The organism is Paenibacillus lactis (assembly GCF_017873605.1).
GTDB lineage: Bacteria > Bacillota > Bacilli > Paenibacillales > Paenibacillaceae > Paenibacillus_AQ > Paenibacillus_AQ lactis.
Genome location: NZ_JAGGKI010000029.1, coordinates 1 through 53353, shown reverse-complemented (window position 1 = coordinate 53353; position 53353 = coordinate 1). Strand labels below are relative to the sequence as shown.

The following is a 53353-nucleotide window of genomic DNA, read 5'->3' as shown; positions in this document are numbered from 1 at the left end:
TGCCTGTTACCACTCATATTTTTGACACCCTTTCGTCTGCTTTGTTTCATTATCGTTTTATCACTAAGGGGTGTCCACTTTTTATTCTAGCTGCATTTCGGGACTTGCTCCTCCTTCTCCCGCTCGTTTGCTCTCCACAAGTACTTTTTAGGGACTTCCTCGCTCCTTCCGGACACACCCTCGCCCTGCAGCGAGCATTCATAGCGACTTTACCGACCGATTCTCCCTAACTGCGGCCAAACGATCCTCTCAGAAGGCCTCTCATTGGAAAAAGCCAATAAAAAAACGCGGCTCCCGGCTTTTCAACCAGGACCGCGTTAAATCTATATTCCTTCTTTGAGCCAGATCTGTGAGCCGCGTTCGTTCTGTCCTAATTTCTTAAAGATCAGTTTCTGCGGCCCTCGCTCCTTATGCCTTCAAACCCACTTGAGCTGGCCATGCTTCTTTCTAATCCTTCAGCACAGCGGCATTATACGCACACCAAGCTTTAGCCAGCCACGCGTATTGCACAACTACTCCTTCACGACCATTTTCAGCGGAGCGGCGATGTTTTTCTCCACCTCTTTGCCTTGCAGCACATCCTTCGCCGCTTGAACCGCAAGCTGACCGATCAGCTCCGGCTGCTGCGCCACCGTTGCCGTCATGTTGCCGGCCTCGATCGATTTCAACGCATCCTCGTTACCGTCAAAGCCGATGACCATAATATCCTTGCCGGAGCTTTGGATCGCTTCGATTGCGCCGAGCGCCATCTCGTCGTTATGGGCGAAAATCGCTTTTGCATCCGGATTGCCCTGCAGCAGGTTTTCGGTTACGGTCAGACCTTTCGTCCGGTCGAAATCAGCTGCCTGCTTCGCAACTACGTTCAGCTGCTCATCCGCGATGACGTGGAAGCCTTTGCCGCGCTCACGCGTTGCCGATGCTCCCGGAACGCCTTCCAGCTCAATGACTTTGGCGTCCTTGCCCAGCTGCTCCACGATAAATTCCGCAGCCATCTGTCCGCCCTTCACGTTATCGGATGCGACCAGCGCCGCTACCTCGCCTTTATCCGCAGAGCGGTCCAGCGTTACGACCGGTATGTCAAGGCTGTTCGCCGTCTGCACCACCGTGGAGATGGCGGAAGAATCCGTCGGATTGATCAGCAGCGCGTCGACCCCTTGCTGAATCAGATCGTCCACGTCGTTGCTCTGCTTGGCGGAGTCGTTCTGCGCATCCACGACAACGACCTCGATTCCCTGCTTGGCCGCTTCTTCCACGACTCCGTCCTTCAACGATACGAAGAACGGATTGTTCAACGTGGAGATCGACAGGCCGATCTTCATATCTTCAATGTTTCCACTCCGCTTCGGCTTCGCCCATTCCGGCGGCTCCAGGGAACAGCCGGTGATGAAGACCAGCATGAGCGACATGAGCAATAGCGTTATTTTTTTCATAGTTCCTCTCTCCCTTAAGCCGATTTCTTCCGGTCGAGCAGAACGGCAATCGCAATGACGACGCCCTTCACGACCATCTGATAGAAGGAATTGACACCGAGCAAGTTGAGTCCGTTATTCAGGATACCGATGATCAGCACACCGATCAGGGTGCCGACGATCCGTCCCCGTCCGCCGGTCAAGCTCGTACCGCCAAGCACGACTGCGGCGATGGCATCAAGCTCGTACGATGTTCCTGCCGTCGGCTGGGCGGAGTTCAGACGGGATGTCAGAATCGCACCCGCCAGGGCGGACAGCATGCCTGCCAGGGAATATATCATAATTTTCACTCGTGAAACCTTAATACCGGATACAAGCGAAGCTTTTTCGTTGCCGCCAATCGCATAGGTTTTGCGTCCGAACGATGTCTTATGCAAAATTACCCACAGTACAGCAAACGTGATGATCATGGTAATAGCCGGCACCGGAATGCCCAGCAAATAACCGCGGCCGAACAGCTGGAACGCCAGGCTGTCGCCTAGACCCGTGATCGGATTCCCGTTGGTATAGACGAGCGTCAGCCCCCGGAAAATCGTCATGGTGGCCAAGGTTGCAATGAACGGAGCCATTTTTCCTTTCGTGATCATGAGGCCGTTAATCATCCCCATGACACCGCCGAGTGCCACCCCGATAATAATCGACAGAATCGGGTCGAAGCCCGCCACCATCATATTGGCGACAAATGCGCTGGACAGTGCCAGAATGGAGCCGACCGACAAGTCGATGCCTCCCGTCAGAATGACGAACGTCATCCCGAATGCAATCAGGGCGTTAATGGATACCTGGCGCAGCAGGTTCAGTATATTGAGCGGTTCCAAAAAACTCGGATTCAGAACCGAAACGATGACGATGAGAATGATCAGTCCGAGCAGCGGCCCGAGCTTTTGCGTGAAGCCTGAGACATTAAAGCCTTTTCCCGCCTTCGCATCATGAATGGTTGTCATATTATTGTCCTCCTGTAGCTAGAGTCATGATCTGTTCCTGCGTTGCGTTCTCTCCGCTCACTTCTCCGGAAATCCGGCCCTCGTGAACGACAAGGATTCGGTCGCTCATGCCGAGCACCTCCGGCAGCTCTGAAGAAACCATCAGAATGGCTACGCCGCGTTCGGTCAACTCATTCATCAGCTGGTATATTTCCCGCTTGGCTCCGACGTCCACTCCCCGTGTCGGCTCGTCCAGGATGAGCACGCTCGGACCAATGCCGATCCACTTGGCGATGACGACCTTCTGCTGATTGCCCCCCGACAGGTTCCGGGCCGGCGTCTCGGTCGTATGGGTCTTGATCTGTAGGCGCTTGGTCAGCGTGTCCACAAAATCCAGCTCTTTCTTCGCCGATATGAACCCCTTGGACGAGAAGCTGAACAGATTCGTCAGCGCCATATTTTCGCGGACGGAGAAGTCCAGCACTAGGCCTTCATCCTTTCGGTCCTCGGTAATAAAACCGATCCCGTGCTTAACCGCGTCATCCGGTTTTCGGATATTGACTTTCTTGCCGCGCACCCAGATCTCGCCGCTATCAAGCGGATCCAGTCCGAAGATGGCCCGCATCATTTCGGTGCGTCCTGCGCCCATCAGTCCCGACATTCCGACGATTTCGCCGGCTCTTACCGAGAAGCTTACGTTCTCGAATTTACCTTTGCTGCTGATGTTTTTCACTTCCAGCACCACATCGGCTGGAACGGGATGCCGGGCCGGATAGCGCTCGGTCAGCTCCCGTCCGACCATCTTGCGAACAACCTCATCGAAGTTCGTATCCGGAATCGGCTTCGTATCAACGGATTTGCCGTCACGCATGACCGTAATCCGGTCGCATATCGTAAAGATCTCTTCCATCCGGTGCGAGATATAGACGATGGAGACGCCTTCGTTCTTGAGCGAACGGATAACCTCGAACAGCTTCTCGATTTCCCGTTCCGTCAGCGCCGCCGTCGGTTCGTCCATGATAATGACTTTCGCCTTGGTCATCAGCGCTTTGGCGATCTCGATCATTTGCTGCTGGCCGACGGAGCATTCACCGGCCTCCTGGGTCAGCGGAATCGTCACGGATAATTTGCCGAACTGCTCCTTCGCAAGCGCCTTCATTTGCTTCATGTTCAAAAACCCAAGACCCGACGTCGGCTCCTTGCCGATAAACAGGTTGTCCAGCACCGTCATCTCAGGCCAGATGTTCAGCTCTTGATGAATGAAAGCGATGCCCTTCTCTTCCGCTTCCTTCGGGCTGCTGAAGTACGTCTCCTGGCCATCGATGACGATCGTGCCTTCGTCCCGGCTGTGCAGCCCGGTCAGGATGTTCATTAGTGTCGATTTACCCGCACCATTCTCTCCCATCAGGGCATGGACCTCTCCTTCCCGGAGATCAAAGTCCACGCCTGCCAGCACCCGGTTTGTCCCGAAAGACTTATGAATATTCTTCATCTCAATGTTCATGGTGCAACCTCCTTATTAGCCGAAATGAACCCCCGCCTGTAAAATGCAATTCGCATACGGCTTCGCTTCACCCGTGCGGATGACCGCCTTCGCGTCTCCCATCAGCTGCTTGAACCGCTCATGCGGGCAAGCTTCAATCTCGCAATCCCGGAATGTATCATGTATATATTGCAGTGTTTCCTTATTTTCAGCCTTCATCTCTTCGGCGATCACTACCTTCTCGATGACCATGTCCTCCGCGATGGCATCCACGACCTCCTTGAAGCCCGGGGTGCCTAGACGCAAGGCCAGATCGATCTTCGGAACTCCCGGCGGCACCGGAAGTCCGACATCGCCGATAACGATACGGTCCGTATGTCCCAGATCGGCCAGCACCTTCGCAATATGGCTGTTCAGCATGCCGTTCTTCTTCATCGCAAGCTGCCCCCTTCCACTTCGCGGCGGGTCGGCATGCCGCCCTGTGCCCCGAACTTCGTTACCGACAAGGCAGCCGCCCGATTGGCAAAATCCAGGCTGTCCGAAAGGCTCATGCCTTCGGCAAGGGCCACCGCGAACGCCCCGTTAAACGTGTCGCCCGCGCCCGTCGTGTCGACCGCTTCGACCTTGTAGCCGGGAACAACAACCTCCTGCGAACCGTCGTAATAGCGTACGCCCTTCTTCCCTTCGGTCACAATCAGCTTGTTCGGATAACGCCGCAGCACCTCGCCAAGAGGCTCTTCGCCAAACAGAACCAACGCTTCATGCTCGTTCGGCGTAATATAAGCAGCTTTCTCGATGACCGACTGCGGCACCGGCCGGGCTGGCGCTGGATTAAGGATAAGCGGTACGCCGTATTTCGCACACAAATCGCTTACATGCACGACCGTTTCCTCCGGAATTTCCTGCTGGATCAGCACGATATCCGATCCTTGAATAACCTCGGCGGCCCGGTCAACGTAGTCCGGCGTTACCAAATCATTCGCTGCCTTCACAAAAACGATGCTGTTATCCCCTTCGGCCAAAATAATGTGAGCCGTTCCGCTCTCCATATCTGTAACCGGTTCCACATAGTCGGCAACAATACCATTCGCTTTCAAATTGTTCAAAATGACCTGGCCGAACGAATCGTCGCCTACGCGGCCGATCATGGTCACCTCGGCGCCAAGCCTTGCTGCAGCAACCGCTTGATTCGCTCCCTTTCCGCCGGGGACCGTCTTGAAACTGTCCCCGAGCACGGTTTCGCCTGCTCTCGGACGCTTGGCGGACGTTACCACCAGGTCCATGGATGCGCTTCCGATTACCGTTATTTTAGCCATTATGATTCCACCTTTCTCGTTGTCTGGCGCTCCATAAATGTGACGGAAAACTCGACGCTGCTTCGCTCCATCCGTTCTCCCTCAATCAGTCCGATCAGCAGCTTGGCCGCCTCCCGGCCCATTTCATAAGCAGGCTGATGAATGGTCGACAGCGAAGGGTACAGCAGGCTGCTGAGCAAAATATCGTCAAAGCCGATGATCTGCACGTCCTCCGGCACTCTCTTTCCCAGCCGATGCGCTTCCTTTAATACGGCGGATGCCAGGATATCATTACTTGCAATGACGCCGTCCGTATCGGGATACTGCCGGAACACTTCCTGGGCAAAGCCTTCTGCGCGGGATAACGAAAAGGATGTCGTCTTCAGCACCTGAAACGATGCGCCTTGCTCCGCCAATGCTTCGGCTGCCCCCTCAAAGCGTTCCTGCGCCGGCCGCACGTTCGCCGGACCTTGCATCAAGGTGATTGCCTTGCTGCCGCGGCGCACGATTTCCCTTGCCGCAATCCGTCCGCCCTCACGTCCATCGGCATATACCGACGGCCGGTCATTGGATGTCCGGTCCAAAAATACGACCGGTATGTTCAAATCCTGATACATGTCGGCGTCAGGATCATTGGTTGAGGAAATGACCCCCACCACGTTGTTCTGGATAAAGGTCTGGATGTACTCCATTTCCTTCTTCTTGCTTTCATCGCTGTTCCCGAAAATCAACCGGTAGTCGTTCTCCTGCATCTCATCCTCGACACCGCGGGCGAGCTGCGGGAAATACGGGTTCATAATATCCGGAAGCAGCAATCCGATTAGTTTCGATTTTCGTTTATATAAAGACCTTGCCACCTCATTGGGCGTATAATTCAACTCGCGGATCGCCTGCTCCACCTTGGAGCGGGTATCCTCATGTACGTAACCGTTTCCATTTAAAACCCGTGAAACGGTAGCGACCGAAACACCAGCGTGCTTGGCCACATCTCGAATGGTCGTCATCTGCGTCATCACCTCATCCATGTAAACCGATGTGTAACCGGTTACAGGTATAGATTATCACAAACGCTTTCATGGCGCAAGCATTTTAACTCCGGGATTTTTTTACAGCGATTTCAGTCTATTGGAAATGTACTATTTCCCGCATTGCTTCACTCACCATTGTTTATTTGCAATCATCTCACGTCCTGCTTCCTCTCCATGGATTACCGGCAGTCGCCTTCCGTCTTGTTCCCTCATCATCGCCTATCGGCAATCGCCTTCTGTCTTGCTCCCCACCGTCGCCTATCTGCGATGTCGCCAACTTCGATCGTCCTTTAGGCTGTCGCCATATTTGTCCTTTCGCCTGACTAACCGCCCAAGCCATACAGCTAGGCCAAAGCATATGATGCATGACAGGCAGCATTCCATCCCGCTCTTGCATCCCCGTCCCATTTCCGTGACTGCTCGTCTGCTCGCATGTACCACCTTACTCATTTTTTCGGATTCGCTTCGAGCGAACAGGAGGATGACCGAATCAAACGACGCAGGGGCGCTTAAATTTCTGCTGCGGGATGCGGGCTTGGTGCAGCATCCGTATGCTACCCGACGTTGGGCCGCAGCATGCCGCTGCCAAGGCTGGTCATCGCGGGGTGCAAACAGCGATCAAGGCGTCTTGACCCTCAGAACCAGCCAAAACCAAAAACCGTATCACTCATGACGGGAGGTGAGCATTGAATGACAAATCATCGATTCTCCCAAGTATCCGTCTTTTCCGTTCCGTTCGACCGGGGTGCCGCACGCAGGGGCGCCGCCCAGGGACCGGAGGCCCTGTTCCGGGCAGGCTTGGCGCGCAAGCTCCAGGCGCTTGGCGTCCAATATATCGCCGAACGGCTTGCTCCGCCGCCGCATGCTAAAGGCACGGCACGAGACGCCCGGCTAAAAAATCTACACGAGGTCCTCGCCGTAAACGAAGCGCTGGCCGCTAGAATCCACGCTGCCGCGGAAGCCGGCCACTTCCCCCTTGTGCTCGGCGGCGACCACAGCATCGCAATCGGCACCCTTGCCGGATTAACCCGGCACTATCATCAGCTGGGGGTCATCTGGATGGATGCGCATTCCGATCTGAACACGCCGGACACAACGCCCTCGGGCAATATTCACGGCATGTCGCTGGCTGTCGGCCTTGGGAAAGGCGACGCCCGGCTGACCGGAATCAGCGGCTACGGCTCTTTTATATCGCCTGAGCATGTTGTGCTTATCGGAGCACGGTCTCTTGACCAGGGCGAGCGGGAGCTGATCCGCCGCGAGGGCATCACCTGCTACACGATGCAGGATATCGACCGTCTGGGCATGTTTCGTGTCATGGAGGAATCGATTCGCATCGCATCTTCCGGAACGGATGGCGTCCATCTCTCCTTTGACATTGACAGCGTCGACCCATCAATCGCTCCGGGAACCGGGACGCCGGTGCCGGGCGGCCTCAGCTACCGGGAGGCACATCTTGCGCTGGAAACGCTGCATGAAGCCGGAATCCTCGTCTCCGCCGAGTTCGTGGAGAGTAATCCCCTGCTGGACTCCGGCCAGCGTACGTCCCGGCTCCTGGTTGGACTCATATCCTCCCTGCTGGGGGAACGAATTCTATAAGCTTTACGACGTATTACACGGGAGAAGTAAGTGTATGCAGGCTGGCACTGACCGTCTGCATGCTCTTTATGGCCCGAAGGAGGACGAAAAAGCATGCACCGCAGTATATCCCATATCGAGCGGTCCGAAAGGTTCGGCGCCCGGAACTACCACCCGCTTCCCGTCGTCGTGACGAAAGCGGAAGGCGTTCACGTCACCGATGCCGATGGCAATACCTATATCGATATGCTTAGCGCATACTCCGCCCTTAATGCCGGTCACCGCCATCCCCGGATCATTCAGGCGCTTAAGGACCAAGCGGATCAAGTGACTCTGACCTCGCGCGCATTTTATAATGATCAGCTCGGCTTCTTCTATGAACGTTTGTCTAGCTATACCGGCAAAGACTTGATTCTTCCGATGAATACCGGAGCGGAAGCGGTGGAAACGGCCCTTAAGGCAGCCCGCCGTTACGCGTACCGGAACAAGGGCATCCCCGAGGATCAGGCCGAGGTCATCGTCTGTGAAGGCAATTTCCACGGCCGGACGATCACCATCACCTCCTTCTCCTCGTCGGAGGAATACCGGAAGGAGTTCGGCCCGTTTACGCCGGGCTTTAAGCCGGTACCCTACGGCGACCTGAATGCCTTGGAGCAGGCCATCACGCCGAATACCGCCGCATTTCTGGTGGAACCGATCCAGGGCGAATCCGGCATCATCATCCCGCCGGACGGCTACTTAAGGGAAGCACGGGAGCTATGCAGCCGCCATCGCGTCCTTCTGCTCGCCGATGAGATCCAGACCGGCTTCGGCCGGACGGGCAAGCGGTTTGCCTGCGACTGGGAGCAGGTGGAGCCGGATCTTTACATCCTGGGCAAAGCGTTAGGCGGCGGCGTGTTTCCCGTCTCAGCCGTTGCAGCGGATCAAGACGTGCTTGGCGTCTTTGAGCCCGGCTCCCATGGCTCAACCTTCGGCGGAAATCCGCTGGGCTGCGCCGTGGCGATCGCTGCGCTGGATGTCCTTGAACAGGAAGAGCTCGCGGAAAGGTCACGGGAGCTTGGCGAATATTTTGCCGGCAGGCTGCGCACAATCCAGCATCCCGATTTAAAGGAAGTACGGGGAAGAGGCCTGTTCATCGGCATGGAGCTTAACGTTCCTGCACGGCCGTACTGTGAACGGCTCATGAAGCTTGGCATTCTGTGCAAGGAAACCCATGAGCATACCATCCGCTTCGCTCCGCCGCTCATCATACGAAAGTCCGAGCTGGATCAGGCATTTGAATGTGTCAGACAGGCCTTTCAGGATACGACTCCATAATTTGAAGGCGCACCGCCAAGCTTTGCCGATAGCGCGTCACGCCTTTGCCTTTTGCCTTTGCAAAATGCAGCCCGTTCGCAAGTAACCTCGCCGACCTAACGGGCTGGCGGACGGGCCTGCCGCGGTTGATTGCATCCCCGCCGTCATCTATGATGAAATCAGATCGATAAGGGTCAGATGAAGGAGGCGGAAATTCATGCGTTATGCAATATGCGGAGGCACCGGCTTTATCGGGCAAGCGTTATCCAGACGCTGGTTAAGCCAAGGACATGAGGTTATCATCGTTACGAGATCGCTCCCTGACGCGGGACGCCAGCTACCGATTCAGCACAATCAAGGGCAATTGTCTTATCTCACCTGGGATAATATGAAGGACAGCCCGGAGCGGTTCGAGCATCTGGATGCGCTGATTAATCTGGCCGGAGCATCGCTCAGCCAGCGCTGGACGGAACGCGGGAAGAAACGGATTATGGATTCCCGGCAGCAGACCGTCTTGACCGTGGCTGAACTTTTGCACCGCCTGAAGCATAAGCCGTCCGTCGTTGTCCAAGCCTCGGCCATGGCCATTTACGGCACATCTGAAACGTTGACATTCGATGAAACCAGCGCTGCTGCCGTTCAGGATTTCCCGTCCCGTGTCGTACAGCAATGGGAAGCAGCAGCGGACCGCATGCCTGCCGAGCGCTTGATCAAGCTTCGCATCAGCGTCGTTCTCGGCAATGAAGGCGGCGCTTTTCCGAAGATGCTGCTTCCCTATAAGCTCGGGGCAGGCGGCAAAATCGGAAACGGCAAGCAGTGGTTCTCCTGGATTCATATTGACGACATGGTTGGCTTGATTGATTACTGCATCCGCCATGACGATATATCAGGCCCGGTTAATGCCGCCTCGCCGCATGCCGTCACGAATGACCAGTTCGGGCGAACGGTCGCCAGCGTGTACCGCCGGCCGCATTGGTTTCCCCTCCCTGCTGTTCTGCTTAAGGGGGCCCTCGGCGAAATGTCGCTCATTTTGCTCAAGGGCCAGCGCATCGTACCGGCAAAAGCGCTGAACCACGGCTTCCGATTCCGGTATCCCGAGCTTAAAGCGGCCCTAACGCAGTTAAAGGCGCAGAAATAGCTTCCTCCCTGCTCATCGTCTAACTTACCAAGCGCGTACCTATGAGGCCAGCCAATATGCAGCAACCTATATGGAATTTGTCATCATTATGTTACATATTGAAAAGCGATGAGGCTTGCGAAGGATGGTATGATAACAAAAGCGCCGCAACCATCTTTAACCGAAAGGATGAACAATTTGTGGGAACTTGATCGGACCAGTGCCAAACCTCTCTATAAACAGATCGCCGATGAACTGGAGCAAAAAATCGCTTACGGCGAGTTCCCGGCCGGCAGCGTGCTTCCGTCGGAACGAAAGCTGGCGGATCAGCTCGGTGTCAACCGCAGCACCGTGGTCTTGGCCTATTCGGAGCTTCGCTCGCTGGGAATTCTGGAGAGCCGTCCAGGCAGCGGCACGCGAGTCAGCGTCACGAAGTGGGGCGTCACGCCAAAGCATACGCCGAATTGGCACCGTTATGCCGAAGGCGGCAGCTTTCTTCCAAGCCCGCCCTTTTTGCGCAGAATCCGCGAGGCGCTTGAGCTCGATCCTTCGATGATCGATTTTGCAGGCGGCGAGCTTGCCGCCGAATTGTCGCCGCTCGAGGAGCTTCATGCCATCATGAGCGAGAAATGGCCCGTGATGTATCTTGGATACGACAACCCGCAGGGCTATGAGCCGCTGCGGGATACGCTCGTTTCATTTTTGCGGGAATACCGGGGCATCCATACGGCGGCATCGTCCATTTTAATTACATCAGGGTCCCAGCAATCGCTGTATCTCATTACGCAATGCTTGCTGTCGCCGGGGGATGCGGTTGCTATCGAAGATCCTTCGTACTGCTACTCCCTGCCTATGTTCCAATCGGCCGGGCTGCGCTTGTTCCGGCTTCCCGTCGACGAACAGGGCATCCATCCGGATGACATTTACGAGCTGTATCATAAACACCGCATCAAAATGATTTTTCTCAATCCAAACTTCCAGAATCCGACGGGGGCCCTGCTCTCTCCGGAAAGAAGGGAGCGTCTGCTGCATATTGCAGGCGAGCTCGGACTGCCGATCGTTGAGGATGATCCGTTTAGCATGACAGCTTATGACGGAAAGCCAGCGCCCTCTTTGAAATCTGCCGACCGCGCCGGCTCCGTTCTCTACATCGGCTCCTTCTCGAAAATGGCGGCGTCCGGACTGCGCGTCGGCTGGATGGTGGCCCCCCATTCGATCGTCAAACGGCTCTCCGACGCGAGGCAGCAGATGGATTTCGGATTAAGCGTCGTCCCCCAACAGGTAGCGGCCCAATTTTTGAACTCCCGCTATTTCCTCCCCCACATCGACCGGCTGAGGTCCAGATTGCGCCATAAACGCAATTTAACGATCGCCGCACTGGAGCGTGAGCTCCCCGGTATGATTCGCTGGAGACACCCGGAGGGCGGACTGCATCTGTGGTGCACCATCGCGCCTGAGGTGAATGACGGCAAGCTCCTTGAAGCCTGCATTCAGCGCGGCATGGTTTTCGTTCCGGGCAGTGTCTACGGATCTGCCTCCGGCCACGTGCGCTTCACATACGGCCGGGCGAATACGGAGGATATCCCGGAGGGCATCTCCCGGTTCGCCGCTGCCTTAAGGTCCATCTTAAACTGAGACCCCGCCTACTACGCTGACCACGCATTACTGTAACCGCGCAATGATGTAACCAACGCAACGATGTAACCAACGCAATGATGTAACCACGCAATGATGTAACCACGCAAAAGGCTCCCGGTGCTTGACCGGGAGCCTTGCGCGCCTATCGTCATTTAAAGATCAGCCATATCGCGATGAACGCAATGATGGAAGCCAGATAGATAATAAGCAGCTTCGTTAGATTTTTTCGGGTTTTGCGCATATAGTTCGGATTTTCTTTCTGGTTTTCCTTGGACAATCCCACCAGCAGCGTGGATACGCCCCCGATGATTGCCAGGGCGATCACGATGATGTACATAACCAATCCCCATACAACCCCATTCGATTATTCATTGTGACCTAACACCCCATGGAGCGGCTCCATGAGTTGATCCGGCGATTTACTTTCAAGTTTCATTATAATGAACAAACGGGACCCGCACACCATCCAATTGCCAGGCAGTTGCTCCCATCCAATTGTGCCCGGCCTACCGTGCTCACCGTCCCCATGCATCCAGCGCTCTGCTTCCTTGGGATTTTTCGTTTCGGCCCGGCAGCAGATAAATACCAGCCCCGGAAGAATACATGCTCAACCCCAAGAAATTAAAGAGCCGAGGTCGTCTTTCCATGCCTGGGAGAAGCTGCAAGGGGCTATTTCCGAAAAGACTCAGAGAGCGCCGTAAATATGACGCCGAGCGCATGGGCACCAGCGTCGGGATACCCGATGCTCCGCTCGCCGACCGTGCCGGCCCGTCCCATCCGCGCTGCGAAAGTTTCCGTCCGCTTCGCGCCTTCCACCGCAGCCCGGGCCGCATTCACGCCGGCTTCGATCAAATCCTCGCCGGAGCCTGCGCTCGCCTTCCAGGACTCCGCATAAGGGATCAGGGCATCCATCAGCGTCTTGTCGCCGACGACGGCTCCTCTGCCGAAGGATCGTTCCCCCGTCTCCTGGATGCCCTGAACGACCGCAGCCAGCATATCGGCGATTTCCGATACGGTCAGCTCCGTACGGCTGCCGGCGTATTTGCCCGCTGCGCGGAAGGCGGAGCCCCATATCGGACCGGATGCTCCTCCGCAGTGCTCCATAATGACCAGCGAGCATGCCCCCAAGAAGCTTCCCATATCTTTCGCCTGGGATAGCAGATCGTCCCATTCGGTTTTGAGCTGCTTGAAGCCTTTGGCCACGCTCATGCCGAAGTCGCCGTCACCTGCATGGGCATCCAGCTCGCAGAACGGAACTTCATTCTCAATAATGATTTCGCTCATTTTATCGATTGCATAGATCAGATTGTGAAGCGACAGACGGTCTTCTTGAATCACCGCATATGCCTCGTCGGTTATCGTCCGGAACGATACCGGCTTCGTGCTGTCCTTCTCCGCCGCTTCTCCGATGTAACGGACCGGATAATGATCATGCAGCTCCCGGACGACGAGGGCCGGCGTGCTGCATTCCGCGCTCAGCCAGCGCTTCCGTTCATCATTTAAGTTCATGATGGATAGCGAAGCGCCTGCCATATCAATGCTGGTCATATAGTTCCCGACAAAAACCCGGTATACCGCCACATTCAGGCGATGCAATTCCCGCATAACCGCATGGTTCAGCAAGTAAAGCTCCTGGACCGGGGTTCCCCCGAATCCGTTGACCAGCACGGCAACCTCTTTCACGGAAGCGCCCCCGGCCTGCAGGCTTTCCAGCAGCTCCGCTACCATCCGCTTCGCCAGCTCATCGGCGGACAGCATCTTTTCCCGCCGGATCCCCGGCTCGCCATGGATGCCGACTCCATATTCCATCTCCTCACCGCCAATGGAGAAGGTCGGAGTGCCTTTGGCAGGCACCGTGCATGAGGTGAGCGCGAAGCCGATGCTTTTGACGTTGGCAATCGCGCTTTGCGCCGCGGCCTTGACCTCTTCCAGAGACAGCCCGGCCTCAGCGGCTGCACCGGCGATTTTATGTACCAGCACCGTTCCTGCCACGCCTCGCCGCCCTACGGTATACAGGCTGTCCTCCACGGCGATGTCGTCATCAACCTTGACGTAATCGACCTGAAGACCGTCCTCGCCGGCCAGATGAGCGGCATTCTTGAAATTCATCATGTCTCCGCTGTAATTTTTAATGATCATAAGCGTTCCCTTGCGGCTTGCCGTTGACTTGAGCGCCTGATATACCTGAATCTGGGATGGCGAAGCAAACACGTCGCCGCAGACGGCCGCGTCCAGCATTCCCTTCCCTACAAAGCCGGCATGCGCCGGTTCATGGCCGCTGCCCCCGCCGCTGATCAGGGTGACTTTATCCTGATTAAGCTCCCTTTTCTTAATGAACGTATATTTCGGGTCAAACTCCAGCTCCGGATGAGCCATGACAAAACCGCTGCACATTTCCTTGACGAGGTTCTCCGGTTTGTTCATGATCTTTTTCATTGTATCGCATCCTTTTCTATCGAAATTCAGCTGCTCCAAGCGACATGACCATACTGTCATTATACATAAAGTATACCTGAAGTGCGTGCAGGCCCAGGGAACCCTTCACGACTTTGCGTCATTTTCGGATGACGGATTCGAAAACATGCGGGCATTCAACCTCACACCCGGATATGCGACAGCACGGCTTTCGGCTGGCGGCCTGCAATGAGCTTCCGGCCATCCGTATAGCCCTCTTCGCGCCCTTCCAGCTCCCGAACCAGGACGGATCGCCAATGATTGATGCGCTCCTGATACGGTTCATCCCGGATTGCGTTGTGCAGCTCCTCCGAATCATGCTCCAAATCAAAGAACTGCTCCTCGCCGGTTTGGGAATACCAGATGAACTTCTCCTTCCCGTCCGTGACCCAGTGGCTCGACTGAAGCCCTTGAGCATGCTCGCCATGCAGGTGGCTGCGCCAGGCCACGGCTCCTTCCTTCCCTCCCTGTTCTGCCGATGCGAGCCCCCAGATGCTCTGTCCTTCCACCGTATCCGGGACAGGCGCACCGGCTGCTTCAAGCAGCGATGGCATGATATCCCGCAGCTCCACCAGTTGATCCGCCACCAGGCCGCGTTTTAATCCCAACCGGTTCCCCGGATCGTTTACGATAAACGGCACATGGGCGCTTCCTTCGTACGGCAGAGATTTTCGGAACAAATGGTGGTCCCCGAGCAGCTCGCCATGGTCGGAGGTGAACACAATCACCGTATTGTTCAGCTCCCCATATTCGTGCAGCGCTTGAAGGAAACGACCGATCTGATGATCCAAATGCGTGATCAGGGCGTAATATGCCGCCATTGCTTTACGCAGGCGCCGTTTGGGCACGATTCCCCGCCCCGTGACCGGGGAAAGCCCCGCCTGAGAGACATCCTCCTTCTCTGCCCAATCTCCAACCGGCGGCTCCGGTATTTCGGCTTCCTCATACAGGTCCAGATAGGCTTGCGGGGGATCGAATGGCGGATGCGGGCGCACGAAGGACATCCACAGGAAGAACGGCTTCCCGGGGTCCCGGCGCCGGAGGAAATCAATGGATTGCGTGACCGTCCAATTGGTCGGATGCAGCATTTCGGGCAGATGCCAAGGCCGGGCGACCGTCGATGCGTTGCAGTCAAGGCCGAGATCGATCAGATCCGCACCGGGTACCCGCTCGCGAAGCCACGGAACATAATCGTCGACTTGATCGTAGTGCTCCCGCATCGGAATGCTGTGATTGTTGCGGTTATGGTGCAGATACCCGTCGTGGAGGACTACGTTATGAAATCCCATCAAGCTGCGCGCAGGATACACATGCATTTTACCGACGCACTGCGTATGATAACCCGCTCTCGCCAGTTCTCCAGGCAAGGTTCTCTCATAATTCCAAGGGACACGGTCCTGATATCCGACGCGGCCGTGAGTTCGCTGCGATTGCCCGGTAAAGATGGCTGCACGTGCAGGCACGCAGGTCGGCGTAGCGGAATAGGCGCGGCTGAACCGTACGCCGTTTCGGGCGAGCTCGTCCAGATTGGGCGTCTCGACGATGGGGTGGCCTGCAATGCTAAGACAATCAAAACGCATCTGATCTACCGTAATCAACAAAATATTAGGTCTTTCTTGGCTTTGGCTCGAATGCATTCCATTACCTCCCTCGCGTATGTACTTCTAAAACGCTTTCAATTTCATTCACCTTCATTAAACCTTCGTTTGGATGAAAAGTAAACCTATATTCCTGATCTTGCCGTGACCTAGGGTGCTTCCTGATCTTTTCGTGACGCAGCAGCTGTTTGGTTTGGTTCCATCCTCGTCCGGCGTCTAGCTTCCAACGGCCTCCGGAAAAATCGGCTTTAAGGTGACGGACTCGGGAGGTGTCAACGAGCTGGTAAACGAACAAAACGGACACGCCGCAGCGAGCCCGTTCCTAGAGCGTGGGCGTGCAAATGACTGCAATTGACTGCAATGACAACCCATTTGCCACGCCCTTACTATCGATGACTTCCATTCAGGAATACATATTACCTCACCACGTGCCGGTACTTCCGCCATGCTTCTGAGCATGCCAAATCATGATTGGACCGGCGATAATTCGCTTTCCGTCACCCATTTATGATTCTTCACTTCCTCGCCGCCTGTCGTTGGCGTGAAGTCAACCATATACACCGTCGTTTGCTCGGCCGAATCGATCTTCGCGGTTGCGCCCTTCATCCCTTCCATGTGGTCTGCATTGACAACGACTTCCGTGCCTGGCTGCAAAGGTGGCGCTCCCGGGTTCTGCAATTCTTCGTGAATGACCCACTTATGATTCTTGACTTCTTCTCCGCCGGTGGTCGGCGTGTACGAAATCGTATAAACCGTTGTGTCGTAAGCACCGACAATCGTTGCCGTTGCTCCCTTCATGCCCGCCATGTGATCGGAGTCTATCACGGCTTGCGTTCCTATGCCATAAGTCGGATTCTTGGCTTCCTTCAAGCCTTCAGGCACCTCGCCGGAACCGGAATGGTTCATTTTGCTGTGGTCCATCTCCCCCGCATGGTCTTGCTTTCCTGCATTGCTCGTTTCGCCGTTCGTATTTGCGTTGCCGCAAGCTCCCAGGGCCAAGAGCAAGAAAGCGGCAATGAGCCCTACAATCATCGGTTTTAATCCTTTTTTGAACATGGTTCCAAAAACTCCTTTCGATCCGTGATGCTTACGATCATATCAACCAGTTGTGAAGAACCTGTGTAGCTCGTTCAATTTCATTTCTGCCCGCTATAATTCTAGTCATACCCAAAACGGCGGAAGGTAATCTGCCGCCGTCCCAAACCAACCTATCTGACGGATACGATCTCATCGATCTTTATCCATTCCCACTCCCCGGGTCCGAGGGCCAGCTTGATCTCCCGTCTTTGAGTCAGCACGGTTGTAACGACTCCGGTGAGCTCAACATCCTCGTATTCATCGTAAAGCTGTAACGAAATGGTCCGGTGCTCATGGAAAGACTCGGCCAGCATGCGCTCGATCAGCTCCATTTCCTGCGGATCCAGGTTCGGTTTATCCTTTCTTCCCTCTTCAAGCTGCTGCCGAATAATCGTCGCTTTGTGCTCGGGCAGCATCATGCGGCTGGATTCCCACAGCCCGTTGCCTTCCAGCTTTTTTCGTGTTGTCATCTAAAGTGTCCTCCTATCTTAGCTGAACGATCCAGCGCTTGGCCCGCCTCCGTTTTGGAGACGGCCCGAATGACGATGCTATCCCCATACTTGCGCTTTAAGGCATCGGTCACCCGCTCAAGCGCCATCGATTTCTCGCGCCCCATATCGAACAGGGACAATTGATATTCCGTATCCGGGGTAAGCTGCGATAAACTGACGCCCACCCTGCGGATCGGCAGGCCGTCCCAATACTTCTCCAGCAGCCTGCACGCCCAGCGGTAAACTTGATTCGTAATGTTGGAGGGATCCTCCATCTTCATTTGCCGCGAAAATCCCGTAGGGCGGTCAAAGTCCGCTCCCATGCAGCCGACGGTTACGACATGGCCCATAAAGCCGAGTCCGCGGCATCGCTGGCATACAAGCTCCGTCAGCTCGAGCAGCACGACCTTAATCTCCTCCAGCCTGCCGTAATCGCGGGGCAGGGTCATCATATGACCAACCGACTTAGGATCAACCTGATGCGTCCCCGGACGTACGGGACTATCATCGATCCCGTTGGCAATTCTCCAGTACAATTCAGCCTGGATATCCGAGTTTTTCCCGAACTTCCGCCGCATCATCTGCTTGAGCTTAGGGAGAGGGGTCTGGGCAACGCTGCCGATCGTCGGCAGCCCCATGACATTGAAATGCCGGGTCATCCTGCTGCCGGCCATAAACATCTGGTTTACGGGAAGCTTCCACAGCGTTTCGGCAAGATTTTCTTTAGGCAGGGTGTAGATTCCGGATGCGGATTTTTTCGCGTAATTGTCGCAGGCGGTCTTGGCGAGGATTTTCGTTTCGGAAATTCCAAAGCGTGTATACACCCCTGTCGCATCCTGGACATGATCCTGAATCATTCGGGCAAGCTCCTCCGGCGTACAGCCGTATAAATGCAAGCTGCCCGTCACGTCAAGGAACTGCTCGTCGATGCTGTACGGCTCGACCAAATCGGTATAGGACTTATAGATCTCCGTGATCTGCATGGAGACATCGATATACCTCTGCATCCGCGGCTTGATAACGACGACGTCCGGACATTTCGCGAGCGCCTCCCCGAGCCTCTCGGCTGTCGTTATGCCTCTCTTCTTAGCAAGCGGGCATGCCGCCAGCACGATGCCGGACCGTCTTTCCGGATCGCCGGCAACGACTAGAGGTCGGTCTTTATATTCCGGATGCTCCGCCTTCTCCACGCTCGCGTAAAACGACTGGCAGTCCGCCAACATGACAACCCGTTTGGCCGGCTTCATGACAGACACCCCTTGTCTGCGATTTTCAAGCCCAGGTAGCTGTACGACCGTTCCTCGATTTCCGCCTCGATCAGCCCCCACAGCATGGACAGCTTATGTCGGTACCCTCTGCACATAAATTCCACTTCAATCCCGAGTCGGGTCTTTCGGTTGTCGTACACCTTTAAGCCGATCTCCCGCATATTCCTTCGAGCTGCCGTTAAATCGGCCAATGCCGCCCTCTCTATGCGCTCGATCATAACCTTGGTCAGCTCTGAGGTCTTTAGATCCGACCGGAACAGAATGTCCCGGTCATGTTCCAGCACATCGAGCAATAACGGCAATAGAGCGTAGTCCTTTACCAGCTTGGTTTCGTCTGACTTTAGCCCAATACTCAACATCACTATCCACCTCGTAACGGGAACGTTTGTTTGTATTATATGCGAACATTCGTTCTTTTATCAATGTAAATTTAACCCTGTTGTCCCCGAAGCGCCCCGGAACTTTAGCGGGATATATTAAACTTTCGCAACGAACGAAGCCCCTCCGGCGCGCATGGCCGAAGGGGCTTGGTTAAGACAAACGGACCATCAAGCAAGGCGGTCCTGCCGGGCAAGAAGTCAATGCGGAACAAAAACAAGCTGCAGGACAAACAGCACGGCAAAAATATACATAAGCGGGTGAACGGCTTTCCACTTGCCCTTTACGATTTTCATCAGCGGGTACGAAATGAACCCGAACGCAATGCCGGTCGCAATGCTGGACGTGAGCGGCATCGTGAGAATAACGAGGAAGGCCGGGAACGCCTCGTCAAAGTCCTTCCAATCGATATGGCGGACATTGCTCAGCATCAGGCATCCGACCACGATCAGCGAAGGCGCCGTAATCGCGGACAAGCCGGCGACGGCACCGATGAGCGGACTGAAGAAGGCCGCCACCACGAACAGGAGCGCCACGACCACGGACGTAAGGCCGGTCCGCCCGCCTGCGCCAACGCCTGCAGCCGACTCGATATAGGCGGTTGTCGGACTGGTGCCGACCATCGAGCCGGCAACGGTCGCCACGGAGTCCGAGAACATCGCACGCTCGGCACGGGGCAGCTTGTTATCCTTCATAAAGCCGGCCTGTTCGGCAACGCCGACGACCGTTCCGGTCGTATCGAACAGCGTGACGAGCAGGAAGGAGAATACGACTGCATACAGGCTGTGGGAAATAACATCGGAAGCCGCCGTGATCGGGTTCCATACGAGAATCCCTTCAGGGAGCGAAGGCGCTGACACGACACCGTTCGTAAACGACAGCATTTCCGCAAAATAAGCAATGATTCCCGTAATAATCATCCCGATAAACAAAGCGCCCTTCACATCGCGGGACAACAGCACCAAAGTTACGACCAAACCAACCAGTGCGAGCACCACGCTGGGTTGATGCAGGTCACCGAGCGCCACCAAATTATCCGGATGCGCTGTAATGATACCGCTCATCCGCAAGCCGAGGAAGGCAATGAACAACCCGATTCCGACGGTTATCGCATGCTTCAGATTCGCCGGGATCATCTCGATCAGCCTGCGCCGAAGAGTCGTCATGGACAGCAGCAGAAACAGGATGCCGGCAATGAACACCGCCGAGAACGCTTCGATGTACCCAAGTCCCGCATGCCCCTGAACGACCGAGTATGTAAAATACGCATTCAGCCCCATCCCGGGTGCAACAGCGATCGGATAGCGCGCAACAAGCCCCATCAGCAGGGTACCGATCACGGCAGCAATGATCGTCGCCGTAAAGCTCTGCTCAAACGGCACACCGGCCTCAGACAATATGAGCGGGTTCACCACCGTAATATAAGCCATTGTAAAAAAGGTCGTAATACCGGCAACCACTTCGGTCTTTACCGAGGTGCCGTTAGCTTTTAAATCAAACACAAAATATCCTCCATTTCTAATGCTCGTAACATGAGAGAAGCCGGAGCTTCTTGGGAATGCGATCCCTGCATGGTATACTCAACTCAAACCGATGAATTCGCTAGTTGAGGAGGCCGAAATAACCAATGTGCGGACGTTTTACGCTCACCGTCACCTGGGAAGAGCTGATGATGAGGTATATGCTCGATCCCGAGTCCGTCTCTCCCTTTCACATGCCGCGCTACAATATTGCCCCGGCGCAAATGGTAGCGGCCATCATCCATGACGGGCGGTCCAACCGGATCGGCCAGCTGCAGTGGGGGCTCGTCCCATCGTGGGCGAAGGACCCCTCCGCCGGCAGCAAGATGATCAATGCGCGGAGTGAAACGCTTGAGGAGAAGCCTGCTTATAGGATACCCTTTTATCGGAAAAGATGCCTCATCCCTGCCGACGGATTTTACGAATGGCAGAAAACCGGCGAAGGAAAGCAGCCGCTTCGCATCAGCATGCGCAGCGGCCGCATCTTCAGCATGGCCGGGCTCTACGACACGTGGATCACGCCGGACGGGCAGAAATTAAGCACCTGCACCATCATTACGACAGAGCCCAACACGCTGATGGAGCCCATTCATAACCGGATGCCTGTCATTCTCCGCCCGGAAGACGAAGCGCTATGGCTTGACCGGAGCGCCGCCCCGGAGGGAAGCGATGCAGGCGCATCCTCCGCGCTCCAATCGCTTCGTGCGCTCCTGAGGCCCTATCCGGCTGAGGAGATGGAGGCCCATCCCGTCAGCACCATCGTCAACTCCGTCAAGAATGATACGGAGGAATGCATCCGCTCGATAACAAGCAGCTGACATCCCCGCAGCGTATGGACCCAAACGCGCAAGAAGCCCCCGGCTCAGGAGGAGACCCTCCTGCGGGGGCTTCTTCTTATGCTGAAATCTCCCGATGCATGCTCAGTTTTTAACGGAACATCCCCCACAGCTTGATTAAATGAAATGTATTGTTCGGATCGATGCGCTGTGCAAGCACGAATTGAACGATCTGCTGTTCCTGTACGGAGCTCAGCTTTTCATTTAAGATGCCGCTGGCGGTTCGCACCAATTGATGCACCTTCATGCTGTTCTGCAGATCCGCTTTGGTCAAGCCCTGCGTCAGGCCCTTGATTCTTTCTTTGACGAGCGGGTTTTTCATCTTAAGCTTGATGCGTTCCACCAGCTGCGGACTAATCCCGTACTGCTGATAACTCAATGGTAAGGCACCTCCCGTAATAATTGCTGTCGCCTTTTTTGAGTATATGACGAAGGCCCGTCCATTGTGCCAACGGATTCCCGCATCCTGCTCCTGCTCCCGCCCGGGGCTGCTTCTCTTCTTCGAGCTTGTAAGCCCTTAGGATTAATCCATAATATCGCCTTGAAAAATCTTCTCCTGCTGCAAATAATCCCGCAGCGGCTCATACTCGGGGGAGGTCCAGAAGGAGCTGTCGCTCACCAGAGCGGCCGCATCATCCCTTGCCTCCTCCACGACTTTGAAATCGGCCACCATGTCGGCCAGACGGAATTCCGGCAGACCGCTCTGCTTAGTCCCGAAGAAATCCCCCGGACCCCGCAGCTCCAAGTCCCGCCGCGACACCTCGAAGCCGTCCTCCGTTTCGGTCATCACCTGCATCCGCTCCTGCCCTACCTCGGACTTCGGATCCGCGACCAGCACGCAGTACGACGCATGCTGACCACGGCCGACCCGGCCCCGCAGCTGGTGCAGCTGCGACAAGCCGAAGCGGTCGGCGTCCATGATGACCATCAGGGTGGCGTTCGGCACATCGACGCCGACCTCCACGACCGTTGTCGAAATTAACAGCTGCACTTCATTCTCATAGAACTGGCGCATCACTTCATCCTTCTCGGCAGGCGTCATCCGCCCGTGCAGCAAGCCGACCCGATAGCGCGGGAACGCCTGCTGCATCTGGACATGCAGATCGATCGCATTTTGCACATCCAGCTTATCCGACTCCTCGATCAACGGCGCGATCAGATACGCCTGCCGGCCTTGATCCACTTCTCTGGAAATAAAGCCAAGCACACGGTCCATCAGATCATGCTTGACCCAATACGTGGTGATCGGAATACGCCCTTTCGGACGCTCCGACAGCGTCGACACATCCATATCGCCGAAGGCGGTGATGGCCAGCGTCCGCGGAATCGGCGTTGCGGTCATCGTAAGCACATCGGGATTGTAGCCTTTACGGCGCAGGATGCTCCGCTGATTGACCCCAAACCGGTGCTGCTCATCGGTGACGACAAGACCCAGCTGCCGGAAAAATACATCGTCCTGGATGAGAGCATGCGTGCCGACAACGACATCCGTCAATCCCATCTGGAGCGAGGCCAGCAGATCCTTGCGCTTTTTCCCCGTCACGCTTCCGGTAAGCAGGCCTACCGTAATGCCGAACGGCTCGAACAGCTTCTGCAGGGAGCGCATATGCTGCTCCGCCAAAATTTCGGTCGGCACCATCAAGGCCCCCTGAAAGCCGGATCGCACGGTCGTATACAAGGCGATAGCCGCAACGACCGTCTTTCCCGAGCCGACATCTCCTTGAAGAAGACGGTTCATGCAATAAGGAGAGCGCATGTCATGCAAAATCTCCAGCTCCACCTTCTTCTGGGCATCGGTCAGCTCGAACGGCAGACTGCGCACGAATTCCCGGATGGTGGCATTATCGGCCGTATGAACCACCCCGTCCATCCGGCCGCGGTTCAATGCGCGGAACGCCTGCATCTTCAGCTGGAACAGAAACAGCTCCTCATATACCATCCGGCGCCGGCCTTCCTGTCCTTCCCTGGAATCGACCGGCTGATGGATCGTCATAATCGCACGCTTCCGCGGCATCAGATCGTACTTCTGCAGCAGCGATTTCGGCAAAATTTCAGGGATCATCTCCCCGTACTGCTCCAATGCCTGTCCCATCGTCTTGCGGATCCAGGACTGCGTAATTTTCCCGCCGATGGAATAGACGGGCTGCAGTGTGCCGCTGCGGAATGCCCCTTTATCAGGGAATTCGGACTCGGAGACGGTCAGCTGCATTCTCCGTTGATCCCACTTCCCGGTCAGCACGATTTCCCGCCCGGCGGTCAGCTGGTCCTTCAGAAAATGCCGATTGAACCAGGTCGCCGTAAACATCCAGCTCTCAGCCAGCATTTTGCAGGTCAGACGGGACTTTCGCCCGTAACGCTGCAGAACGGGAACGCTGGCGACTTTCGCCTGGATCGTGATTTTATCCCCGTCCTTCACTTCGCTTAAACTCCGGAGCCGGTAATCCTCATACCGGAACGGATAATATTCGAGCAAATCCTTAACCGTATAGACGCCAAAGGCGTGAAGCTCCCCTTCTTTCAGAGCGCTCACGCCGTTGATCTGTCTGACGGATATGGAATCGAGTTTGAGACTCATATCTATCATCTACCTCACTTAAGCAGGCCAAATATAAGCTGCAATCGTTCCCGGCCCGACATGCGTGCCGATCACGGGGCCGATTTCGGAATATACAACATCCTCCACCGTGAACACCGCTGATAGCTGCTGCAGGAAATCCTCCACCAGAGACCGGTCGGCCGTATGTCCCACAGCCACCTTGATATGACGAACTCCCGGCAGATCCTGCTGAAACAGCTCGATCATGCGGGCGGTCGCTTTCTTGCGTCCGCGAACCTTCTCTACCGGAAAAATAATGCCTTCATCATCAATGGACAGGATCGGTTTGATGTTAAGCAGCGTACCGAGCACGGCCGAAGCCTTGCCGATCCTTCCGCCCTTCTGTAAGTACTCCAGCGTATCGACCAGGAAATACAGTCTCCGTTTGCTGCGCAGCTCCTCCAAGGAGGCCACGATATCCGCAGCCGCCGCTCCCTCTTCGGCAAGCCTTGCCGCATGTACGACAAACAGGCCGAAGCCGTAGGAGGCGGACTTGGAATCCCATACGGTTATATCCGCATCCCGCTCAATGAGCGAGGTCGCGAGCAAAGCGGACTGGTAGGTGCCGCTCAGTCCCGATGAAATGTGTATTGATATAATCGAGCAGCCCGGATACCGGTCCAGAATGGATTCATACACGGCAACGAAATCCGCCGGCGACGGCTGGGAAGTGGTCGGCAGCTGCGTTGATTGTATCAGCTTCTTGTAGAATTCCCCTGCCGATATTTCAACACCGTCCAAATAGGTCTCTTCCCCGAACATCAGTCTCAGCGGCACGATATGAATGTTGTGCTGCTTCACCAGGTCTGCCGGAATATCCGCTGTGCTGTCTGTCACAATCACGGTCTTATTCACCGGAACCCCTCCTAAAAAATACCTTCATATTAACACCGGTTAATTGATCAAGATTCTACGGAGAACAGATAGGCATAGATCGGCTGACCGCCGTAATGCACCTCAACCTCCGCATCCGGATACTGCTCTTCAAGCCAGCTCGTCAATGCGTTCGTTGATTCCTCCGACGCGTCCGCTCCCGTAAGCAGCGTGACGATCTCGTCTCCGGATTGAAGCATCTTGCCAAGCAGCTCCTGGGACGTCGTAATCAGATCAGGGGTCGCTGCCACAATGCTGGAGTTGCGGATTCCGATGAACTGTCCCTCCTTAATCTCCAAATCGTCGATCGTCGTGTCGCGTACCGCATAAGTCACCTGACCGGATTGCACACGGGAAATCGCATCCAGCATGTTGTCCGTGTTCACGTCCGTGCTCTCATCCTCTTGGAAAGCAAACGCGGCCGCAATGCCCTGCGGAATCGTCTTGCTTGGAATAACCGTCACTTGACGCTCGCCCTCCAGCAGCTCTCGAGCCTGCTGGGCAGCCAGCACGATATTGGAATTGTTCGGCAAAATATAGATTTGCTGTGCCGAGATCGAGGAGATCGCGTTCACGAAATCCTCCGTGCTCGGATTCATCGTCTGTCCGCCGGACAGCACGACGTCAACGCCCAAGCTCTTGAAGATGTCCGAGATGCCGTCCCCCGAGGATACGGCAATGAATCCGTACGGCGCAATCTCATCCGCCGGCGGCACGGCCGGAGCTTCCGGAGTCTTCGGCTCGGCCGGGATATCGGCAAACAGCTCCGGCATCGGCGCGATATCCATGCCGGTCGTCAGCAGCTCGCGATGCTGCTCACGCATGTTCAAAATATGAATCTGGGTGATCTCGCCATAAAGCAGTGCCAAATTCAGCACATCACCTGGAGCTTTGGAGTGAACATGAACCTTAATCGTTTCGTCATCGGAGATGACGATGATCGAATCCCCATTAACAGCAAGCGCTTTCCGGAACTGATCCTCATCAAATTCGGCACGTGCTCCATCACCAAGCTGACGATTGATGAAAAATTCCATATCATACAAGAACTCGATATCTTCCGTCGACAACTGGGATTGAGCGGATGACGGAGGTGCGGTAACCGTCTGCAGGCTCGGAGCCGGGGTGCTGATAGGCTCAGCCTTGGCTGCGACCGTTGCGGCTTGTCCCCCTGCGGCAGCGAACGTGCCGGGTGCATCCTCTCTACGGAGCGCTTCCAAGAATCCTTCATAAATATACACAAGACCCTGTCCGCCCGAATCTACGACGCCGACCTGCTTCAGCACCGGAAGCATTTCCGGAGTTTGCGACAACGTCTCTTTCGCCTTAGCCAGCACTTGCTCCATCAGCTCGATGATGTCGCTGCTGCGGCGGGAATAATAGACGGCATGCTTGGCCGCTTCCTTGGCAACGGTAAGGATCGTTCCTTCAACGGGTTTGACTACGGCTTTATAGGCAGCTTCGACCCCGGTCTGTAATGCAGCCGCGAACTGATGCGCGTTCAGCTCTGTATAAGGCGCCGCATACCGGCTGAAGCCGCGAAATAACTGGGACAGAATAACCCCCGAATTCCCCCGCGCGCCCATTAGAAGCCCCTTGGACAGTACACCGGCGCTGTGTCCGACGGATTCCGAGTGCTTGCTCTTTAATTCGGCAACCCCAGCGGTCATGGTCAAATTCATGTTCGTTCCCGTGTCGCCGTCCGGCACCGGAAACACGTTCAGCGAGTTGACATGTTCCGCATGCTGCTGCAGCTGCTCCGCTCCGGCTAGGACCATCGCGGTAAATTCTGTTCCATTCAAAGAACGCTTACTCAATGAGAATTCCCCTTCCTGGCTTGATACCCTTTAAACCTTCTTACGAAAACTGTTATCTCTATTTGATAGCTAATAGCCGACGAAATGCCCAAAGCGATAAATAATAGACTTTCTATGATTAAACCGATCGCAACATGCTGATGGGCTGATCTCGTCTCCTCTCGTCTCGGGCAGTCTCCAGATGCTTACGGAGTCATGCCGACCAGCCCACAATACACTGTCTTTCGAATATTATGGACTAATCAACATTGTACTATAAGAAGAAAGAGAAATAAATGTTTTTAGGGCAGTTGACGCGGCAATTTTTACTGTGATATTATATTTAAGTATTGTTTCATGCAGGGTTTAGGAACAAGGAGGTGTAATTGATGGCTCGCAAATGTTATGTAACTGGCAAGAAACCAAGCAGCGGTAACCATGTTTCCCATGCTAATAACCACAACAAGCGTACTTGGGGCGTTAACGTTCAGAAGGTTCGCATCCTCGTGGATGGCAAGCCTAAGCGTGTATACGTCAGCACTCGCGCATTGAAATCCGGTAAAGTGACTCGCGTATAATCATCTCATGTTATATGAAGAAAAACTTCTGTAATCTCCAAGGCGCTCCAAAGATATGGGCGGCATCGGGACAAGGAAGTTTTTCTTGCGTTTACGATACATATATCCTCCTAAACAAAAAGCACCTTCAGCGGATCGCAGGTGCTTTTTTTAGTGGGAGAAAGCAGCTCCTCCCCGTCTGTATCGCGAAATCCCCGTTAGCAAGCCTTCAGCGGCAAAGATAAGCGAATGCCCTTAATGCCGGGTCTTCCGAAAGATATGCATTCTGTTCTGTATGCAAGAAAAACTTCCAGTTTAGGTACGGGCTCCATATGGCGTTCATTATGTCCTGGGCCTCTTTAACCGCGCATAAGAAGCTAAGGCCGGCCCGCTGCCAAGCCTGCACTCCTTTGCGCCGCGCAAGAACAGCCCCTTAAGCTGCAGTATGTCTTGTTCGCTCGGGCACTTCCATCGGTTTGCATCCTGCCTGTTCCCCTACCGACATGGCGCGGCCGTCCCGGGCGGAGGTTTTGTGTTACGCCGGGACAAGCTGTCAGCTCTTGTGAAACGTGTTGAGAATCGCCTTCACAAAACCTCCCAGAAACTTCGGCAGCTTGAACGTATAGAATTTCATGTCTCACCCTCCCCATCATTCTCATGCCTTCCTAGACTATGTTATGCACCAAGCCCATAGATGTGAACACAGACAAAAAAGGCTACATGAGAACCCAGCTCATGTAACCATATTTATGCGGAAATTCTCCGCCCTATGACATTCGGACTGCCGCTTCCGGATTAAGATGTTGCGCTGTTCCGGATTCGGGCAATCGCCTCGGCCCGGTCGGCCTTGCCGAATACCGCGCTTCCCGCCACCAGCACATCCGCACCCGCGCCCGCTACCAGCGGCGCCGTCTCCGCCGTGATGCCGCCGTCCACTTCGATATGAAGGGAAGACAGGCCGAGTTCATTGGCGCGTGCCCGCAGCTGCGAGATTTTGCCTACCGTCCGTTCGATAAAGGCTTGTCCGCCAAAGCCCGGATTGACGGTCATGACCAGCACGAGGTCGAGATCCGGAAGAATTTCCTCCAGAACATGCGCCGGTGTGGCCGGGTTAATGGCAACCCCAGCTTTTACCCCCTGCTCCTTGATTAGGTGAACGACGCGGTGAAGATGCGGACAGGCTTCGGCATGAACCGTGATCAAATCCGCTCCGGCCTTGGCAAAATCGGCAACGTAGCGCTCCGGCTGCTCAATCATCAAATGCACGTCGAGCGTCAGCGTCGTATGCGGCCGGATCGCCTGAACGATCGGTGGCCCGAGCGTAATATTGGGAACAAAATGGCCGTCCATGACGTCCACATGAATCCAGTCCGCTCCGGCTGCCTCCGCCTCCCTGATTTCGGACCCTAGCTTGGCAAAATCGGCCGACAATATCGATGGCGCTATTTTAATCATATCGCTTAATACCTCCGCTTCTTGTCTTTCATCTCCGTAAAAAACTCCACATAGTGCTCGTAGCGGCCGGCTTGGATGGTTCCATCCTCTACGGCCTGGATCACCCGGCAGCCTGGCTCATGCAGATGGCTGCAGCCTCTGAATTTGCATTCCGCCGCATGCGGAGCGAATTCCCGGAAGCAGCTGGACAGTTCCTCGACGCCAAGCTCCAGAAAGTCCAGCTGGCTAAAGCCCGGCGTATCCGCTACATACCCGCCGTTATCCAGCTCGATCAGTTCGACGTGCCGCGTCGTATGGCGGCCGCGCCCGAGGCGCAGGCTGATTTCGCTCGTTTCCAGCGCCAGCCCCGGCATCAGGGCATTGAGCAAAGTCGACTTGCCGACCCCGGATTGCCCCGAGAACACGCTGATCTCGCCTGCCAGGCGATCCTTCACCTGCTGGACGCCAATGCCTTGGAGCGAGCTGGTGATCATCACCTCGTAGCCGATCTCTTCGTACATCCGCTTCACCTTTTCCGCGGATTCGTCCGAAGCGTCCGTCAGATCCTGCTTGGTCAGAACGATGACGGCGTCAAGCCCCGCATGCTCAATATGCACGAGGAACTTGTCCAGCAGGAGCAGGTTCAGATCCGGCTCCTTAACCGAAAACAAGAGCACCGCCAAGTCGACATTAGCGACAGGCGGGCGAATTAATTCGGAAGACCGTGGAAGAATTTCATCCACGGTCCCCTCTCCATTCTCAGTCAATGAATACATGACGCGGTCTCCAACGAGCGGAGAGATGCCTCTCTTTTTGAAAATGCCGCGGGCTCTGCATTGAACCGCTTGGTCCTCCCCGGATATCAACTGGTTATCTCGCAATGGTTTCACATAGTAATATCCGCTTAGTGCCTTCACGATCAGTCCCTCGAGCATAAAATAGGCCTCACCTTTCTTGTTGAAATTTGGATGTATTTCATTTGGTTTTCACGATGGTATATTCCAGACCGGCTGCTATCGAATAACCGTTTGATCATTCATTGCCCTTGCCCCGGCCATGACCATTTCCATTGCCGTTGCCCGGCTCCCACTCGTAAGCGGAATCGTCTTCCGCGTCCGAGCCTTCCTCACCGCCATCGGTTCCTTCGGTGCCTTCATCCGGATTCGTATCAACCTGCATATCCGGCGGTAAAGGCGGCTGTTCCATCGTCGGCTGCGGCACGGTTCCGTTCTTGACGTCGCTGTAGCTGACGCTGTACGTTTCCACCTGACGGCCATCCCGGAAAATTTGGACGGTTGCGTGCTTATCCGGTGCGAGCAGCAGCTTCACCGATACCCATTCCGAGGTCGTAATCGTTTTGTTTACGGCCTCTTGGTTGTCGCCCAGCGCGTCCGAGAACACGATGCGAATTTTGCTCTCCTGCCCTTCGTAAGCCGGAGAAATCGGAACGCTGTAATTGTATTCCAGCGCCTCGGGCGGATAGCCGGAGCTGACGAAAAATGTAATTTTCTCCCCAGGGGCGACTTCTGCGTTCGCCTCGTAAGGCCACTGCTCCATCACGATGCCCTGTTTGACTTCGAAGCTCGGTTTTTGCTTGACCGCATCAACGACCAGGCCCCGCGATTCGATCGCATCTCTGGCCTGCTCTTCGGTCATGCCGACGAGAGCCGGCATCTTGACAAATTTTTTGCCTTTGCTGACGACCAGACTGACTGCGGCCTTATCAGGATCGAGGTCCGTATCGGGAGATGGATTTTGGCTGATGATCATACCCGCTTCGATCTCGTCATGGTTTTCTTCAGACTTATTTATTGCCTCAGCGGCAATGCCCAACGCGGTCAAAGCCTCGACGGCTTGCTCATACGTTTTCCCGCTAAGGTTCGGCATTTTCTCAAGCGGCTTCGCCGCCCCTACGGACAACTGAATCGGAGAGTCTTTCTTCACCTTCGTGCCCTCCGGCTTACTCTGGTCAAATACTTCGCCTTCCGTAACGTTCGGCTTGTATTCGCGGATCACTTCCGGATCCACCGTCAATCCTTCGCCCTCCAGCGTCCGGATGGCTTCCTCCTCGGTCATGCCAATTACCCCAGGTACAGTAACCTCCGGAACCTCAAGCATGTTGTTCACATACATGACCACACCGGCCATGATTCCCAGGAACAGCAGCACCGAAGCGACGATGACCGTCGGCTTCACCCATTTCTTCTTCGGCTTGCCCGGCGTCCGGTCCTCATCATCATCCTCTTCGTCATCCTCATCCGGCTCATCGTCCGGATGATGGCTGCTGCGCTGCATCGTCTTGAGTGCCGGCATCACCCGCGTGGAATCCTCGTCCTCCTCGAACTCCATCTTCGGCTCGTTCAAGCGGGAAGGCAGAAGGCAAGTCTCCAGGTCAGCCATCATTTCTTGAGCGGACTGGTAGCGCTCCTCCGGATTTTTGCGCATCGATTTCAGAATGACGTTCTCCACGCTTTGCGGAATGAGCGGATTGACCTCCCGCGGCTCGTCGAACTCCTCCTGCAGATGCTTCAGCGCAACGCTGATCGGACTCTCGCCGAGAAACGGCAGACGGGCGGTCAGCATTTGATATAACACGATACCTAAGGAATATAAATCCGATTTTTCACCCGTCACGACGCCTTTGGCGTGCTCGGGCGAAAAATAATGCACGGATCCGACAACCGATCCGGTTTGCGTAATCGTCGTCGACGTCACGGCCCGGGCAATCCCGAAATCGGTCACCTTCACCCGTCCGTTCCGTCCGATCAGAATGTTATGCGGCTTGATGTCCCGATGAATAATCTGGTTATGATGGGCATGATCCAGCGCATCACAGATCTGGGTGGCGATCCGCACTGCTTCGTCCACCTGCAGCGGCGCCCGCTCTTTAATGATCTCGTTCAAATTCTGACCTTCGATATATTCCATGACGATATAGTGCACGTCTTCCTCTTGGCCGACATCGTAAATGCTGACCACATTGGAATGGGACAGCGATGCGGCCGATTGCGCCTCGCGCCGGAATCTGCGAATAAATTCCTCGTCATGGACGAACTGCTGGCGCAGCACCTTGATCGCTACATTCCGGTTCAGCAGGATATCCTGAGCCTTGTAGACGAGCGCCATGCCGCCTCCGCCGATGCGTTCTATAATTTTGTAACGACCAGCCAATTCATGCCCGATCATGAATCCCACCCCTTTTTACGTTGCCCGACAACCTCTTCTTGATGCTCAAACATAGCGACTGTAATGTTGTCCTCGCCGCCGGCGAGAAGCGCCAGTTGAAGCAGGCGATCCGCCCGTTCCTCCAGAGGAAGGTCAAGGGAGCCGGAAATTTGACCAATCAGGTCGCGGCTTACCCGGTTGCTGAGTCCATCGCTGCACAGAAGCAGCACTTCGCCGTCCGAAATGGATACCGGCGTAAGCTCAACCGTCACATCCTCATCCGTTCCGAGCGCACGGCTCAGCACATTTTTTCGGGGATGGGTCTCCAGCTGATCTTCGGTGATCTGTCCGCTTTTATACAGCTCGTTCACCAGTGTGTGATCATCCGTAAGGCGCGTCACTTGCCCGGAAGCAACCTTATAAGCTCTGCTGTCCCCGATGTGCCCGATATAGCCTTCGGAGCCGCTGAGCAGCACCGCTACAATCGTCGTGCCCATATTGTGAAGCCGCTCATCGGACGAAGCCTCTTGATAGATCACTTCGTTGGCATGCAGAATCGCATCCCCGAGGGCGGCACGAATCCCTTCCAAAGGAATCCCCGGCTCGAGGGAGGATAAATCCGCGGCTACCGTATCGACCGCAAGCCGGCTGGCCGTGTCGCCTGCCAAATGGCCTCCCATGCCGTCAGCGACCACACCCAGCGTATAACCGTGCTCCAGCGTGCTCACAAACACAGAATCTTCATTGACAGGACGAACGCGTCCGACATGGCTGACATGAACCGTTCTGATCAAAGCTTCTCACCTCAACTCCATATGCTTGGCCCGGAGCTGTCCGCAAGCGGCAGCGATATCGTGGCCTTGTTCACGACGGATGGTCACATTGACCCCCTTGTCTGCTAACGCACGTTGAAACTTGAAAATGTCATTGCGCGATGTTCGAACGTATTTGCGTTCCGGCACATGGTTGACCGGAATCAGGTTGACGAAGCAGTTCATATCCTTGATGACGTCCGCCAGCTCCTCGGCATGCTCGACCTGGTCGTTCACGCCGCCGATCAGCGCGTACTCAAACGTAATGCGCCGTCCGGTCTTGGCCTGATAGAAGCGCAGCGCTTCAATGACGTCGTCGAACGGGAAGCGGCGGTTAACCGGCATCAGCTTCGAGCGCAGCTTATCGTTCGGCGCATGAATCGAAATCGCCAGATTGATCTGCGTATCCTCTTCGGCGAATTTATAAATGTTCGGCACGATGCCGCTCGTCGACACGGTAATGTGGCGCTGTCCGATGTTCAGTCCTTTCTCGTGAATCATCGTGCGCAAAAACTTCATCGTTGCATCATAGTTCTCGAACGGCTCGCCCGAGCCCATAATCACGATGCTGGAGACGCGCTCGCCCGTCTTGTCCAGAATTTTCTGCGCCTGAACCACCTGGGCGACGATCTCCCCGGACGTCAGGTTCCGCTTCAGGCCGCCCAGCGTCGATGCGCAGAACGTGCAGCCGATCCGGCAGCCCACCTGCGTCGTAACACAAATGCTGTTGCCGTAGTTGTGCTTCATGATGACCGTTTCAATCGCATGATCATCATGAAGGCCGAACAGAAATTTGACCGTGCCGTCCTTCGACTCAAGCTTGGTAATCTCCGTCAAGGTTACAAAGCTGAACGACGCATCCAGCTTCGAGCGAAGCTCCTTGGAGAGATTCGTCATCTCCTCGAAGGAATCGACGCGCTTAACGTACAGCCAATCGTAAATCTGGGAGCCGCGAAACGCGGGCTCGCCTTGCTCCTGGGCCCATGCCTGAAGCTCTTCCAACGAAAAATCGTATATAAAGGGTTTCATTTCACCACACCTGTCTATTTCATTCATATGCAACTCTTTTTTCATTCTTCCTATTTTACCATAAATAAAAGAGACGGTAAAAGAGAAAACCCGCCGGAGAGCACGGCGGGCGGGATACGGCTGCAGGGCCTCTTGCCGGGCTGGCGCGCGGGTTCGTTTTAGCGTCTTCGCAGTCTTGCGATGTAGAAGCCGTCGCTATGATAGTGCTGCGGCAGAATCTGAATGCCGCCGCCGCGGACAAGCGCGTTGTCCTTGAGCCGGGACAGGCTGCCCGTTTCATCGAGCTCGAATTCGGGATGACGGTTCACGAAGGACGTCACCACGCCTTCATTCTCCTGCGGCTCGATCGTGCAGGTGCTGTAGACCAGCACCCCGCCGGGGCGAAGCAATGCCGAGACGGAATCCAGCAGCCTTGACTGCAGCGCCGCGATCTCGCGGATATCCTCCTCCGTCTTCCCCCATTTCAGGTCGGGCTTCCGGCGGATCACGCCCAGCCCCGAGCACGGGGCATCCAGCAGAATCCGGTCAAAGGAAGCCGGCTCGAACCGGGCGGGGAGCTCAATCGCATCGCCCGTTACCGTTCGGATGCAGTCCAGCCCCAGCCGGGCCGCCTGATCTGCGATCAGCTTGCCTTTGTGGGAATGGATGTCGTTCGCTACAATGGAGCCTTCGTCCTTCATCAATTCCCCCATGTGGGCGCTTTTCCCCCCAGGGGCGGCACAGCAGTCCAGCACCCGCATGCCGGGCTCCGGACCGACCGCTTCGGCGACCAGCATCGAGCTTTCATCCTGGATGGAGATCATGCCTTCACGATACCAGTCGGTCAGGGCCATATTGCCGGCGCCCTTCACGACGATGCCGTACGGGCTAAGGGAGGATGGGGCGGCCTGCAAGCCGTGGCCCTCCATCTCCTTCAGCATCTCCTCCCGGCTGATCATCGTCGTATTTACTCTGACGCTGACCGCCGGCGGTTCATTGTTGGCCGAGCAGATCGCCTCCGCCGTCTCCCGGCCATATTGGGAAATCCAGCGCTCGACCAGCCACTCCGGGTGCGAATGCTGAAGCGAGATCCGCTTCGCGGCCGGCAGATCGGCAGGGATCGCCAAGCTTTCCTTCTGGCGCAGTATATTTCTGAGCACGCCGTTGACCATCCCGGAGATGCCCTGGTGCCCCCGGCGCTTCGCCAGATTGACCGCTTCGCTCACCACCGCATGATCCGGGATTCGGTCCAGGTAGATAATCTGGTACAGGCTCAGCCGCAGCAAGGCCCTCACCCAAGGCTGGAGCTTGCGGGTGCCTTTATTCACATACTTGTCCAAAAAATAATCCAGCGTGTTCAGCCGGGAAATCGTCCCGTAGATCAGCTCTGTGGCCAGACCCGCATCGCTCTTGGACAGGGCTGCTTTCTGCAAAGCGGTGTTGAGCAGAAGGTTGCTGTACGCTCCCTCCTGCTCAACCTGTGTCAGCACATGCATCGCCAGCTCCCGCGGCGACGCCGGACGTCCCTTCGGGCTGCCGCTCACGTCAGCACCGTCCCCGGCGCAAGGCTCGTCCCCCGCGCGAATTGGGCTGCGTCCATCGCCTTCTTGCCGCTTGGCTGCACCGTCAATAGGGTCAACACGCCGTCGCCGGTCTTGACCACAATGCCGTTCTCACTAACTTCCAGTACGGTTCCAGGCTCTCCATCGCCCTTGCCTTGGTCGCCTTTATCCGGCTTGGCGCAGGCCCACACCTTGAACACGTCCCCGTTCCACAGCGTGAAGCCGCCCGAATACGGAACCAGGCCGCGGATTTGATCATAGATTTGACGGGAGGTTTTCGACCAATCGATCTTTTCGTCCTCCCGGGTCAGGTTCGGTGCATAGGTCGCCTTGGACTCGTCCTGCGGCTCGGCCGCAACCTTGCCTTGAACCAAAGTCGGCAGCTGCTCCTTCAGCAGTCTCGCGCCGGCTATGCTCAGCTTGTCGAACATCGTCCCGGCCGTATCTTCATCCTCGATCGGAACCTCGACTTTGGCGATCATATCGCCGGTATCCAGCCCTTCAGCCATGTACATCAGCGTGATGCCCGTAACCTTCTCGCCGTTGATTATGCTGCGCTGAATCGGCGCGCCTCCCCGGTAAGCCGGGAGCAGCGAGCCGTGCACGTTAAGGCAGCCGAGCGGCGGCAAATCGAGCACCGATTTCGGCAAAATTTGGCCGTACGCCGCCGTAACGATCAGATCCGGCTTATACTCCGCCAGCTCCGCTACAGCCTCAGGGTTCCGCAAGCGCTGCGGCTGCAGCACCGGGATGCCGTGGCGAAGCGCGGCTTCCTTGACCGGCGTCGGCGTCAGCACCTTTTTGCGGCCTTGGGGACGATCCGGCTGGGTAACGACGGCTGCGACGTTATACCCTTCCTCGATCAGCATCTCAAGGCTCGGTACGGCAAATGCAGGGGTTCCCATAAATACGATATTCATCGGTTTTCCAGCTCTTTTCTCGGCTGCTCGGGCGTATATTCATACACCCGTTCGGCGATATCGGTAAACAACACCCCGTTCAGATGATCAATCTCATGCTGGAACGCGCGAGCCAAAAGCCCGGTTCCGGTCACGACGAGCTCATTGCCTTCCCGGTCCAGTCCTTTGACGGTAACCTTCTCCGCGCGGCGCACATCCCCGTTCCAGCCCGGAATGCTGAGGCAGCCTTCAGGACCGAACTGTTCGCCTTCGCTCTCGATGATTTCCGGGTTGATCATCTTGATCAATCCATGCTCATCGCCTGCGTCCACAACGATCAGCCGTTTCAGAATGCCGACCTGGGGAGCTGCCAAGCCGACGCCGTCCGCGTCATACATCGTATCGGCCATGTCGTCCAGCAGCTTCTGAACGTTCGGCGTAATTTTCGTAATTTCTTTAGCTCTTTTATGAAGAACCTCATCCGGTTCCTTTACGATCAAGCGAATTGCCATCTCAACGACACCATCCTTGTGCTTTTCATCAGTATATGCGGGTTTACATTAACATTTGCGGATCGACATCAATGCTGATCTGAAGCGTACTGTCCCGAGCCGAGTCCTGAAGCTGCTCGGCCACGGACCGCGTCAGCGAGACGGCGTCCATCGTTCCCCGCCATTTTATCATACATTGAAATCGGTATCTATTTTTAAGCCTTGGGATCGGCGAAGCCACCGGTCCGAGAATGTCGAGCGCGCTTGCGTCGAAGCGGTCCAGGCTCCCGAACCACCCGCGCCGGTCGGCTTCGGCCTTGATCCCCGCGGCAAAATTTTCAGCCATGCGCACGAGCAGCGGCAGCTGCTCATGGGACAGCGTCACCAGAATAAGCCTGCAGTAAGGCGGATAATGAAGCGCTTTGCGGTGCTTCAGCTCGTCCTTGACGAAGGATAAATAATCATGACCGCTTGCATGAACGATCGAATAATGCTCCGGCGTGTAGGACTGTATGACCACCTCGCCCGGCAGCTGATGCCGACCCGCGCGTCCGGCAACCTGCGTAAGCAGCTGGAACGTTTTCTCCGCCGCCCGGAAATCGGGCAGATTCAGCGCGGAATCGGCGGTTATGACGCCAACCAGCGTCACATCGGGAAAATCGAGCCCCTTTGCTACCATTTGGGTGCCAAGCAGCACGTCGGCTTTCTTCTCCCTAAACTGCTTCAGCAGCTTCTCGTGCGAGCCTTTCTCGGTCGTTGTGTCCACGTCCATGCGGATAACGCGAATGCCGGGAAAGAGCTTAGCCAGCTCTTCCTCCACGCGCTGCGTGCCCGTTCCGAAGTAGCGGATATGCTCGCTGCCGCAATCCGGGCACACTTCCGGCGTCTTGGCGGCATATCCGCAGTAATGACACCGCAGATTGTTCGATTTCTGGTGATACGTCAGCGAGATGTCGCACTCCGGACAGCCCGCCACATATCCGCAGCTCCGGCACATCACGAAGGTGGAGTATCCCCGCCGGTTCAGGAGCAGCACCGTCTGCTCTCCCCGTTCAAGCCGACCGGCAATCGCCTCGTGCAGCGGCCGGCTGAACATGGAGCGATTGCCTTCGCGAAGCTCTTCGCGCATGTCGATCACGCGGACCGCCGGCAGCTTGTTCCCGAGCGCCCGGGCCCGCATTTCCAGCAGAACCGGGGCAAATTCATCCTGCGCCTGCGATCTCGCCGCATGATAGCTCTCCAGCGAAGGCGTCGCCGAGCCCAGAATGACGGCGGCGCCGGTGCGACGGGCCCTGTGGATCGCCACGTCTCTCGCATGGTATTTCGGCGTTTCCTCCTGTTTATAGGAAGTTTCGTGCTCCTCGTCCATGATGATGAGTCCGAGATTATCGAACGGAGAAAACACCGCGGATCTTGCCCCGACCACGACCGAAGCCCGGCCTTCCCGGATTTTGCGCCACTCATCGTAGCGCTCCCCGTCCGAGAGGCGGCTGTGCATGACGGCTACGCGGTCTCCGAAGCGCCCCTTGAAGCGTTCGACCATCTGCGGCGTCAACGAAATTTCAGGCACCAGGACGATCGCCTGGCGCCCCTGATCGAGGCATCTGGCAATCGTCTGAAGGTAGATTTCCGTCTTGCCGCTGCCGGTTACCCCGTGCAGCAGGAACACGCCGTGCGCACGCTCATCCAGCGTACGAACAATTCTGTCGTAAACATGCTGCTGCTCGGGCGTCAGCGCCAGCGGCTCGCTCGGCTTGAAATTCCGTCCCCGGTAAGGGTCGCGGAACACCTCCACATCCTCCAGCGTGACCCAGCCCTTATCGGCAAGCGACTTGACCGTCCCCGCCGTAACGCCAAGCGTCTGCAGCAGGTCTTTCAGCGGGAGCGGCAGGAAGGGCTCCATTTCAAGCAAATGCTGCAGAATCTCCTTCTGCCTCCGAGCCTTTGCCGGAAACGAAGCCAGGATCCCTTCCGCCTCCTCTGCCGTAACGGCAAGACCAACCGCCTTCAATGTTTTCTTCTGCAATTTATCTTTAATCTGCTGATGCTCGCTCAGCCTTCCGCGTTCAATCAGCCCCTTGATAGCTTGGGCGGCATCCGGGAACGCGCGGGTGAGCTGCTGCAGAGACACTTCGCCCCGCTGGGATACAAAAGCGATCAGCTGCTGCTCCAGCTCACTCTCCGGCAGCAGCGCAAACAGGCTGTCCGGCTGCTCGGCTTCCAGCCCGCTGCCGTCCCCAAGCGAGATATACCTTTCCGCTTTCCCCTTCAGTGCCGTCGGGAGCATGGATTGCAGCGCCGTAATCAGCCGGCAGGCGTAGCGCTCCTTCATCCATTCGCCAAGCTCAATCAGCTCTGGCGACAGGGGCGGCATAACGTCCAATATTTCCTGGATCGGCTTCATCTTCGACGTCTCCATTTCCGGACGCGGATGAAGGGATACGACGAAGCCCTGCAGCGTCCGGTGGCCGAATGGGACGCCGACCCTGCTGCCGACCTCGATCCATGGACGGAGCCGCTCCGGAATCAAATAGTCGAATGGACGGTCCGTATCCTTGGACGGCACGTCCACAATAACCCGTGCCATTTCCATTAAGAAAACCTCCCGGACAGCCGCTCGGCCGCCAGCGTCAGCAGCCGCCGGCCCACTTCCTCCTTGGACATGAGCGGAAGCCGCTCGACGAGCCCCTCTGCGTCATAAATCTGGACGAGGTTGGTGTCCGTGCCGAATCCCGCGCCCGCTGCCGTGACGTCATTGGCTACGAGCAAATCGCAATTTTTCCGCTTCAGCTTCTCTCTGGCATACTGCTCTACGGAGTCGGTTTCGGCTGCAAAGCCGATCAGGAATTGGGTCGTCTTTCGGCGTCCCAAATTCTCCAAAATATCCGTTGTCTTCACCAGCTCCAGCGTCATCGTATCGCCGCGCTTCTTGATTTTGGACGAAGCCGCCTCCCGTGGACGGTAATCGGCAACGGCCGCCGCCTTTACCACGATATCGCTGTCAGGAAACGCGCGCAGCACCGCCTGGTACATATCCTCCGCGGATTCCACCCTTTCCGTCTCGATCCCTTCGGGCGGCGCCTCGTCGGTATGCGCAGCGATCAAATGGACCTCGGCTCCAAGCTCTTTCGCGGCTTTGGCAATCGCAAATCCCATTTTGCCGGAAGAATCATTCGTAATATATCGGACCGGATCAATCCGCTCGATCGTGCCGCCCGCCGTAACGACGACTTTCTTGCCGCTCAGCAAGCCATGCGATCCGTTCGCTGCATGGTCGGCTGAAGACCCGGGCATTCCGTCAACCCTTAAGGATGGGCCGCCCTGCTTGTCCTGTTCTTGGAAAAAACGCTCCACGACCTCCACGATCGTATCCGGCTCCTCCATCCTTCCCTTGCCGACATAGCCGCAAGCCAGAAGCCCTTCGCCCGGCTCGATCATGCCAACGCCGCGTGAAGCCAGCGTCTCCAAATTTGCCATAACCGCCGGATGCGTATACATATGGACGTTCATCGCCGGCGAGATCATGACAGGCGCCGTCGTGGCGAGCAGCGTCGTTGTCAGCATATCGTCCGCCAGGCCGTGGGCCATCTTGCCGATCACGTTGGCCGTCGCCGGCGCAACGAGGAAGAGGTCCGCCATATCGGCGAGATGGATATGCGAAACGACCGAAGGATCCCTCTCGTCGAAGGTATCGGAATATACCGGGTTTTTGGTCAGGGATTGGAGCGTCAATTCCGTAATGAACTGCTTCGCGGACTCCGTCATTATGACATGCACGTCCGCTCCCCTCTGAACAAGCCGGCTGCACAGCGTGGCCGCTTTATAAGCGGCAATGCCGCCGGTTACGCCAAGGACGATGACTTTCCCGTTCAACATGACAATTCCCCCGCTTTCGATTGGTCTGAAGGTACCCTATCATCACTCCCGCAAAAAAATAACAACCTTTCGGTTGTCACATTTTTTTGCGCGAACGCATTCCTATTCAGATGTAGGAGAAGCCGTTTAAGCTTCTTCCCGTTCAATCTTCACATAATCGCCGTAGATTTCCTCAAGCGCAACGCCTACGAATTTATGTGATTTCGGATTTTGGAGTTCGCTCGGTTGACCCTCGCGGAGCTGACGTGCACGGCGGGAAGCCGCAACAACGAGCGAGTACTTGCTGTCGACTTTGTTCATCATTTCATCAATGGATGGGTATAACATAGCTCTAACACCTCTTCTTTCTATACTAGAAATCTCGCAGCCGATATGGGCTGGCAAGATTTATTTTCTCACTTTACAATGCTCGGCTATAATAATAGCTTCTATTCTCTCGCATGCGAGATTAATCTCGTCATTTACGACCGCATAGTCATAATGCTGAAGCAAATTGATCTCATCGACGGCAACGGACATGCGGTGCTCGATGGTTGCCTGGTTTTCCGTGCCTCGGCCCTGAATTCGGTCCTTCAGCTCCTCAAGCGACGGCGGCATCAGGAACACAAAGATTCCGTCCGGAAATTTCTCCTTCACCTTCAGAGCGCCCTGGACCTCAATCTCCAGGATGATGTCTTTGCCCTGGGCGAGCGTCTCCTCCACGAAATCCCGCGGAGTACCATAGTAGTTCCCGACATATTCCGCATACTCCAGAAGCTGATCGTTCTCAATCATCTCCATGAACTGCTCGCGGGTTTTGAAAAAATAGTTTACGCCGTTTACCTCGCCGAGGCGAGGCGAACGTGTCGTGGCCGACACGGAATAGACCAATTCCGGAACACGGCTCCGAAGAGCGGTGCAGACGGTTCCCTTCCCTACCCCGGATGGACCGGATAATACAATCAATAATCCTCTAGACATAGTACTCCTCATCTTATTCGTCGTTGTCTTCATCTTTGCTGGATAGACGGTGCGCCACGGTTTCTGGCTGCACGGCCGATAAAATCACGTGGTCGCTGTCGGTAATAATAACAGCCCGCGTTCTTCGGCCGTATGTAGCGTCAATCAGCATATGACGGTCCCGTGCTTCTTGGATAATTCTCTTGATCGGCGCCGATTCAGGGCTCACGATCGAAATGATCCGATTGGCCGATACGATGTTTCCGAAGCCAATATTAATAAGTTTGATTGCCATAGTGCGACTGCTCCCCCTATACATTTGACTCTATTTGCCGATTAAGCCGAGTTCATTCCACGTTGGCGGCTTGTTCACGAATCTTCTCCAGTTCCGCTTTCATTTCGACAACACGGTTTACCAGAGTCAGATGATTGGCCTTCGATCCAATCGTATTGACTTCTCGGTTCATTTCCTGAATCAGAAAATCAAGTTTGCGGCCAACAGGGCCTTTCTGATTAAGCAATTCCCTGCATTGCTCCAAATGGCTGCGAAGACGGATCAGCTCCTCCTCGACGTTGCAGCGTTCGGCAAACAAAGCCACTTCCATACCGAATATATGTTCATCAACGGCAAGCGACCCGTCATCGAGCGACTCAATGCGCTGTCTCAGACGCTTCCGGTATTCCTCCGGCACTTCAGGCGCCAGCTCGGCCATTTCGCTGTGAAGCGATTCAAGACGGCCAAGCCGCTCCTCGATGTCCTTCACCAGGAATGCCCCTTCCTTGCTCCGCATCTGCACCAAGCCGTCAAGCGCCTTGTTGAGACCTTGAAGAAGCGCATCATGCCACTCCTGCTGCTGCGCTTCATCCATTGGAAGCCCCCCGGGACTGACGAGGACATCCGGCAGGGACAGCATGTCGCGTACCGTCAATTCTCCTTGAATACCGTAAGGTTTCAATTCCTCTGCAGCCTGCAAGTATGCTTTTACCATGGCATGATTCAGCACCGCATCCGGGGACTCGCCGTTATTTTCCTTGTTAATGTAAACATCAACCCGTCCGCGGCCGATCCGGGTCTGCACGGCCCTCCGAAGCGAATCCTCAAAGCGGGACCATTCACGAGGCATTCTGAACACGACTTCACAATACCTGTGATTGACCGACTTCACTTCTATTGACACATGATACCCTTGAAAATCGACGGCGGACTGTCCATATCCGGTCATACTCAATGACATCGGAATCACATCCATTACACTATTGTAATTGATAATTATTAATGAAACAAGGGGGACAGTCGGCGGCCCGATATCTCCCAGACGTACTCCATTAATTGCACGCTCATTTCGTAGAACATAAACGGCGTCATCAGGTAAATGCCGTTGAAATGCTTGGTTGCGACATCCAGCAGCTCCTTGCCGATTTGGACGCCCATCGCTCGTCCGGCTTCCCCTTCCAGCCCTGCCATGCGGCTGCGTACTTCATCGGACAACTGAATGCCCGGCACCTCATTGTGCAGATACTCTGCGTTCCGTCCGCTGGCCAGCGGCATAATGCCGATAAAAATCGGGATATCCAGATGAGCGGTTGCTTCTCTTAGCCGAACGATCAGCTCCGGATCATATACCGGCTGCGTCATTACATAGTCCGCGCCGGACGCAATCTTCTTCTCCAGGCGCGCAACCGCCTTATCCAAATGGCGCACATTCGGATTAAACGCAGCCCCGACAACGAACTTGGCTTTTTGCTTCAAGGGCTTGCCGGAGAAGGCGATGCCTTCGTTCAGCTGCTTGATCATCCGAATGATCTCGAACGAGGTCATATCGTAAACCGAGCTCGAGCCCGGAAGGTCGCCGAAACGGGCCGGGTCGCCCGTAACTGCAAGCACATGGTCGATGCCAAGCGCGTCAAAGCCCATCATATGGGATTGGGTCCCGATCAGGTTCCGGTCACGGCAGGCGATATGAATCAACGGCCGAAGGCCGATTCTGGCTTGTACAAGATGCCCCAGCGCCATGTTGCTCATCCGGGTGACCGCGAGGGAGTTGTCGGCTAGCGTCAGCGCATCCGCTCCCGCGTTCTTCAGCGCCTCGGCCCCCTTCATAAACTTCGTGATGTCGAGGTCGCGCGGCGGATCCAGCTCCACAATGACGGTGTGGCGTTCCTTCACAAGATCGACGAGGGAAGGCTCGGAAGAGCGCTCCGGCTGATTGCCTTCCGCAGGCTCCTGAATCACGATCCGGTTGATTTCGGCCGGTTCAACCTCCGGCAGAGGCGATGGCACGTAACCGGATAACGCCGAAGCGATCTCCGCGATATGAGCCGGCGTCGTTCCGCAGCATCCGCCGATAATCCGGGCGCCGAGGTCCGCGAACGGCACCGCCATTTGACCGAAATACTCAGGGCTGGCGCCGTAACGGAATTCCCCGTCCACGTAATCGGCGATCCCAGCATTAGGATAGACCGATGCCGGCAGATTCATAACCCCGCTTAGCGTTTCCAATGCGCGCATGATCCCGTTCGGTCCCGTCCGGCAGTTGAAACCGATCACGTCGGCCCCTTCCTGGCTGAGAATCCGATAAGCGTCCTGCATCGAGAAGCCGTCGAGCGTCCGGGCGATATTCTCGACCGCGAACTGGCAAATGACGGGCAGGTCGGTCAGCTTGCGGACCTGCTGCAGCGCCAGCTGGATTTCTTCGACATCATAGAAGGTTTCCAGCAGGATGCCGTCGACGCCCTCGGATAATAGAACGCTGAGCTGCTCCTCAAAGTACCGCTTCAGCTCGCCAGTCGATATGTTGCTTCTGCGGCCGGCCCGAATGGAGCCGACAGCGCCGACGACATAGCCGTCGCGGCCTGCGGCCTCGCGGGCAATGCGCACGCCTGCCCGGTTGATCTCCCCGACCTTGGACTCCAGGCCGTATTTGGACAGCTTGTCGTAGTTGGCCGAAAATGTATTCGTTTCGATCAACTGCGCGCCGGCGTCAACATACTGCCGGTGAACGTTTCCGATAACCTCCGGAGAGGTCAGGTTCAGCTCCTCATATGATATCCCTACGGGGAACCCTAGTTGATATAGATAGGTACCTATGGCGCCGTCCCCGATCAGTACCTGATTCTCCCACGCCTGCCTTAGATCCGGTTTCACTGTGCCTTCCCTCCACCTGACTAATATTTTCACTAATGTATCACAAAACCTTCCTAAAGATAAAGAGACAAAGAGGAGACCCGTTCAGGTCTCCTTCAGGTCTCCTTCTTGTAATTCCAGGCAATGGACAGATAATGCCGCAAATAGCGGTATATCCAGTTCGATCTAACGATTCCGATATCAACGCTTCAGCAGCCTTTCAGGAATCATATTACAGGACAACGGTTCCTGTATACACAACTTCGGCAGGCCCGGTCATATATACGTGATTGTCACGCTCATCCCATTCGATGAACAAGTCTCCCCCTTTAAGGGAAATGGTCGCGCTGCGGTCAGCCGCACCGTTCAGGACGGAGGCTACAAGCGTGGCGCAGGCGCCGGTGCCGCAAGCAAGCGTTGGTCCTGCCCCGCGCTCCCATACCCGCATATCGATCTGATTCCGGGAGTTGACCGTCGCGAATTCGACGTTCGTCTTCCGCGGGAACAGCGGGTGAACCTCCAGCTTCGGCCCCCAGGTGCCGAGATCGAAGCTGACGGCGTCGTCTACGTAGATTACGCAGTGCGGGTTCCCCATCGACACGGCCGTAAAGCGAAATTCCCGCCCGTCAACCTCGATCGGATGGTTCACCACCGGATGCTGATCCACCGTTGTCGGCACGCGAAGTCCATCCAGGATCGGCTCGCCCATATCGACCCGCACGCTGGCGACCCTTTCTGCCTCGACGGTAAGGCGCAGCTTCTGCACGCCCGCGCCCAGCGTCTCAATCGTCATCTCCGTGCGATCGATCAGGCCATGATCGTAAACATACTTCGCAACACAGCGGATCGCGTTGCCGCATTGCTCCGCTTCGGATCCGTCGGAGTTCATGATCCGCATCGTGAAATCCGCCTTGGCTGAAGGCAATATATATACGAGTCCGTCCGCGCCGATGCCGAAGAAGCGGTCACACAGCTTCACAGCCAGCTCGGAGGCGTTCGAAGGCAATTCCTGTTCTCCGTACACGACAACGAAGTCGTTGCCGAGTCCGTGCATTTTTGTAAATTCCATCGTCAAACCCATCTCCTCTGCAATAGCAAAACTTGAGTTTAGCATATACTAGATCGGATGGGCTCACCCATTGACTTTATGCCGAAATATTTGCACTCTTCGGCATCATGCTGCGGCGGCTGCGGTTGCGGTTTCTTCGTCCACCCCATACGCTGCCGGCTCCCATCAGGAAGGTCGGGATTCCGGCGGCGACAAGCACCAGCGCCCATTCCTTCAGTCCGAGCGGAACCGTCTTGAAGATCGGCTGGAATACCTCGATGTACATAACCCCCAGCATCAGAAGGATCGAAGAGAGCACTGCCAGTACCAGCGCTTTGTTTTGCAGCGGATTACGGTGGAAAATGGAGCGTGAGCTGCGGCAGTCGAACACGTGGATCAGCTGCGCCATCACAAGCGTGGCAAAGGCGACCGATTGGGCTTTCACCAAATCGTCTGGCGAGCCGGACAGCGTAATCCAGAAGGCTCCAAGCGTACAAAGGCCGATCAAAACGCCGCGGCTGATAATTTTCCAGCCGAGCCGGCGGGCGAAAATGTTCTCCTTGGCCCCTCTCGGCTTGTGCTCCATCAGGTCCTTCTCCGGCTGGTCCACGCCAAGCGCCATCGCTGGAAGCCCGTCGGTCACGAGGTTTACCCATAGAATCTGAATCGGCACGAGCGGAAGCGGCAGGCCAAGCATCATCGCGAAGAACATCGTCAGAATTTCCCCGACATTCGATGCCAGCAAATAGCGAATGAACTTGCGTATGTTCTCATAGATGCTCCGGCCTTCCTCTATGGCCGACACGATGGTCGAGAAGTTGTCGTCGCTGAGCACGAGCGATGAGGCTTCCTTGGTCACATCCGTGCCAGTGATGCCCATCGCGATGCCGATATCCGACGCCTTGATGGCCGGCGCATCATTGACCCCGTCGCCGGTCATCGCTACCACATGGCCCTTGCGCTGCAGCGATTTGACGATTCGGAGCTTATGCTCCGGGGATACGCGGGCGTAGACGAAGGTCTGGTCCACTTTGGCGTCCAGCTCCTTGTCATCCATCCGAGACAGCTCCTGCCCGGTCAAGGACAAGCCGTTCCTCGGCATGATGCCAAGCTGGCCGGCAATCGCTTCGGCGGTGGTCCTGTGGTCGCCGGTAATCATCACGGTCTTGATGCCCGCCCGGCGGCAGGTTGCAATCGCGTCGCGCACCTCGCGTCGAGGCGGATCGATCATCCCTGCCAATCCGACGAAGATCAGCTGGCCCTCCGCCTCCTTGTCCGTTTCCGGCTTGTCGTAAGGCCGGAGATCGCGGTATGCAAGGCCGAGCACCCGGAGCGCTTCGGAAGCCATGCCTTCGTTCGCGGCCAGCACCTTCTGGCGCAGCGTCGGTGTAAGCGGCACGACGTTTCCGTCCCATAAAATATACGTGCAGGCTTCAAGCAGCACATCCGGCGCGCCCTTCGTGCAGAGCAGGCGTCCCCCCTGATGGCTGACGATGACGGACATCAGCTTCCGTTCCGAATCGAACGGAAATTCCTTATCCCGCTGGTACACGGATGCCAAGCTTGCTTTGGTCAAACCCATCTTGGACGACAGGGTCAGCAGGGCGCCTTCGGTCGGGTCCCCTTTCAATTCCCAAGCGGAAGGGGCCGCAGGCTCCTCCTTGCCTTTGCGCTTGTTACGCGTATCTTGCTGTATAGTCTCGACGATTTCGGCGTTGTTGCACAGTCCCCCGATCTGCAGGAGCCGGCGCAGCGCCTGATCGGACCGCAGCTCGACCGGCTTGCCCTTATGGAGGATTTGTCCAGTCGGATCATAGCCTTGTCCGGTCACCTCCAAGATGCGGCCCCCAAGCCAGATCCGGGTGACGGTCATTTTATTCTGGGTCAGCGTGCCCGTCTTGTCGGAGCAGATGACGGAGGCGCAGCCAAGCGTCTCGACCGAAGGCAGCTTCCGCACAATGGCCTTGCGCTTGATCATCCGCTGGACGCCGAGCGCCAGGGCGATCGTTACGATGGCCGGAAGCCCCTCCGGAATGGCTGCAACCGCAAGGCTGACGCCTGCCAGGAACATGCCTGCCGCCGGCTGCCCGTGGAGGATGCCCGCCACGACGACCAGAACCGTGAGCGCGAGCGAAACGCCGATCAATATTTTCCCTAGCTGCTCCAAACGATGCTGCAGCGGCGTTTCCTGGGATTCGGTGCTCTGGATCAGATCGGCGATCTTGCCCATTTCGGTATCCATTCCAGTCCGGATGACAACGCCCTTGGCGGAACCGCGGGTGACCATCGTGCCCATAAAGCCGATATTTTTGCGGTCGCCAAGCGGCACATCCGCCTCGGGGATCGGCTCGGCATGCTTGTTCACCGGCATCGACTCCCCGGTTAATGCCGACTCCTCAACGCTGCAGCTGCTCGTCTCCAGCCAGCGGACGTCGGCCGGAATGCGGTCGCCGCTCTCCACCAGCACCACGTCTCCAGGCACCAGCTCCCTGGCCGCCAGATGCACCACTTTACCGTCCCGCAGCACTTTGGAGGACGGGGCGGACAGCTGCTTCAGAGCCCGCAGCGACCGCTCCGCTTTAAACTCTTGGACAAAACCGAGTATCCCGTTTATCAGTATAATCGCCACGATGGTTACGGCATCCAGATACTCCCCAAGCAATCCGGAGATCAGGGTCGCCCCAAGGAGCACGAGCACCATGAAATCCTTGAATTGGTTCAAAAACAGAACAAGCGGGGAAATTTTCGCCCCCTCGGAGAGCTCGTTATAACCGCTGGTTTTCCGTCTTTCCCCGGCTTCCTCTTCCGTGAGGCCCTGCTCCGGACGCAAATGCAGCACCTGCTGCAATTCATCCACATCCATCTGGTGCCATTGCTTTTGTTCCATGCTTCCTTTCCCTCCCGGTTGTTTTACGCAAGTTCCGGCGGATTGACAGCTTTTCCACCCCTGCTACGTAAATGTATTCGGACAAAACCTGAATTATCACAGAAGGGGCTATTAAGTTTTTACGGGAAATATGGCATCATAGAGAAGTACGATAGGAAGGGTAAGAGACAGAAGGAGAATGTATTCATGGCACTGGACGGAATCGTTACACGTGCGCTCGTGCATGAGCTTCAATCATGCCGGGGCGCGCGGATCAATAAAATATATCAACCGAATGAGAGGGACATCGTCCTGCATATCCGCACGCAGCAAGGCAATGCAAAGCTGCTGCTGTCCGCGAACCCGACGTATCCCCGGGTGCATCTTACCGGCGAAGCGTTCGTCAATCCGGCGGAAGCGCCCATGTTCTGCATGGTGATGCGGAAGCACTGCGAGAGCGGCATCATTGAGGACATAACGCAGGTCGGCATGGAGCGGATTATCGAGATCACGGTCCGGCAGCGCGACGAGCTGGGCGATGTATCCACCAAAAAAATCATCGTTGAGCTGATGGGCAGGCACAGCAACATCATTCTGCTCGATCCGGCCACGGGCACGATCCTGGACGGCATTCACCATGTCACGCCGGCGATCAGCAGCTACAGAGTTGTCATGCCGGGCTTTGCCTACACGAGCCCGCCCGAGCAGTTCAAGCAGAATCCGCTTGAAACGGGACAAGACGCTTTCCGTGAGGCATGCCTGCTCAGCGAGGAGCCGGCAGTTTCATGGCTTGTGGGCACCTTCAGCGGTTTGAGCCCGCTCGCCGCCCAAGAGATCACGCACCGGGCCGGAGCGGAAGATGCCTCCGGCGGAGAGTCCGAGAAAAATTGCGGCAGCCTGTGGAGCGCATTCAACGAGGTGATGGATATGGTGCGCCATCATCGGTACAGCCCCGTATCCGGACTTAATGCAAAGGGAAAGTCGGTGTTCTCGGTCATTCCGCTCACCCACTTGGCGGAAGAGACCAAGACCTATGGCTCGGTGAGCGAGTGCATGGAGGATTATTACGGCGATAAAGCCCAGCGCGACGCCGTGAAGCAGAAGGTAAGCGATCTTCTGCGTTTTCTGCAGAACGAGCGGACCAAGAATATCAAGAAGCTCGATAAACTGCATGAGGATTTGGAGGAAGCCGGCGATGCGGACCGTTACCGGATCTTCGGCGAGCTTCTGTTCGCCTCGCTGCACCAAATTCAGAAGGGGGACCGGGAAGTCCGGCTCGTCAACTATTACGATGAAGAGCAGTCGCTCGTCACCATTCCGCTGGACCCTCTCCTGACGCCATCGGATAATGCCCAGCGCTATTTTAAAAAATATAACAAATATAAAAACAGCCTGGCCGTCATTAACGAGCAGCTGATCAAAACCCGTGAGGAAATCGGCTATCTCGACAATCTCCTTCAGCAGCTGGACCATGCCACCTTGAACGACATTGACGAAATACGGGAAGAATTGATCCAGCAAGGGTACCTCCGGGACCGAAGCCGCAAGACGAAGAAAAAGAAGAAGAACGACAAGCCTACGCTTCATGTCTACACATCATCGGAGGGCATCGAGCTGTACGTCGGGAAGAACAATCTGCAGAACGAGTACCTGACCAACCGCCTTGCATCCCCTAACGATACTTGGCTTCACACGAAGGATATTCCGGGGTCGCACGTCGTGATCCGCAGCAGCGAATTCGGGGAGGCGACGCTGCAGGAAGCGGCGCAGCTGGCGGCCTACCACAGCCAGGCCAAGGAGTCCAGCAGCGTGCCTGTCGACTACACCTTGATCCGGCATGTCCGCAAGCCAAGCGGGGCGAAGCCGGGATATGTGATCTACGACAATCAGAAGACGTTGTTCGTCACGCCGGATGAACAGCTGATCAAGGGACTGCCGAGCACCGTGAAAAACAACCGATAGTGCCGGTCCTTATCTGGGCTGCCTGGAACAAATAAGAACCAAGAACAAATAAAAGCCAAGACAATAAAAAAACGGGTATCCCCCATGAAAACGAAAATCGGGGATACCCGTTTTTATTTATATGTCTGATCCATGTCCGTTCACTGTACGGATCCCTGCGAATTCCGCAGCTGCTCCAGCACCTCGGCCGCTACGCGCCTTGCACCGATGTCTCCGTGAAACACCTCGCCCTGCCTCACGCCATGATAGTCCGAGCCGCCGGTCACGATGAGGCTGTATTGCTGGGCCATGGCCAGGTAGCGGGTTTCATCGTCCGCTCCGTGGTCGGAGTGGTACACCTCGATTCCCCTCGGCCCGGCCTCCCGAATGATCATTTCCACCAGTTCATCGTCCTCATAAATGCCCGGGTGGGCGAGCACGGGCACGCCTCCGGCATCGCGAATCCAATCGCAAGCCGCCGACGGATGAATCCGCTCCTGGGGCACATAGGCTGCCGCCCCTTGCGCAAGATAGCGGTCAAACGCCTCGCGCATGCTGCCGGCATGTCCCTTGCGGACTAGCGCATCGGCGATATGAGGTCGGCCGATGCTCTCATCGGGAGCAAGCTCCCGCCCCAATCCTCGAATGACTTCATCCATCGTGATGCTGATCCCGAGTTCCTTAAGCTTCGCTAAAATCTTCTCATTGCGCAGCTCCCTCGTTCGCCGGAGCTCCGCCAGCCGTCCGAGAAAGACTTCGTCATGGATATCCACATAATACCCCAGGATATGAATGTCCTTGCCGCCGGCCATGGTACTGATTTCCACGCCGGGCACAACCTCAATGCCGTGACGTTGTCCGGCAAGGAGAGCTTCTTCGACGCCGGCGACCGTGTCATGATCCGTAATGGCCAGCGCGTTTAAGCCGCGCTCGAATGCGAGCTGTACATTTTCAGAGGGACGATTCATTCCATCCGAAGCCTGTGTGTGCGTATGCAAATCACAGCCTCCCTTTACGTCATCCGGTAATCGTATGGGCATTTCCATTCTCCTTTCGCGTTTGACCATAACCACAAAGCTTGCAGCCGCTCTCAACAAGCCTCTGGTTACTGCCGCTGCTCTTTCAAATAAGTCAGGAAGGTTGTCGCGGACATCGGCAGCAGGGCGGACCGCAGCTGAATCGCATAGAAATTGCGTTTGAACGATGCATCCGCGATATCAATCATCTTGACCAGCCCAAGCGCGGTTTCGTGCTTGACGGTTGAGGTGGAGAGCATAGTGATCCCCAGCCCCTCCTCCACGGCCGATTTGACCGCGCCGGTGCTGCCGAGCTCCATGACGGTCCGAATCGCCCCGGGGTCGATTCCCCGCTCTATCAACACATCCTCCATCACCTTCCGGGTACCGGAGCCTTTCTCTCGAAGCACAAACGGATAAGTCAGCACTTCACTCAGCTCGATTGGATCCGGTCTCTCCGCAAGCGGATGCCCCGATGGGACAATCAGCTTCAGCTCGTCCTCCATGACCGGCTCAAGCACCATATCCGGATGCTCCACCGGCGCTTCGATCAGCCCGAAATTCAATTGATGGCCCGCGATCTCCTCGAGAATCTGCGATGTGTTCATCACCTTCAGCATAATCGATATGTCGGGATACGCCCGCCCGAACGGTCCAAGGAGGCGCGGCAGCACATATTCGCCGATGGTCAGGCTTGCGCCGAGCTGGAGCCTTCCGAGCAGCATATTGGAAAAGGCCGCCATCGCCGCATCCGTTTCCCGCGAGAGCTCGAGGATCTTCCGGGCATAGGGCAGCAGAATCCGACCGGCCTCGCTTAGTTCGATGCGCTTCGTGGAGCGGTTCAGCAGTTTCGTGCCGAAATGCTCCTCCAGAGCCTGGATCTGCATCGTGACCGCAGGCTGGCTCATGTGGAGCGCCTGAGCGGCCGCCGAGAAGCTCCCCCGCTCCGCCACCGTATAAAAAATATGTAGCTGATGAAAATTCATAACGATCGTTACCCCTCTCGCTGCCTGGCTCAACACCATTGTAGCCGATTGCCGGCAAACGCACAAAAAAGACATCCGCGCAGATCGCTCGCATGCCAATGTGGATTTCTATCTATTATTTTTTAAAATTATTTTCGTTTACGACTGTTCTTGATCAAGGTCATGCGCCGCGAATGGCGCAGCCACGAATAATATGACTTCAGGTCGCGAAGCTCAATCGTCTCCGACATGCGCCCCAAAAAAGTCACGATAATCATCCGATGCAGCGGGTTGCCGATAAGATCACGCTCATCCTCCAGCTCCGAAAACTCCGCTACCACGACCAAATCGTCGTCAATTAAATAAACGTCCTGTTCATTGCGATAGTACGGCACGATTCGGTTCTGCTTCAGGCATTCCCACATCCAGGCCCCGATTTCCTCATGGGTCGTGTCGTCGCCCTTTACCCGATCCGTATACCGGCTTCTCGCATGATTGGTAACGACGATGTCAGCCACTTTTTTATCATTCAATGTAATATAAAACGGCTCGTATGTGCTCCAACGCTCAGTCCCTTTGTCGCGCATGGAATATCACTCTCCACCAAATGGGTCTTTATATCTATGTATATATACCCAACATATTACATCATTCCACTAGGATTCACAAGATTGAAACCTTGCTTCTTGTGAACATTTACCGAAAATTTAGTAATTCCTCTAGTTGTATCTATATTATCGCCGGAGATTCCGATTTATTCCAATTGTTTTCTAGCTTTTGCCGATAATTTTTATAAAAATGAAAACGCGGGTTCACGTCGGATCATCGTCTTCCCCGCCGGACAATCAGAACCACCCGTCAAACGGGTGGTTTGCTCTTGGGGTATAACCCCTTGTTGCCAAACTGCGCCTAAAGACGCTAGCCTGACAATAAAAT

At 55.9% G+C, this 53353-nt stretch carries 46 protein-coding genes; 7 read left to right on the top strand and 39 right to left on the bottom strand.

What is annotated here, in order from left to right; all coding sequences use genetic code 11:
* Positions 1-512: 512 nt before the first annotated feature.
* Genes rbsB through J2Z18_RS28585 form a run of 6 tightly spaced genes read right to left on the bottom strand, consistent with a single transcriptional unit; the run spans position 513 to position 6174 of the window.
* Positions 513-1430: a ribose ABC transporter substrate-binding protein RbsB gene (gene rbsB / locus J2Z18_RS28610; RefSeq protein ID WP_210095682.1), complete on the bottom strand. Its 918-nt coding sequence runs from the start codon at positions 1428-1430 to the stop codon at positions 513-515.
* Between the two features lie 14 nt (positions 1431-1444).
* Positions 1445-2413 (bottom strand): ribose ABC transporter permease RbsC, encoded by a 969-nt coding sequence (gene rbsC, locus J2Z18_RS28605; protein ID WP_007129681.1) that lies wholly within the window; start codon positions 2411-2413, stop codon positions 1445-1447.
* 1 nt (position 2414) lies between these two features.
* Positions 2415-3896: a sugar ABC transporter ATP-binding protein gene (locus tag J2Z18_RS28600; RefSeq protein ID WP_028405253.1), complete on the bottom strand. Its 1482-nt coding sequence runs from the start codon at positions 3894-3896 to the stop codon at positions 2415-2417.
* Between the two features lie 15 nt (positions 3897-3911).
* Positions 3912-4310, bottom strand: coding sequence for a D-ribose pyranase (gene rbsD / locus J2Z18_RS28595; protein ID WP_007129679.1), 399 nt, complete (start codon positions 4308-4310; stop codon positions 3912-3914).
* Entirely contained in the window at positions 4307-5191 is an 885-nt protein-coding gene (rbsK, locus tag J2Z18_RS28590) for a ribokinase (RefSeq protein ID WP_007129678.1), read from the bottom strand. Before rbsK ends, rbsD begins: the two co-directional genes overlap by 4 nt.
* The gene (locus J2Z18_RS28585) at positions 5191-6174 is read right to left on the bottom strand and encodes a LacI family DNA-binding transcriptional regulator (RefSeq protein ID WP_007129677.1); all 984 of its coding nucleotides are present in this window, start codon (positions 6172-6174) and stop codon (positions 5191-5193) included. Before J2Z18_RS28585 ends, rbsK begins: the two co-directional genes overlap by 1 nt.
* A 714-nt stretch (positions 6175-6888) precedes the next feature.
* Between J2Z18_RS28585 and rocF the strand changes: the two genes are divergently transcribed.
* The 4 genes from rocF (at position 6889) to pdxR (ending at position 11824) form a co-directional block, all read left to right on the top strand.
* Complete coding sequence (gene rocF / locus J2Z18_RS28580; RefSeq protein WP_007129676.1) at positions 6889-7797, top strand: arginase; 909 nt, start codon at positions 6889-6891, stop codon at positions 7795-7797.
* A 93-nt stretch (positions 7798-7890) separates the two neighbouring features.
* Positions 7891-9093, top strand: a complete 1203-nt coding sequence (locus J2Z18_RS28575; protein WP_007129675.1) for an ornithine--oxo-acid transaminase — start codon at positions 7891-7893, stop codon at positions 9091-9093.
* A gap of 196 nt (positions 9094-9289) precedes the next feature.
* Entirely contained in the window at positions 9290-10210 is a 921-nt protein-coding gene (locus J2Z18_RS28570; protein WP_210095681.1) for a TIGR01777 family oxidoreductase, read from the top strand.
* Between the two features lie 177 nt (positions 10211-10387).
* On the top strand, positions 10388-11824 hold the full coding sequence (pdxR, locus tag J2Z18_RS28565) for a MocR-like pyridoxine biosynthesis transcription factor PdxR (RefSeq protein WP_245256245.1): 1437 nt from the start codon (positions 10388-10390) through the stop codon (positions 11822-11824).
* 151 nt (positions 11825-11975) lie between these two features.
* On the opposite strand, the gene J2Z18_RS28560 is transcribed toward pdxR, so the two are convergent.
* The 8 genes from J2Z18_RS28560 to J2Z18_RS28525 all read right to left on the bottom strand — a co-directional run bounded on the left by J2Z18_RS28560 (position 11976) and on the right by J2Z18_RS28525 (position 20595).
* Complete coding sequence (locus J2Z18_RS28560; protein WP_007129672.1) at positions 11976-12164, bottom strand: hypothetical protein; 189 nt, start codon at positions 12162-12164, stop codon at positions 11976-11978.
* Between the two features lie 332 nt (positions 12165-12496).
* The gene (gene dhaK, locus J2Z18_RS28555) at positions 12497-14263 is read right to left on the bottom strand and encodes a dihydroxyacetone kinase subunit DhaK (protein WP_028405246.1); all 1767 of its coding nucleotides are present in this window, start codon (positions 14261-14263) and stop codon (positions 12497-12499) included.
* 161 nt (positions 14264-14424) lie between these two features.
* A complete protein-coding gene (locus J2Z18_RS28550; RefSeq protein WP_028405245.1) occupies positions 14425-15918 on the bottom strand; it encodes an arylsulfatase in 1494 nt (497 codons plus the stop codon).
* A gap of 426 nt (positions 15919-16344) precedes the next feature.
* Entirely contained in the window at positions 16345-16935 is a 591-nt protein-coding gene (locus tag J2Z18_RS28545) for a YdhK family protein (RefSeq protein ID WP_028405244.1), read from the bottom strand.
* A gap of 152 nt (positions 16936-17087) precedes the next feature.
* The gene (locus J2Z18_RS28540; RefSeq protein WP_028405243.1) at positions 17088-17426 is read right to left on the bottom strand and encodes a YolD-like family protein; all 339 of its coding nucleotides are present in this window, start codon (positions 17424-17426) and stop codon (positions 17088-17090) included.
* The gene (locus tag J2Z18_RS28535; protein WP_007129667.1) at positions 17423-18694 is read right to left on the bottom strand and encodes a DNA polymerase IV; all 1272 of its coding nucleotides are present in this window, start codon (positions 18692-18694) and stop codon (positions 17423-17425) included. The genes J2Z18_RS28540 and J2Z18_RS28535 overlap by 4 nt, the downstream gene beginning before the upstream one ends.
* Positions 18691-19074, bottom strand: coding sequence for a YhjD family protein (locus tag J2Z18_RS28530; RefSeq protein WP_007129666.1), 384 nt, complete (start codon positions 19072-19074; stop codon positions 18691-18693). Before J2Z18_RS28530 ends, J2Z18_RS28535 begins: the two co-directional genes overlap by 4 nt.
* 219 nt (positions 19075-19293) lie before the next feature.
* Positions 19294-20595, bottom strand: a complete 1302-nt coding sequence (locus tag J2Z18_RS28525) for an NCS2 family permease (RefSeq protein WP_007129665.1) — start codon at positions 20593-20595, stop codon at positions 19294-19296.
* A 125-nt stretch (positions 20596-20720) separates the two neighbouring features.
* Between J2Z18_RS28525 and J2Z18_RS28520 the strand changes: the two genes are divergently transcribed.
* Complete coding sequence (locus J2Z18_RS28520; RefSeq protein ID WP_007129664.1) at positions 20721-21431, top strand: SOS response-associated peptidase; 711 nt, start codon at positions 20721-20723, stop codon at positions 21429-21431.
* A 109-nt stretch (positions 21432-21540) separates the two neighbouring features.
* On the opposite strand, the gene J2Z18_RS28515 is transcribed toward J2Z18_RS28520, so the two are convergent.
* The 4 genes from J2Z18_RS28515 to fakA form a co-directional block, all read right to left on the bottom strand.
* Positions 21541-21828, bottom strand: a complete 288-nt coding sequence (locus J2Z18_RS28515; protein ID WP_007129663.1) for a stage VI sporulation protein F — start codon at positions 21826-21828, stop codon at positions 21541-21543.
* A gap of 144 nt (positions 21829-21972) precedes the next feature.
* Entirely contained in the window at positions 21973-24024 is a 2052-nt protein-coding gene (gene recG / locus J2Z18_RS28510) for an ATP-dependent DNA helicase RecG (RefSeq protein WP_007129662.1), read from the bottom strand.
* An 18-nt stretch (positions 24025-24042) separates the two neighbouring features.
* Positions 24043-24900, bottom strand: coding sequence for a fatty acid kinase binding subunit FakB (gene fakB / locus J2Z18_RS28505; RefSeq protein ID WP_007129661.1), 858 nt, complete (start codon positions 24898-24900; stop codon positions 24043-24045).
* Positions 24901-24947: 47 nt separating this feature from the next.
* Positions 24948-26735, bottom strand: coding sequence for a fatty acid kinase ATP-binding subunit FakA (fakA, locus tag J2Z18_RS28500; protein WP_210095679.1), 1788 nt, complete (start codon positions 26733-26735; stop codon positions 24948-24950).
* Between the two features lie 368 nt (positions 26736-27103).
* On the opposite strand from fakA, the gene rpmB reads away from it, so the two are divergent.
* On the top strand, positions 27104-27292 hold the full coding sequence (gene rpmB, locus J2Z18_RS28495; protein WP_007129659.1) for a 50S ribosomal protein L28: 189 nt from the start codon (positions 27104-27106) through the stop codon (positions 27290-27292).
* 532 nt (positions 27293-27824) lie between these two features.
* Here rpmB and spoVM read toward each other — a convergent pair.
* The 18 genes from spoVM to J2Z18_RS28405 all read right to left on the bottom strand — a co-directional run bounded on the left by spoVM (position 27825) and on the right by J2Z18_RS28405 (position 48516).
* Positions 27825-27905 (bottom strand): stage V sporulation protein SpoVM, encoded by an 81-nt coding sequence (gene spoVM, locus J2Z18_RS28490; RefSeq protein ID WP_034273235.1) that lies wholly within the window; start codon positions 27903-27905, stop codon positions 27825-27827.
* Between the two features lie 161 nt (positions 27906-28066).
* Complete coding sequence (rpe, locus tag J2Z18_RS28485) at positions 28067-28726, bottom strand: ribulose-phosphate 3-epimerase (RefSeq protein WP_007129658.1); 660 nt, start codon at positions 28724-28726, stop codon at positions 28067-28069.
* A 5-nt stretch (positions 28727-28731) separates the two neighbouring features.
* A complete protein-coding gene (rsgA, locus tag J2Z18_RS28480; RefSeq protein ID WP_007129657.1) occupies positions 28732-29640 on the bottom strand; it encodes a ribosome small subunit-dependent GTPase A in 909 nt (302 codons plus the stop codon).
* Between the two features lie 97 nt (positions 29641-29737).
* Entirely contained in the window at positions 29738-31891 is a 2154-nt protein-coding gene (pknB, locus tag J2Z18_RS28475) for a Stk1 family PASTA domain-containing Ser/Thr kinase (protein WP_007129656.1), read from the bottom strand.
* Positions 31888-32664 carry a Stp1/IreP family PP2C-type Ser/Thr phosphatase gene (locus J2Z18_RS28470; RefSeq protein ID WP_007129655.1) on the bottom strand — a complete coding sequence of 259 codons (777 nt, stop codon included), beginning with the start codon at positions 32662-32664 and terminating at the stop codon, positions 31888-31890. Before J2Z18_RS28470 ends, pknB begins: the two co-directional genes overlap by 4 nt.
* Positions 32665-32670: 6 nt before the next feature.
* Positions 32671-33711, bottom strand: a complete 1041-nt coding sequence (gene rlmN / locus J2Z18_RS28465; RefSeq protein WP_007129654.1) for a dual-specificity RNA methyltransferase RlmN — start codon at positions 33709-33711, stop codon at positions 32671-32673.
* A gap of 158 nt (positions 33712-33869) precedes the next feature.
* Positions 33870-35234, bottom strand: a complete 1365-nt coding sequence (rsmB, locus tag J2Z18_RS28460) for a 16S rRNA (cytosine(967)-C(5))-methyltransferase RsmB (protein WP_007129653.1) — start codon at positions 35232-35234, stop codon at positions 33870-33872.
* Entirely contained in the window at positions 35231-36172 is a 942-nt protein-coding gene (gene fmt / locus J2Z18_RS28455; RefSeq protein ID WP_007129652.1) for a methionyl-tRNA formyltransferase, read from the bottom strand. Before fmt ends, rsmB begins: the two co-directional genes overlap by 4 nt.
* Entirely contained in the window at positions 36169-36663 is a 495-nt protein-coding gene (def, locus tag J2Z18_RS28450) for a peptide deformylase (RefSeq protein WP_007129651.1), read from the bottom strand. The genes fmt and def overlap by 4 nt, the downstream gene beginning before the upstream one ends.
* Before the next feature lie 43 nt (positions 36664-36706).
* Positions 36707-39235 (bottom strand): primosomal protein N', encoded by a 2529-nt coding sequence (gene priA / locus J2Z18_RS28445; RefSeq protein WP_007129650.1) that lies wholly within the window; start codon positions 39233-39235, stop codon positions 36707-36709.
* Positions 39235-40518, bottom strand: coding sequence for a bifunctional phosphopantothenoylcysteine decarboxylase/phosphopantothenate--cysteine ligase CoaBC (gene coaBC, locus J2Z18_RS28440; protein ID WP_007129649.1), 1284 nt, complete (start codon positions 40516-40518; stop codon positions 39235-39237). Before coaBC ends, priA begins: the two co-directional genes overlap by 1 nt.
* Before the next feature lie 126 nt (positions 40519-40644).
* Positions 40645-40845 carry a DNA-directed RNA polymerase subunit omega gene (gene rpoZ, locus J2Z18_RS28435; protein ID WP_007129648.1) on the bottom strand — a complete coding sequence of 67 codons (201 nt, stop codon included), beginning with the start codon at positions 40843-40845 and terminating at the stop codon, positions 40645-40647.
* A 60-nt stretch (positions 40846-40905) separates the two neighbouring features.
* Positions 40906-41478 (bottom strand): guanylate kinase, encoded by a 573-nt coding sequence (gene gmk, locus J2Z18_RS28430; protein ID WP_007129647.1) that lies wholly within the window; start codon positions 41476-41478, stop codon positions 40906-40908.
* Positions 41479-41491: 13 nt separating this feature from the next.
* Positions 41492-41752: an extracellular matrix/biofilm regulator RemA gene (gene remA / locus J2Z18_RS28425; RefSeq protein WP_210095678.1), complete on the bottom strand. Its 261-nt coding sequence runs from the start codon at positions 41750-41752 to the stop codon at positions 41492-41494.
* A 52-nt stretch (positions 41753-41804) separates the two neighbouring features.
* Positions 41805-42692 (bottom strand): YicC/YloC family endoribonuclease, encoded by an 888-nt coding sequence (locus J2Z18_RS28420; protein ID WP_028405229.1) that lies wholly within the window; start codon positions 42690-42692, stop codon positions 41805-41807.
* A gap of 38 nt (positions 42693-42730) precedes the next feature.
* Entirely contained in the window at positions 42731-44602 is a 1872-nt protein-coding gene (locus J2Z18_RS28415; protein ID WP_007129645.1) for a bifunctional homocysteine S-methyltransferase/methylenetetrahydrofolate reductase, read from the bottom strand.
* A 211-nt stretch (positions 44603-44813) separates the two neighbouring features.
* On the bottom strand, positions 44814-45650 hold the full coding sequence (gene dapF, locus J2Z18_RS28410; RefSeq protein WP_007129644.1) for a diaminopimelate epimerase: 837 nt from the start codon (positions 45648-45650) through the stop codon (positions 44814-44816).
* 76 nt (positions 45651-45726) lie between these two features.
* The gene (locus J2Z18_RS28405; protein ID WP_007129643.1) at positions 45727-48516 is read right to left on the bottom strand and encodes a calcium-translocating P-type ATPase, SERCA-type; all 2790 of its coding nucleotides are present in this window, start codon (positions 48514-48516) and stop codon (positions 45727-45729) included.
* 186 nt (positions 48517-48702) lie between these two features.
* On the opposite strand from J2Z18_RS28405, the gene J2Z18_RS28400 reads away from it, so the two are divergent.
* The gene (locus J2Z18_RS28400; protein WP_007129642.1) at positions 48703-50457 is read left to right on the top strand and encodes an Rqc2 family fibronectin-binding protein; all 1755 of its coding nucleotides are present in this window, start codon (positions 48703-48705) and stop codon (positions 50455-50457) included.
* A gap of 140 nt (positions 50458-50597) precedes the next feature.
* On the opposite strand, the gene J2Z18_RS28395 is transcribed toward J2Z18_RS28400, so the two are convergent.
* The 3 genes from J2Z18_RS28395 to J2Z18_RS28385 form a co-directional block, all read right to left on the bottom strand.
* Positions 50598-51476, bottom strand: a complete 879-nt coding sequence (locus tag J2Z18_RS28395; protein WP_210095677.1) for a PHP domain-containing protein — start codon at positions 51474-51476, stop codon at positions 50598-50600.
* A gap of 65 nt (positions 51477-51541) precedes the next feature.
* Positions 51542-52438: a selenium metabolism-associated LysR family transcriptional regulator gene (locus J2Z18_RS28390; RefSeq protein WP_210095676.1), complete on the bottom strand. Its 897-nt coding sequence runs from the start codon at positions 52436-52438 to the stop codon at positions 51542-51544.
* A gap of 128 nt (positions 52439-52566) precedes the next feature.
* A complete protein-coding gene (locus J2Z18_RS28385) occupies positions 52567-53004 on the bottom strand; it encodes a hypothetical protein (RefSeq protein WP_007129639.1) in 438 nt (145 codons plus the stop codon).
* Between the last annotated feature and the right edge of the window lie 349 nt (positions 53005-53353).

Coding starts and splice junctions, on each gene's coding strand:
- pknB (WP_007129656.1), bottom strand. CDS start 31,891: ATGATCGGGCATGAATTGGCTGGTCGTTACAAAATTATAGAACGCATC.
- J2Z18_RS28385 (WP_007129639.1), bottom strand. CDS start 53,004: ATGCGCGACAAAGGGACTGAGCGTTGGAGCACATACGAGCCGTTTTAT.
- J2Z18_RS28420 (WP_028405229.1), bottom strand. CDS start 42,692: ATGTCATTGAGTATGACCGGATATGGACAGTCCGCCGTCGATTTTCAA.
- J2Z18_RS28520 (WP_007129664.1), top strand. CDS start 20,721: ATGTGCGGACGTTTTACGCTCACCGTCACCTGGGAAGAGCTGATGATG.
- J2Z18_RS28400 (WP_007129642.1), top strand. CDS start 48,703: ATGGCACTGGACGGAATCGTTACACGTGCGCTCGTGCATGAGCTTCAA.
- J2Z18_RS28405 (WP_007129643.1), bottom strand. CDS start 48,516: ATGGAACAAAAGCAATGGCACCAGATGGATGTGGATGAATTGCAGCAG.
- rocF (WP_007129676.1), top strand. CDS start 6,889: ATGACAAATCATCGATTCTCCCAAGTATCCGTCTTTTCCGTTCCGTTC.
- rpmB (WP_007129659.1), top strand. CDS start 27,104: ATGGCTCGCAAATGTTATGTAACTGGCAAGAAACCAAGCAGCGGTAAC.
- J2Z18_RS28575 (WP_007129675.1), top strand. CDS start 7,891: ATGCACCGCAGTATATCCCATATCGAGCGGTCCGAAAGGTTCGGCGCC.
- rpe (WP_007129658.1), bottom strand. CDS start 28,726: ATGATTAAAATAGCGCCATCGATATTGTCGGCCGATTTTGCCAAGCTA.
- rbsB (WP_210095682.1), bottom strand. CDS start 1,430: ATGAAAAAAATAACGCTATTGCTCATGTCGCTCATGCTGGTCTTCATC.
- J2Z18_RS28585 (WP_007129677.1), bottom strand. CDS start 6,174: ATGACGACCATTCGAGATGTGGCCAAGCACGCTGGTGTTTCGGTCGCT.
- J2Z18_RS28530 (WP_007129666.1), bottom strand. CDS start 19,074: ATGTTGAGTATTGGGCTAAAGTCAGACGAAACCAAGCTGGTAAAGGAC.
- rbsK (WP_007129678.1), bottom strand. CDS start 5,191: ATGGCTAAAATAACGGTAATCGGAAGCGCATCCATGGACCTGGTGGTA.
- J2Z18_RS28395 (WP_210095677.1), bottom strand. CDS start 51,476: ATGCCCATACGATTACCGGATGACGTAAAGGGAGGCTGTGATTTGCAT.
- remA (WP_210095678.1), bottom strand. CDS start 41,752: ATGGCAATCAAACTTATTAATATTGGCTTCGGAAACATCGTATCGGCC.
- dapF (WP_007129644.1), bottom strand. CDS start 45,650: ATGGAATTTACAAAAATGCACGGACTCGGCAACGACTTCGTTGTCGTG.
- coaBC (WP_007129649.1), bottom strand. CDS start 40,518: ATGTTGAACGGGAAAGTCATCGTCCTTGGCGTAACCGGCGGCATTGCC.
- fmt (WP_007129652.1), bottom strand. CDS start 36,172: ATGAATATCGTATTTATGGGAACCCCTGCATTTGCCGTACCGAGCCTT.
- J2Z18_RS28570 (WP_210095681.1), top strand. CDS start 9,290: ATGCGTTATGCAATATGCGGAGGCACCGGCTTTATCGGGCAAGCGTTA.
- J2Z18_RS28540 (WP_028405243.1), bottom strand. CDS start 17,426: ATGACAACACGAAAAAAGCTGGAAGGCAACGGGCTGTGGGAATCCAGC.
- gmk (WP_007129647.1), bottom strand. CDS start 41,478: ATGTCTAGAGGATTATTGATTGTATTATCCGGTCCATCCGGGGTAGGG.
- rlmN (WP_007129654.1), bottom strand. CDS start 33,711: ATGAAACCCTTTATATACGATTTTTCGTTGGAAGAGCTTCAGGCATGG.
- J2Z18_RS28550 (WP_028405245.1), bottom strand. CDS start 15,918: ATGCATTCGAGCCAAAGCCAAGAAAGACCTAATATTTTGTTGATTACG.
- J2Z18_RS28545 (WP_028405244.1), bottom strand. CDS start 16,935: ATGTTCAAAAAAGGATTAAAACCGATGATTGTAGGGCTCATTGCCGCT.
- priA (WP_007129650.1), bottom strand. CDS start 39,235: ATGGAAATGGCACGGGTTATTGTGGACGTGCCGTCCAAGGATACGGAC.
- rbsC (WP_007129681.1), bottom strand. CDS start 2,413: ATGACAACCATTCATGATGCGAAGGCGGGAAAAGGCTTTAATGTCTCA.
- J2Z18_RS28535 (WP_007129667.1), bottom strand. CDS start 18,694: ATGAAGCCGGCCAAACGGGTTGTCATGTTGGCGGACTGCCAGTCGTTT.
- dhaK (WP_028405246.1), bottom strand. CDS start 14,263: ATGAAAAAGATCATGAACAAACCGGAGAACCTCGTCAAGGAAATGTGC.
- rsgA (WP_007129657.1), bottom strand. CDS start 29,640: ATGCTCGAGGGACTGATCGTGAAGGCACTAAGCGGATATTACTATGTG.
- J2Z18_RS28560 (WP_007129672.1), bottom strand. CDS start 12,164: ATGTACATCATCGTGATCGCCCTGGCAATCATCGGGGGCGTATCCACG.
- def (WP_007129651.1), bottom strand. CDS start 36,663: ATGGCAATTCGCTTGATCGTAAAGGAACCGGATGAGGTTCTTCATAAA.
- rpoZ (WP_007129648.1), bottom strand. CDS start 40,845: ATGTTATACCCATCCATTGATGAAATGATGAACAAAGTCGACAGCAAG.
- spoVM (WP_034273235.1), bottom strand. CDS start 27,905: ATGAAATTCTATACGTTCAAGCTGCCGAAGTTTCTGGGAGGTTTTGTG.
- rbsD (WP_007129679.1), bottom strand. CDS start 4,310: ATGAAGAAGAACGGCATGCTGAACAGCCATATTGCGAAGGTGCTGGCC.
- recG (WP_007129662.1), bottom strand. CDS start 24,024: ATGAGTCTCAAACTCGATTCCATATCCGTCAGACAGATCAACGGCGTG.
- J2Z18_RS28390 (WP_210095676.1), bottom strand. CDS start 52,438: ATGAATTTTCATCAGCTACATATTTTTTATACGGTGGCGGAGCGGGGG.
- J2Z18_RS28600 (WP_028405253.1), bottom strand. CDS start 3,896: ATGAACATTGAGATGAAGAATATTCATAAGTCTTTCGGGACAAACCGG.